51 protein-coding genes and 1 tRNA gene (1 of these 52 cut by a window edge) are annotated in these 57,671 nt (G+C 68.4%); 32 read left to right on the top strand and 20 right to left on the bottom strand.

The features are described from left to right. Positions 1-416, bottom strand: partial view of a response regulator gene (locus RBS60_RS05335; protein WP_307956726.1) — the 5' portion only. The gene continues 184 nt to the left of window position 1, outside the view; only the first 416 of its 600 coding nucleotides appear in the window; it begins with the start codon at positions 414-416; its stop codon lies beyond the left edge, outside the window. A gap of 112 nt (positions 417-528) precedes the next feature. Between RBS60_RS05335 and RBS60_RS05330 the strand changes: the two genes are divergently transcribed. Then, a tRNA-Leu gene (locus RBS60_RS05330) sits at positions 529-610 on the top strand. 88 nt (positions 611-698) lie between these two features. On the opposite strand, the gene RBS60_RS05325 is transcribed toward RBS60_RS05330, so the two are convergent. Then, complete coding sequence (locus tag RBS60_RS05325; RefSeq protein ID WP_307956501.1) at positions 699-2,408, bottom strand: AarF/UbiB family protein; 1,710 nt, start codon at positions 2,406-2,408, stop codon at positions 699-701. Between the two features lie 5 nt (positions 2,409-2,413). Further along, positions 2,414-2,956, bottom strand: coding sequence for a PadR family transcriptional regulator (locus RBS60_RS05320; protein ID WP_307956500.1), 543 nt, complete (start codon positions 2,954-2,956; stop codon positions 2,414-2,416). A gap of 118 nt (positions 2,957-3,074) precedes the next feature. Here RBS60_RS05320 and RBS60_RS05315 point away from each other — a divergent pair, with 118 nt between their 5' ends. Further along, positions 3,075-3,638: a dihydrofolate reductase family protein gene (locus tag RBS60_RS05315; protein ID WP_307956499.1), complete on the top strand. Its 564-nt coding sequence runs from the start codon at positions 3,075-3,077 to the stop codon at positions 3,636-3,638. Between the two features lie 52 nt (positions 3,639-3,690). On the opposite strand, the gene RBS60_RS05310 is transcribed toward RBS60_RS05315, so the two are convergent. Further along, positions 3,691-4,227 carry a hotdog fold thioesterase gene (locus RBS60_RS05310; RefSeq protein ID WP_307956498.1) on the bottom strand — a complete coding sequence of 179 codons (537 nt, stop codon included), beginning with the start codon at positions 4,225-4,227 and terminating at the stop codon, positions 3,691-3,693. Between the two features lie 121 nt (positions 4,228-4,348). Between RBS60_RS05310 and polA the strand changes: the two genes are divergently transcribed. The 5 genes from polA (at position 4,349) to RBS60_RS05285 (ending at position 11,770) form a co-directional block, all read left to right on the top strand. Then, complete coding sequence (polA, locus tag RBS60_RS05305; RefSeq protein WP_374049242.1) at positions 4,349-6,988, top strand: DNA polymerase I; 2,640 nt, start codon at positions 4,349-4,351, stop codon at positions 6,986-6,988. Continuing rightward, positions 6,988-8,334: a GNAT family N-acetyltransferase gene (locus RBS60_RS05300; RefSeq protein ID WP_307956496.1), complete on the top strand. Its 1,347-nt coding sequence runs from the start codon at positions 6,988-6,990 to the stop codon at positions 8,332-8,334. Before polA ends, RBS60_RS05300 begins: the two co-directional genes overlap by 1 nt. Before the next feature lie 147 nt (positions 8,335-8,481). Beyond that, positions 8,482-9,390, top strand: coding sequence for a polysaccharide deacetylase family protein (locus RBS60_RS05295; RefSeq protein ID WP_307956495.1), 909 nt, complete (start codon positions 8,482-8,484; stop codon positions 9,388-9,390). 173 nt (positions 9,391-9,563) lie between these two features. Continuing rightward, positions 9,564-11,033 carry a 30S ribosomal protein S1 gene (gene rpsA, locus RBS60_RS05290; protein WP_307956494.1) on the top strand — a complete coding sequence of 490 codons (1,470 nt, stop codon included), beginning with the start codon at positions 9,564-9,566 and terminating at the stop codon, positions 11,031-11,033. 302 nt (positions 11,034-11,335) lie between these two features. Beyond that, entirely contained in the window at positions 11,336-11,770 is a 435-nt protein-coding gene (locus RBS60_RS05285; protein ID WP_307956493.1) for a flavodoxin domain-containing protein, read from the top strand. Here RBS60_RS05285 and RBS60_RS05280 read toward each other — a convergent pair. Beyond that, positions 11,686-12,438, bottom strand: a complete 753-nt coding sequence (locus tag RBS60_RS05280; protein WP_307956492.1) for a helix-turn-helix domain-containing protein — start codon at positions 12,436-12,438, stop codon at positions 11,686-11,688. The genes RBS60_RS05285 and RBS60_RS05280 overlap by 85 nt on opposite strands. A gap of 103 nt (positions 12,439-12,541) precedes the next feature. Here RBS60_RS05280 and RBS60_RS05275 point away from each other — a divergent pair, with 103 nt between their 5' ends. Then, positions 12,542-13,108 carry a cupin domain-containing protein gene (locus tag RBS60_RS05275; protein WP_307956491.1) on the top strand — a complete coding sequence of 189 codons (567 nt, stop codon included), beginning with the start codon at positions 12,542-12,544 and terminating at the stop codon, positions 13,106-13,108. Between the two features lie 114 nt (positions 13,109-13,222). On the opposite strand, the gene RBS60_RS05270 is transcribed toward RBS60_RS05275, so the two are convergent. After that, a complete protein-coding gene (locus RBS60_RS05270) occupies positions 13,223-13,900 on the bottom strand; it encodes a YigZ family protein (RefSeq protein WP_307956490.1) in 678 nt (225 codons plus the stop codon). Positions 13,901-13,918: 18 nt separating this feature from the next. On the opposite strand from RBS60_RS05270, the gene coaE reads away from it, so the two are divergent. The 4 genes from coaE (at position 13,919) to RBS60_RS05250 (ending at position 18,571) form a co-directional block, all read left to right on the top strand. Continuing rightward, positions 13,919-14,560, top strand: coding sequence for a dephospho-CoA kinase (gene coaE, locus RBS60_RS05265; protein ID WP_307956489.1), 642 nt, complete (start codon positions 13,919-13,921; stop codon positions 14,558-14,560). Then, positions 14,557-14,904, top strand: coding sequence for a hypothetical protein (locus tag RBS60_RS05260; RefSeq protein WP_307956488.1), 348 nt, complete (start codon positions 14,557-14,559; stop codon positions 14,902-14,904). Before coaE ends, RBS60_RS05260 begins: the two co-directional genes overlap by 4 nt. A gap of 84 nt (positions 14,905-14,988) precedes the next feature. Further along, positions 14,989-17,106: an excinuclease ABC subunit UvrB gene (gene uvrB, locus RBS60_RS05255; protein WP_307956487.1), complete on the top strand. Its 2,118-nt coding sequence runs from the start codon at positions 14,989-14,991 to the stop codon at positions 17,104-17,106. After that, positions 17,099-18,571, top strand: a complete 1,473-nt coding sequence (locus RBS60_RS05250; RefSeq protein WP_307956486.1) for an MFS transporter — start codon at positions 17,099-17,101, stop codon at positions 18,569-18,571. Before uvrB ends, RBS60_RS05250 begins: the two co-directional genes overlap by 8 nt. Before the next feature lie 30 nt (positions 18,572-18,601). Here the strand turns inward: RBS60_RS05250 and RBS60_RS05245 are convergent, their stop codons facing one another. From RBS60_RS05245 to RBS60_RS05235, 3 genes are read right to left on the bottom strand one after another with little or no spacing between them, the layout of a single operon-like run. Then, a complete protein-coding gene (locus RBS60_RS05245) occupies positions 18,602-19,930 on the bottom strand; it encodes an alpha/beta fold hydrolase (protein ID WP_307956485.1) in 1,329 nt (442 codons plus the stop codon). A gap of 47 nt (positions 19,931-19,977) precedes the next feature. Further along, positions 19,978-20,526 carry a GNAT family N-acetyltransferase gene (locus tag RBS60_RS05240; RefSeq protein WP_307956484.1) on the bottom strand — a complete coding sequence of 183 codons (549 nt, stop codon included), beginning with the start codon at positions 20,524-20,526 and terminating at the stop codon, positions 19,978-19,980. Positions 20,527-20,535: 9 nt separating this feature from the next. Next, a complete protein-coding gene (locus RBS60_RS05235; protein WP_307956483.1) occupies positions 20,536-23,085 on the bottom strand; it encodes a DUF3516 domain-containing protein in 2,550 nt (849 codons plus the stop codon). Positions 23,086-23,119: 34 nt separating this feature from the next. On the opposite strand from RBS60_RS05235, the gene RBS60_RS05230 reads away from it, so the two are divergent. Next, the gene (locus RBS60_RS05230) at positions 23,120-23,926 is read left to right on the top strand and encodes a trans-aconitate 2-methyltransferase (RefSeq protein ID WP_307956482.1); all 807 of its coding nucleotides are present in this window, start codon (positions 23,120-23,122) and stop codon (positions 23,924-23,926) included. Positions 23,927-23,934: 8 nt separating this feature from the next. Here the strand turns inward: RBS60_RS05230 and RBS60_RS05225 are convergent, their stop codons facing one another. After that, the gene (locus tag RBS60_RS05225) at positions 23,935-24,879 is read right to left on the bottom strand and encodes an amidohydrolase family protein (protein WP_307956481.1); all 945 of its coding nucleotides are present in this window, start codon (positions 24,877-24,879) and stop codon (positions 23,935-23,937) included. After that, positions 24,869-25,537 carry an MBL fold metallo-hydrolase gene (locus RBS60_RS05220; protein WP_307956480.1) on the bottom strand — a complete coding sequence of 223 codons (669 nt, stop codon included), beginning with the start codon at positions 25,535-25,537 and terminating at the stop codon, positions 24,869-24,871. Before RBS60_RS05220 ends, RBS60_RS05225 begins: the two co-directional genes overlap by 11 nt. A gap of 35 nt (positions 25,538-25,572) precedes the next feature. Between RBS60_RS05220 and RBS60_RS05215 the strand changes: the two genes are divergently transcribed. The 13 genes from RBS60_RS05215 (at position 25,573) to secG (ending at position 40,157) form a co-directional block, all read left to right on the top strand. Further along, positions 25,573-25,980, top strand: a complete 408-nt coding sequence (locus tag RBS60_RS05215; RefSeq protein ID WP_307956479.1) for a GntR family transcriptional regulator — start codon at positions 25,573-25,575, stop codon at positions 25,978-25,980. Positions 25,981-26,167: 187 nt separating this feature from the next. Beyond that, entirely contained in the window at positions 26,168-29,014 is a 2,847-nt protein-coding gene (uvrA, locus tag RBS60_RS05210; RefSeq protein WP_307956725.1) for an excinuclease ABC subunit UvrA, read from the top strand. Between the two features lie 129 nt (positions 29,015-29,143). Next, the gene (locus RBS60_RS05205; RefSeq protein ID WP_307956478.1) at positions 29,144-29,842 is read left to right on the top strand and encodes an HAD hydrolase-like protein; all 699 of its coding nucleotides are present in this window, start codon (positions 29,144-29,146) and stop codon (positions 29,840-29,842) included. Beyond that, on the top strand, positions 29,836-30,504 hold the full coding sequence (locus RBS60_RS05200) for a lysophospholipid acyltransferase family protein (protein ID WP_307956477.1): 669 nt from the start codon (positions 29,836-29,838) through the stop codon (positions 30,502-30,504). The genes RBS60_RS05205 and RBS60_RS05200 overlap by 7 nt, the downstream gene beginning before the upstream one ends. A 42-nt stretch (positions 30,505-30,546) precedes the next feature. Further along, positions 30,547-32,547, top strand: a complete 2,001-nt coding sequence (uvrC, locus tag RBS60_RS05195) for an excinuclease ABC subunit UvrC (RefSeq protein ID WP_307956476.1) — start codon at positions 30,547-30,549, stop codon at positions 32,545-32,547. Positions 32,548-32,560: 13 nt separating this feature from the next. Beyond that, complete coding sequence (rapZ, locus tag RBS60_RS05190; RefSeq protein WP_307956475.1) at positions 32,561-33,496, top strand: RNase adapter RapZ; 936 nt, start codon at positions 32,561-32,563, stop codon at positions 33,494-33,496. 7 nt (positions 33,497-33,503) lie between these two features. Next, the gene (yvcK, locus tag RBS60_RS05185; protein WP_374049224.1) at positions 33,504-34,550 is read left to right on the top strand and encodes a uridine diphosphate-N-acetylglucosamine-binding protein YvcK; all 1,047 of its coding nucleotides are present in this window, start codon (positions 33,504-33,506) and stop codon (positions 34,548-34,550) included. Between the two features lie 43 nt (positions 34,551-34,593). Further along, positions 34,594-35,574, top strand: a complete 981-nt coding sequence (gene whiA / locus RBS60_RS05180) for a DNA-binding protein WhiA (protein ID WP_307956474.1) — start codon at positions 34,594-34,596, stop codon at positions 35,572-35,574. 106 nt (positions 35,575-35,680) lie between these two features. Beyond that, positions 35,681-36,316, top strand: a complete 636-nt coding sequence (locus RBS60_RS05175) for a superoxide dismutase (RefSeq protein ID WP_307956473.1) — start codon at positions 35,681-35,683, stop codon at positions 36,314-36,316. Between the two features lie 234 nt (positions 36,317-36,550). Continuing rightward, a complete protein-coding gene (gap, locus tag RBS60_RS05170; RefSeq protein WP_307956472.1) occupies positions 36,551-37,558 on the top strand; it encodes a type I glyceraldehyde-3-phosphate dehydrogenase in 1,008 nt (335 codons plus the stop codon). A gap of 41 nt (positions 37,559-37,599) precedes the next feature. Further along, positions 37,600-38,844, top strand: a complete 1,245-nt coding sequence (locus RBS60_RS05165; protein ID WP_307956471.1) for a phosphoglycerate kinase — start codon at positions 37,600-37,602, stop codon at positions 38,842-38,844. Between the two features lie 72 nt (positions 38,845-38,916). Next, positions 38,917-39,729 carry a triose-phosphate isomerase gene (tpiA, locus tag RBS60_RS05160; protein WP_307956470.1) on the top strand — a complete coding sequence of 271 codons (813 nt, stop codon included), beginning with the start codon at positions 38,917-38,919 and terminating at the stop codon, positions 39,727-39,729. A 170-nt stretch (positions 39,730-39,899) separates the two neighbouring features. Then, complete coding sequence (gene secG / locus RBS60_RS05155) at positions 39,900-40,157, top strand: preprotein translocase subunit SecG (protein ID WP_307956469.1); 258 nt, start codon at positions 39,900-39,902, stop codon at positions 40,155-40,157. A gap of 68 nt (positions 40,158-40,225) precedes the next feature. Here the strand turns inward: secG and pgl are convergent, their stop codons facing one another. The 6 genes from pgl to tkt all read right to left on the bottom strand — a co-directional run bounded on the left by pgl (position 40,226) and on the right by tkt (position 48,470). Then, a complete protein-coding gene (pgl, locus tag RBS60_RS05150) occupies positions 40,226-41,044 on the bottom strand; it encodes a 6-phosphogluconolactonase (protein WP_307956468.1) in 819 nt (272 codons plus the stop codon). After that, positions 41,034-41,975: a glucose-6-phosphate dehydrogenase assembly protein OpcA gene (locus RBS60_RS05145; RefSeq protein ID WP_307956467.1), complete on the bottom strand. Its 942-nt coding sequence runs from the start codon at positions 41,973-41,975 to the stop codon at positions 41,034-41,036. Before RBS60_RS05145 ends, pgl begins: the two co-directional genes overlap by 11 nt. After that, positions 41,972-43,522: a glucose-6-phosphate dehydrogenase gene (gene zwf, locus RBS60_RS05140; RefSeq protein ID WP_307956466.1), complete on the bottom strand. Its 1,551-nt coding sequence runs from the start codon at positions 43,520-43,522 to the stop codon at positions 41,972-41,974. The genes RBS60_RS05145 and zwf overlap by 4 nt, the downstream gene beginning before the upstream one ends. An 88-nt stretch (positions 43,523-43,610) precedes the next feature. After that, on the bottom strand, positions 43,611-45,230 hold the full coding sequence (locus RBS60_RS05135; RefSeq protein WP_307956465.1) for a glucose-6-phosphate isomerase: 1,620 nt from the start codon (positions 45,228-45,230) through the stop codon (positions 43,611-43,613). Further along, a complete protein-coding gene (gene tal / locus RBS60_RS05130; protein ID WP_307956464.1) occupies positions 45,227-46,348 on the bottom strand; it encodes a transaldolase in 1,122 nt (373 codons plus the stop codon). The genes RBS60_RS05135 and tal overlap by 4 nt, the downstream gene beginning before the upstream one ends. Positions 46,349-46,367: 19 nt before the next feature. Beyond that, positions 46,368-48,470, bottom strand: a complete 2,103-nt coding sequence (gene tkt / locus RBS60_RS05125; protein ID WP_307956463.1) for a transketolase — start codon at positions 48,468-48,470, stop codon at positions 46,368-46,370. A gap of 361 nt (positions 48,471-48,831) precedes the next feature. Between tkt and RBS60_RS05120 the strand changes: the two genes are divergently transcribed. Continuing rightward, positions 48,832-49,779, top strand: a complete 948-nt coding sequence (locus RBS60_RS05120; protein ID WP_307956462.1) for a heme o synthase — start codon at positions 48,832-48,834, stop codon at positions 49,777-49,779. A 216-nt stretch (positions 49,780-49,995) separates the two neighbouring features. On the opposite strand, the gene RBS60_RS05115 is transcribed toward RBS60_RS05120, so the two are convergent. Genes RBS60_RS05115 through RBS60_RS05105 form a run of 3 tightly spaced genes read right to left on the bottom strand, consistent with a single transcriptional unit; the run spans position 49,996 to position 52,689 of the window. Next, positions 49,996-50,925, bottom strand: a complete 930-nt coding sequence (locus RBS60_RS05115) for a COX15/CtaA family protein (RefSeq protein ID WP_307956461.1) — start codon at positions 50,923-50,925, stop codon at positions 49,996-49,998. Between the two features lie 4 nt (positions 50,926-50,929). Further along, complete coding sequence (locus RBS60_RS05110; protein WP_307956460.1) at positions 50,930-51,670, bottom strand: ABC transporter permease; 741 nt, start codon at positions 51,668-51,670, stop codon at positions 50,930-50,932. Continuing rightward, on the bottom strand, positions 51,667-52,689 hold the full coding sequence (locus tag RBS60_RS05105; RefSeq protein WP_307956459.1) for an ABC transporter ATP-binding protein: 1,023 nt from the start codon (positions 52,687-52,689) through the stop codon (positions 51,667-51,669). Before RBS60_RS05105 ends, RBS60_RS05110 begins: the two co-directional genes overlap by 4 nt. A 144-nt stretch (positions 52,690-52,833) precedes the next feature. Here RBS60_RS05105 and RBS60_RS05100 point away from each other — a divergent pair, with 144 nt between their 5' ends. From RBS60_RS05100 to RBS60_RS05080, 5 genes are read left to right on the top strand one after another with little or no spacing between them, the layout of a single operon-like run. After that, entirely contained in the window at positions 52,834-53,598 is a 765-nt protein-coding gene (locus RBS60_RS05100; protein ID WP_307956458.1) for a helix-turn-helix domain-containing protein, read from the top strand. Further along, positions 53,579-55,066, top strand: a complete 1,488-nt coding sequence (sufB, locus tag RBS60_RS05095; protein ID WP_307956457.1) for a Fe-S cluster assembly protein SufB — start codon at positions 53,579-53,581, stop codon at positions 55,064-55,066. The genes RBS60_RS05100 and sufB overlap by 20 nt, the downstream gene beginning before the upstream one ends. Before the next feature lies 1 nt (position 55,067). Next, the gene (gene sufD / locus RBS60_RS05090; protein WP_374049223.1) at positions 55,068-56,360 is read left to right on the top strand and encodes a Fe-S cluster assembly protein SufD; all 1,293 of its coding nucleotides are present in this window, start codon (positions 55,068-55,070) and stop codon (positions 56,358-56,360) included. 53 nt (positions 56,361-56,413) lie between these two features. Then, positions 56,414-57,190, top strand: coding sequence for a Fe-S cluster assembly ATPase SufC (gene sufC, locus RBS60_RS05085; protein ID WP_307956456.1), 777 nt, complete (start codon positions 56,414-56,416; stop codon positions 57,188-57,190). A gap of 37 nt (positions 57,191-57,227) precedes the next feature. Then, positions 57,228-57,557, top strand: coding sequence for a metal-sulfur cluster assembly factor (locus RBS60_RS05080; protein WP_307956455.1), 330 nt, complete (start codon positions 57,228-57,230; stop codon positions 57,555-57,557). Positions 57,558-57,671: the final 114 nt, after the last annotated feature.

Raw genomic sequence — 57,671 nt, 5'->3', positions numbered from 1 at the left:
GACTCGAGGGCCCTGATCTCCTCGTGGCGCGAGAGCGCGATCTCGAGGGCCGGGAGGAGGTCGTTGGGCGTGAACGGCTTGACGACGTAGGCCATCGCGCCGGCGTCGCGGGCGCGCTCCACGAGTTCCTTCTGGCTGAAGGCGGTCAGGAGCACGACGGGAGCGATGCGCGCCTTGACGATCTTCTCGGCGGCCGTGATGCCGTCCATGATGGGCATCTTGACGTCCATCAGCACGAGGTCCGGCTTGAGCTGCTCGGCGAGCTCGACGGCGCGCTGCCCGTTGTCGGCCTCCGCGACGACGTCGTAGCCCTCCCCGCGGAGGATCTCGATGATGTCGAGACGGATGAGGGTCTCGTCCTCGGCCACGATGACGCGGCGCGTTGGCGCAGAGGTGTCCGTCTTCTCATCGGCCAGGCCGGGCTGGGGGGTCTTATCTGACACGCGGGCTCCTTGAGAGTCAGGCGGATGTTTCTGCCCTCGATCCTACCGGGTACAGTAGTCGCGGAGGCCACCCAGGTGGCCGTTGGCCCGAGTGGCGGAATTGGCAGACGCGCCGCACTCAAAATGCGGTATCGAAAGGTGTGTGGGTTCGAGTCCCACCTCGGGCACAGTGTCTTCTGGGTTCGGAGGCCTTGGGAGCGGCGGCCCGGTCACTGCGGGCAGGGCCTTGAGCGCCGTCACCGCTGGCCACGTGACTCAGCGACCGCGGCTCCCTACCCACAGCCCGTGGAGCAACGGAACCACAGACACGATCATGAGCACGCTGCCGAGCATCGAGTCGTCCCCCCGGACCACGGAACCTGCGATGAGCAACGCGCCGAATACGAGAGCCGATGCCGATCGCTGGGCCGCGCGGTTAAGGCGCGCCATCTGCCGTTCCAGACGCGGATTGGCCACGGACAGTGAACCGTCCTCGATGCGGGCGACAAGCCCGTCCAGGCGTTTCGGCAGACGCAAGACGAGTCCCGCTGCATCGAGCGCCTCCTGGGCTACGTCCTGCACGATGTTGCCACGCTCGTCGCGCAGCAGCTGCGCCGCGTAGGGCTCGACCGCATCCCACAGATTGAAGCGAGCGTCCAGCGAGCTGCACACGCCCGAGGTCAGTGACATCGCCCGGATGATGAGCAGGAAATTCTCGGGCAACTGGAAGGGCAGCGAGCGGACGACGTCGCCGAACTCCACGGCGAAGTCAAGGAACTCCTTCTGGTCCACCTCGCGAAGCTCGGCGAAGCCCATCCCACCAAACCGGGCGAAGAGCTGCGTCATCGCCCGCTCAAGCTCTGTTGTGTCGGTTGACGGCACCAGGGCGCCTATGTCGTTGATCGCGGCTACCAGGCCCTTTCCGTCACGCGAGGCGGCCGCGATCAGGAGCTTCCGCAGGCCGCTGCGGGTGCTGGACGGAACCTCGCCCATCATGCCGAAGTCGATGAACGTCAGCTTCCACGGGCGTCCTGCGGGTGAATCCTCAGCCGGAGTGACGAAGATGTTGCCGGGGTGCGGATCGGCGTGGAAGAAGCCGTTCTTGAACATCTGGTCGAACATGACCGACGCAAAAACGGGGGCAACCTGCACCGGATCGATGCCCGCCGCAAGCAGTGCCTTCAAGTCCGTGATCTTGATCGCCGAGACGTCTGCGAGCGTGAGCACGCGGCGGGTGGTCCACTCCCAGGCGACGTCGGGCACACCCACACGGTCGTCATCGGCGAAATCAGCCGCGAAGCGCTCTGCATTCGCTGCCTCATGCAGGTAGTCGATCTCCTCCAGACTTGTCTGCGCGAACTCTTCGACGAGAGCCGCCACGTCCACCCGATCGGACACCACCCGCACGTGGCGGAGCCAGCCTCCTACCTTGCGCAGTGCGGCCAGATCGACCTCGACAATCGCGTCGATTCCAGGGCGCTGCACCTTCACCACCACGCCCTCGACCCCCGCTTCCGCGGCATGGACGGGAAGGAGTTGCGCACGGTGTGCCTGGCCGAGGGATGCCGCGGCGAGTGGGATCTCCTCGAGCGACGAGAAGACCTGGTCCAGGTGGCCCAGCTCCGTCTCGGCAAGTGCGCAGATTGCGGGGAACGGGACCGGGGGCACCTCATCCTGCAGACCCTCGAGCTCTCTCGTGATCTCAGGCGGAAGCACGTCCAGCCTGGACGAGAGGAACTGGCCCACCTTGATCATCAGGCCGCCCAAGTCGACCGCGAGCAGGTGGAAGCGCTGCGCGAAGCGCCGCATCCTCGCGGTGCGAGTGCGCTCGGAAATGCCGCCCAGCCCAACCCGTGGGAGAACCAGCTCGAACCACCAGGTGACGGCGAGGTGCCACCCGGCGAAGCGCAGGATTCGCCGGTAACGGGCACGGGTGCCCCCCGCGCCGGGTACCGGGTCCCCTCGGTCCCGACGAATCGACGTCACCCCCGTCAGTCCTGGGCGAGGATCGCATACAGACGACGGCGTGCCTCGTCGAGCACCGCCACGGCCCGCTCCACCTGCTCCGGCGACCCGGTACGCCCCACTTGGGCGGCGGCCTGAGCGAGCTCGACACCGGCCCTCGGAAGCGCCGCGAACCCGGTGCCGGATGCCGCACCTGTCGACGCCCATGGCGCAGACGATTCGGCGCGCGCAGCGTCGTCCCGACCTGCCTCCGTCAGCGAGTAGATCCTTCGGCCGCCGGACTCCTCGGCGCTGATGAGCCCCTCATCTGCCAGCAGCTGCAGCGTGGGGTAGACGGAGCCGGCGCTCGGCTTCCAGCCGCCACTGCTGCGCTCCTCGATCTCACGGATGATCTGATAGCCATGCATCGGCTGTTCCGCAAGGAGGGCCAGCACCGCCGACCGCACCTCGCCTTGCCCTGCGCGGGTGCCTGAGCGCTTCTCAAACCGTGAACGCAGCTCCTCGACGGCTTGGAAGATCCCATCGATACGGGGGGCGCCAAATTTACCCGCCGGGAATGAATTGCGCATTCTGCTCTCCTGGAGTGAATCGAGAACGATAGGTCTTGACGGTAGCGCCGCAGTCTGGCCAAGTCCACGGCCGCCGAAGGTTCTGGGAAAGCCATGGTGGCGTGGCTAGTGTGGGGCCATGTCTGACTTCGTGTACTTCGTGGGAAGCAGCCTGGACGGCTACATCGCGCAGGACAACGGTGGCCTCGACTGGCTCACCGCCTTCGATTCCGTCGAGGGCCTCGGGGCGTCCTACAAGGCGTTCGAGGCAGGGGTCGGATGCATCGCGATGGGCGGCGGAACGTATGAGTGGATTCGCGCACACGTACCCGGCCAATGGCCCTACAAGGTGCCATGCTGGGTCTTCACCCACCACGAGCTCGGTGTGGACGACGGCGCTGACGTGGTCCTCGTGCGCGGCGATGTCGACACCTTCGCGGAAGAGCTGCGCCGTGACGCGGGGGAGAAGGACGTGTACATCGCGGGCGGAGGATCGCTCGCGGGGCAGTTCCTCGCCGCGGGGCTCATTGACCGCATCGTGCTCACGATCGTCCCGGTCGCGCTCGGCGGCGGCGTCCCGGTGCTGGGCGGAAACCCGCTGGGTGTCCCCTCGGAGTTCACACTCGAGGGCCTCACTGAACGCGATGGCACCGTGGAGCTGCGCTACCGGAGGAGCATGCCGCCGCCCGCGCCGGGCGACTGACCGGGTCAACGCGCCCCGATGCGGACGGGCATCACCCCCGGCCGGACCCTCATCAGCCGGCGCGGGATCCCGCCGGGTTGTCCCGCACGAGGTTCGTGATGCGGGCCGTGCACACGCGGTGCCCCTCTTCGTCGGTGATGACGATCTCATGGGTCGCGATGGTCCGCCCGAGGTGCAGGGCGGTGCACGTTCCGCGCACTCGGCCCAGGGCCGCGGGGCGGTGGTGGGTCGCGTTGAGGTCAACGCCCACCGCATGGCGGCCCGGGCCGGCATGGACCCACGCGGCGAAGGAGCCGAGCGTCTCCGCGAGGACTGCGCTCGCGCCGCCATGGAGGATGCCTGCCACCTGCGTATTCCCTGCCACCGGCATGGTCGCGACCGCGCGTGCGGCGGAGAGTTCCTCGAAGACGATGCCCAGCTTGACCACGAGGGCCCCGACGCCGTGCGCGGCCAGAAGCGGTCTCAGCCCGACCGGGATCCCCGCCGCTTCGAGCTCCGCAGCGACCGCGGGATCGACCGGATTTCCGGGCGGATCGGCGGACGGACGGGCATCGGAGGCCGCTGCGGGCCGAATGAAATTGTCATGCATGGCCACTAGGCTGGCACCTGTGACTGAAACCAGCCAAACCCTCGCCGCACCCGCCACCTCCATCTCGGGGGGAGCCAGCGGGGGAGAGCGGCCGAGGCTGCTGGTCCTCGACGGGCACTCGATGGCCTTCCGGGCCTTCTTCGCACTCCCTGCTGAGAGCTTCGTCAATGCGGCGGGGCAGCACACGAACGCGGTCCACGGCTTCACGTCGATGCTCATCAACCTCGTGCGCGACCAGAAGCCCACCCACATCGCGGTCGCCTTCGATGTCAGCGACGAGACGACGCACCGCAAGGCCGAATACAGCGAGTACAAGGAAGGCCGCAACGCGACGCCGCCCGAGTTCGCCGGGCAGATCGGCTACATCAAGCGGGTCATGGACGCCTTGGGCATCCGCACGATGGAGCTGCCCGGCCACGAGGCCGACGATATCCTCGCCACCCTCGCGGCCCAGGGGTCGGCTGCGGGCTACGAGGTCCTCCTCGTCTCGGGAGACCGGGACACGTTCCAGCTCGTCAATGACAACGTGTTCGTGCTCTACCCGCGCAAGGGCGTGAGCGACATCCCGCGCATGGACGCCGCCGCGATCGAGGAGAAGTACTTCGTTCCGCCCGCACGGTATCCGGATCTGGCGGCGCTCGTCGGCGAAAGCGCCGACAACCTCCCGGGCGTCCCCGGAGTCGGCCCCAAGACCGCGGCCAAATGGATCACCCAGTACGACGGTCTCGAGGGCGTTCTCGCCCACGCCAGCGAGATCAAGGGCAAGGCGGGGGAGAGCCTCCGGGACAACATGGAGTCCGTCCAGCGCAACCGCCGGCTCAACCGGCTCCTCACCGATCTCGAACTGCCGGTCGCTCTCGACGAGCTCGCGGATCCGCGGCCCGAGCGCACTGCCGTGGAGTCGCTCTTCGACGAGCTCGAGTTCAAAGCCCTCCGGACGCGCGTCTATGACATCTTCGACACCGAAGGCCCTGAGGGGGTCGAGGACTCCTTCCACGTTCCGCCGCACACCGTCGCGGCGGACGACGGCGCGCTGGTCGCCGCGCTCGAGGCCCTCGCCGCGGGCGCGGGTGAGGCACCCGTGGCGGTCGCCGTCCGCACCGACGGGGGCAGCCCCCGGCCGGCAGCAGAGTCGATTGCACTCGCGACGGCGGAATCGGCGGTTGTGGTGCCCGTCGAGGCCGGGGTTCCCGCACCGCTGCGAGCGTGGCTCGCAGACGCATCAGTGCCCAAGGCCATGGCCGAGTTCAAGGAGGCAGCCAAGGCCCTGCGCGGTCTGGGTGCGGAGGTCGCGGGCCTCATGGACGACGTCTCGATTTCGGGCTACCTCGCAGAACCGGACCGGCGCTCCTACGCGCTGGCCGATCTCGCGCAGCACCACCTGGGCATCGAGCTCGCTGCCGGCGGTCAGCAGACGGGCCAGCTCGCGCTTAACCTGGCCGGCGCGGAAGCCGCGGCCGCGGCGCTCGCCCGGGAGGCCGCCGTCGTGCGCGCCCTCCACGATACGCTCGTCCCGCAGCTCGAGCAGTTCGGCGCGACCGCTCTCCTGCGGGAGATGGAGCTACCGCTCTCCCGGGTCCTGCTGGACATGGAGTGGGCGGGCATCACCGTCGATGAGAAGCAGATCGATGGACTCCTGGACGAGCTCGGTGCGACGAGCGAGCAGGCGGCCGCGGCCGCCTACGGGGCCATCGGGCACGAGGTCAACCTCGGCTCGCCCAAGCAGCTCCAGACGGTCCTCTTCGAAGAACTCGAGCTTCCCAAGACCAAGAAGATCAAGACCGGGTACACGACCGACGCCGCCTCGCTCAAGGAGCTCCTGGACAGGACCGGGCACCCGTTCCTCGAAGCGCTCATGGCCCACCGTGAGTCGAGCAAGCTGAGGCAGATGGTCGAGACGCTCAAGAAGGCCGTCACGAAGGACGGGCGCATCCACACGACCTACGCGCAGACCATCGCCGCGACCGGGCGGCTCTCCTCCAACAACCCCAACCTCCAGAACATCCCCATCCGATCCGAGGAGGGGCGCCGCGTGCGCGACGTGTTCGTTGCCGGCGAGGGATACGAGTCGCTGCTCTCGGCCGACTACTCGCAGATCGAGATGCGCATCATGGCTCACCTCTCCGGCGACGAAGGACTCATCGACGCGTACCGCGCAGGTGAGGACCTGCACCGGTTCGTGGGCTCGCGCATCTTCCACGTCGAGCCGGCGGACGTGACGAGCGAGATGCGGTCCAAGGTCAAGGCGATGTCCTACGGACTGGCGTACGGGCTCTCATCCTTCGGCCTGTCCAAGCAGCTGGAGATCTCGGTCGACGAGGCGAGGACCCTCATGAAGGACTACTTCGACCGGTTCGGTGCGGTGCGGGACTACCTCCGTGGCGTCGTCGAGCAGGCCCGGCAGGACGGCTACACCCAGACGATCTTCGGTCGCCGCCGGTACCTGCCCGATCTCACGAGCCCGAACCGGGCGCACCGCGAGCTGGCCGAGCGCATCGCCCTCAACTCGCCGATCCAGGGATCGGCCGCGGATATCATCAAGCGGGCCATGATCGGCGTTGAGGGCCAGCTCCGCGAGCGTGGGATCGGGTCGCGGCTGCTGCTCCAGATCCACGACGAGCTCGTGGTCGAGGTGGCTCCCGGCGAAGAGGCCACCGTGCGGGAGATCGTCGAGGCCGAGATGGGAGGCGCCGCCGAGCTGAGCGTTCCGCTCGACGTCCAGATCGGCGTCGGTCGGACGTGGAACGAGGCCGGCCACTGATGACCGTGCAGCCTGGATCGTCTCCCGCAGACGCCTACGAGATCCGTCGGTTCCGCGCAGCGCCGGCCACGGCGCCGGACTTCGGCGTGACCGAGCAGTGGATCCGCGCCGTCAACTATGGCTTCTACGAGAAGGCCATCGGCGAGGAGCATCTCGCGAAGATCGCCCAGGCCTACCTCGATGACGACCGCGAGCTGACCGGCGCCTATGAGACCCTGGCGTCGGGGTCGCCGGCGTTTGGCCACGAGCGGCCGGTGGCCACCTTCGGCACGCTGCGCGAGACGCTCAATGTCGGCCACGGCCAGTTGGTCCAGGCCCACCTCGTCACGGCGGTCACAGTGCGCTCTGATCATCGTCGGCGCGGACTCCTGCGCCGCCTCATGGGGGAGGACCTCGCGCGCGCGAAGGCCGACGGCGTTGCGATCGCGGCCCTGACGGCTTCGGAGGCGTCGATCTATCGACGGTTCGGCTATGGGGTTGCGACACGGGAGCGCAGGATCACGGTGACGACGGGACCCCAGTTCCGACTGGCCGTCCCCACGAGTGGCCGGGTCATCGCGGCGGAGCCGTCCGCCATGCTTGACCTTGCGCCGAAGATCTTCGCTCGGGCCCATCGGGCCACTCCCGGCTCGGTGGACCGTCAGGAGCGGTACCGGCTCCGAGCGGCAGGCCAGTGGGACCACGAGACGGGCGGCACCGATGCGGCGCTCCGCGTCGCCGTGCACCTCGACGACGATGGCACGGCCGACGGCTACGCGGCGTATTCGTTCAGGGGCTGGGACCACGAGCCCGCGACCGTCAGCATCCGCGATCTCGTCGCAGCGACACCAGAGGCCTATCTGGGCCTGTGGGACTATCTCGGCTCGCTCGATCTCATCCGCAGCGTGGAGTGGGACGAGGCCCCCGTTGAAGACCCGCTCGCGTGGGCGCTCGTGGATCCACGGGCTATCCGCCTCGGCGTCGACACCGACATGCTGTGGCTTCGGATCCTCGATGTCGAGGCAGCGCTCGGCGCCCGCCACTTCGCGCACGACGGCGAGCTCGTGCTCCGCGTCGAGGACCCCCTCGGCTTCACGACCGGCACATACCGGCTCGCTGTGTCCGCGGGGAGGAGCCATATTGAGCGTCTGGCGGACGACGACACCACGCCCGGGGACCTCGCCCTGGACATTGCGGAGCTTTCCTCCGTCTATGTGGGCGGCGTGAGCCCTGTGACCTTGGCCGAAGCGGGGCGGATCCGTGCGGGCAGGTCTGGGGGTTCTGCCCGCCTCGTCACGGAAGCCTCGCTCACGTTCGCGCGGATGTTCGCCGTCGAACGCCCCGCCCATTGCTCCACGCACTTCTGACGCAGCGCCGCGACTTCACCATCCGTTCACCGGACCGTTCTTGGGCGCGGTAAATTGGAAGGGACGGAGGCTGGCGCGCTCCCGGTAGTTGGCGCCAGCGGCCGTACACTCCCCAGCACCCTTCCCCAGCACCTCCTCGGAGTCTCCTTGCCCACGCGCCGCAGCGTCCTCGTTGCTTTCTCTGCTCTTGCCCTCGGCGGATGCTCGGCACCCGCGCCGTCCGGCTCCGCCTCTCCGGTGGCAGCTTCGGCAGCCCCCGTCGCCGATGATGCTGCTGCTGATACCGCGGTTGACGTCGTCACAACTCCTCCGACTGTTCCGGCACATGCTTCCCCGACTCCGCCTCGTCCGACGCTTGAGCAGGTCCAGGCGCGGTTCGGTGGGCGGGCGCCGAAGACTTGGGGACTCGACGTCCCCGGCGTCGCGACCCGCTCGGGCGCGGGCACAGTCGCGCTGACCTTCGACGCCTGCGGTGGCACAGGCGGCAACGGCGTGGACGGATGGCTCATCTCGGCCCTCAGGAAGAACAAGGTTCCCGCGACGCTGTTCCTGAATGCCCGCTGGATTGCCGCCAACCCCGGGACGAGCGCGGAGCTCGCAGCAGACCCGCTCTTCGAGCTCGCCGACCATGGCACCGCCCACCGACCGCTGTCCGTGAATGGGCGCAGCGCGTATGGCATCGCGGGCACGGCGTCCCTTGCAGCGGTGTATGAGGAGCTCGTCTCGAACCGGGCGCACCTCGAAGCACTCGTCCCCAAGCCGGGGCGGTGGTACAGGCCCGGAACCGCCTACTACGATGAGGTGTCCGCGGAGGTGACGCGCGCCGTCGGCCTTGTTCCGGTGAATTTCTCCGTCAATGGCGACGGCGGTGCGACGTTCTCTGCCTCCCAGGTGGTGACGGCGGTGGGCGCGGTGGGCCCAGGGGATATCGTGATCAGCCACATGAACCGGCCGGGGTCCGGGACGGCTCCCGGCTATGAGGCGGTCCTGCCGCGATTGCTGGACAGAGGAGTCACGTTCGCTACGCTGTCGAAGGCCGGCCTCGCCTTGGCGTGATGCCGCCCCAGCTTTTGACCCGCATTGCGCGCGCCGATTAGACTGGACGGGCGCGTATTGCGCGCGACAAGCACAGTTAGACAATCACCTCTTCGGTCTGTTCACGAGTGCGGCCTGTGCCGCGCCCCTGGTCCGGCCGACTGACCAACTATCCACATCGGAGCCCCTACTACATGACCATCACCTCCACGACGACGTCTACCACGCCGCAGGTCGCCATCAACGACATCGGCACGCCCGAGGAGTTCCTCGCGGCCGTCGATGCCACCATCAAGTACTTCAACGACGGCGATCTCGTTGAGGGCACTGTTGTCAAGGTTGACCGCGACGAGGTCCTGCTTGACATCGGCTACAAGACGGAGGGTGTCATCCCCTCCCGTGAGCTGTCCATCAAGCACGACGTCGACCCGAGCGACGTTGTCGCCGTCGGCGACCAGGTCGAAGCCCTCGTCCTCACCAAGGAGGACAAGGAAGGGCGCCTGATCCTCTCCAAGAAGCGTGCCCAGTACGAGCGCGCGTGGGGCGACATCGAGAAGATCAAGGAGGAGGACGGCGTCGTCACCGGCACCGTCATCGAGGTGGTCAAGGGTGGCCTCATCCTCGACATCGGCCTCCGCGGCTTCCTGCCGGCCTCGCTGGTCGAGATGCGCCGCGTCCGCGATCTTGCGCCGTACATCGGCCAGAAGATCGAGGCCAAGATCATCGAGCTCGACAAGAACCGCAACAACGTGGTCCTGTCCCGCCGTGCATGGCTCGAGCAGACCCAGTCCGAGGTCCGCTCGTCCTTCCTCAACAAGCTCGAGAAGGGCCAGGTCCGCACGGGCGTCGTCTCCTCGATCGTCAACTTCGGTGCGTTCGTTGACCTCGGCGGCGTCGACGGCCTCGTGCACGTCTCGGAGCTGTCCTGGAAGCACATCGACCACCCGTCCGAGGTTGTCGAGGTGGGCCAGGAGGTCACCGTCGAGGTTCTCGAGGTCGATCTCGACCGCGAGCGTGTTTCCCTCTCGCTCAAGGCGACGCAGGAAGACCCGTGGCAGACCTTCGCCCGGACGCACGCCCTGGGCCAGGTTGTTCCGGGCAAGGTCACGAAGCTCGTTCCGTTCGGCGCGTTCGTCCGCGTCGAGGACGGCATCGAGGGCCTCGTGCACATCTCCGAGCTGGCTGTCCGCCACGTGGACCTCGCCGAGCAGGTTGTCTCGGTGGGTGACGAGCTCTTCGTCAAGGTCATCGACATCGACCTCGAGCGTCGCCGGATCTCCCTGTCGCTCAAGCAGGCCAACGAGGGCGTGGACCCGGACTCGACCGAGTTCGACCCGGCGCTCTACGGCATGGCTGCCGAGTACGACGAGGAGGGCAACTACAAGTACCCGGAGGGCTTCGACCCGGAGTCCAACGAGTGGCTTGAGGGCTACGAGACGCAGCGCGCCGCGTGGGAGCAGCAGTACGCCGACGCCCAGACCCGCTGGGAGGCGCACAAGAAGCAGGTTGCGCAGCACCTCTCGGACGACGCGGCCGCCGCGTCGGGCCACCACGAGTCGTCGGCGCCGACCACGTACTCCTCGGAGGCTCCGGCAGCCGAGCACGGCACTCTCGCCTCGGACGAGGCGCTTGCTGCGCTTCGTGAGAAGCTGACCGGCAACTGATCCCGCTCGCGGCCGCCTAGGCCGCGGGATCGACACCGTCATCAAGGGCGGGTCCTGCTATGGCAGGGCCCGCCCTTGACGTGCATCTCAACCCCGCTGTGCGTGACGGCCTTGTCGAGCATTGCAGCCTTGCCGCGTGGTCAGCCAGCTGCGCATTGCCTGCAGCCCGTACTCGAGACGGTATTTCAGGCGTTTTCGGGTCCTTTGCCCCTTCTCCGGCGCGGCCGTGCTTCCTAATCTGGCCAGTGGAGGCGGGTTACACCCCAGCACCCGCCTCCGCCTATCGTGCCGGGAGGACCTCCATGGACGCTGTAGTGGTGTATGCGTCGCAGTTCGGCAACACACGGCAGATCGCCGAGGCGATCGGGCGCGGCCTGGGTCCGGACGCGCGTGTTCTCGAGGCCGACGGGTTTTCGCCTGCGCAGCTGAGCCCGGGCTCGCTGCTTGTCGTGGGCAGCCCGATTGTCGGGTGGAAGCCCCTCGAGGGCCTGGGCGTCTGGCTGGATGGACTGGTCCCCGGAGTGCTCGACGGCGTGCGCACGGCCGCTTTCGACACCCGCGTCAAGCTATTCATCCATGGAGACGCGGCGAAGAAGATTGAGCAGGCGCTCGAGAAGGCGGGCGCTGAGCGCGCAGCCGACCCGACGTGGTACTACGTGGCAGGGAGCGAGGGGCCGCTGCTTGACGGCGAGATTGAGCGCGCAGAGGCGTGGGGGAGAGAGCTCGCGGCTGCCTGACGTGCGGCGACATTGACGGCCGTCTCGAACTGGCGGCCGAGCCAGGCACTGAACTCGTCTTCGCTCCATCCGCGGCCCAGGACGAGGGCGAGGTAGTGTGCCGGATCGTTCAGGAGCCAGAGTGCGTCGGTGGCGCGTTCGGCGGTCGGGGTGCCCACGGCCCACCGGCCGGCCTCGATGTCCTCGAGCCGTGCGATGACCATCGCCGCTCCCCGCCTGCGGTTGTCGACGGTTGCCCGCCAGAGGTCCCGCGTATCCTCCCCAACGTCGGCTGCGCGTCGCGCTGCCTCGAACAGCAGTGCCGCCCGGGAGCCGATGACCGTGCACACGTGCGCGTAGGCGGCGAAGAGCTCTTCCCGATCCCGTGCCTCAACCACGGGCCGGAACCAGGGCCGCTGCGCTACGGGGACCGGGTCGTCGTCCCCCGCCAAGGCCTCATCGAGCGCCTCCTTGAGCAGCGCGCACTTGGATCCGAAGACCGTGGTGACGGTTGGCCGGGCGACGCCGGCCGATTCTGCGATCTGGGCCAATGATGTCGCAGCATAGCCCGCGGCGCGGAAGTGCTCGGCCGCGGCGGTGAGTACTGCGCGGCGCGTCTGACGCGCAGCCTCCTCGCGCCGCGGTGAGACGTAGGAGCGGGTCTCGTTTCCTCCCTTGACGCTTGCCATAGGTCGACCTTACCGTGGTCTTATTCAAAACACATCGTCTAATGAATATCTCTCAGACGTTCAATTGACCGGTGTAAGACCAGGGGAAGCGATGGAAGCCGCGATGCAGACAGCCCAGAAGACCGAAGCAGCACAGAACACTGAGGGAGCCCAGAAGACCGAAGCAGCACAGGACACCGGATCAGTGCCGGAGAGGGCGCACGGCGCTCGGGTCCTTGCGGCGAGCGAGGGTCAGGCGTATTGGTTCCTCGGATCGAAAGTCATCGTCAAGGCCTCAGGCGAGCAGACCCGGAACCGTCTCACGGTCCTCGACTTCGTCAACCCGCCGGGATTTGCGCCCCCTGTGCACCGGCATCTGGTCGAGGACGAGTGCTTCTATGTCATCTCGGGCTGGGCCACCTTCGTGGTGGACGGGCAGAGGCTCCCCGCCGGCCCCGGTGACTTCGTATACCTCCCCGTGGGGAGCACGCACACGTTCATCGTGGGCGACGACGCGCCGCTGCACACGCTTCAGATCACCGTTCCCGCGGGTTTCGAGGAGTTCACAGCCGAGGCTGGCGAGCCGGTCACGGGCGACACGCCTCCCGACACTCCGCTCGACCCTGTGGCGCTGACCGCGGCGGCGGCGCGCCATCAGATCGAGATCCTCGGTCCGCCGCCGGTCCACTAGTGCGCCTATAAGAGCTCCCAAACCCTGTGGCCCCGGCACCGAGTCCCAGCCTCGGTGGCGGGGTCGCGGTGTTCCGAAGGGCGACCGGGCCGGTTGGCGAAAGGGGACTCGCTGTCAGGAAACATCGACCCACGAAGTGCCGAGCGGCACCGCCCGAGTGGCACCGCCAGTCAGGCTTGCCAGACGCGCTGCAAATGCCGCTGCGCGGGCATCCGAGTCCTCGAGCGCGATCCTGAGCGTTGCGCCGCTCGGCCCGTGGTCCGTTCCGAGCACGACCACACCAGAGGTTCGCAGCTCGTTCTCGAGGCGTGGTGCTGCAGCGTGCGGTGCCTCGATCCCTAGAAGCCGGAGGCGCTGGCGCCGAACGAGCAGCGCGGAGTCGAGTCCGGCGGACACCGATTCCGAGTAAGCCCTGACGAGTCCGCCGGCGCCCAGAAGGATTCCCCCGAAGTACCTCACGACGACGGCGACGACGTCGCTCAGATCCGTCACGCCGTCGTGCGTCTCCCGTTTGGTGAGGGCATCCAGCATCGGGATGCCGGCGGTTCCCGCGGGCTCACCGTCATCGCTGCTGCGCTGGATGGTGCGATCTGGGCCGAGGACGAACGCGCTGCAGTGGTGGCGCGCGTCATGGAACTCGCGCCTGAGGTCGGCGATCAGTGCGCGCGCTCCCTCTTCGGCGTCAACCCGCGCCAAGACCGTGATGAACCGCGAGCGCTTGATCTCGAGCTCATGGCGGCTTGCGCCGGCGACGGTCGTGTACGCCGTGGCACGGCTCGGGGTCTCGGTCACTGTCCCCAGTCTAGGAGGTTGCTCGATTACGCTGGACAGGTGCTGAGTATCGGGCTGACGGGCGGGATCGCGTCGGGGAAATCGGAAGTGTCACGGCGGTTGGCCGAGCGAGGCGCCGTCATCGTAGATGCGGACCTGCTCGCTCGCGAGGCCGTCGATGCAGGCTCGGACGGGCTTGCCGAGGTTGTCTCTGCGTTCGGGCAGGGCGTGCTGACGGCTGACGGCGCGCTCGACCGTGCGGCGCTCGGCGCCATTGTCTTCGCGGATCCGGCAAGGAGGGAGACGCTCAACGCCATTGTCCATCCGCGGGTGCGCGCCCGTGCCGCCCAGATCGCCGCCGCGGCGGTCGCTGCAGATCGGCAGGCCGTGATCGTCCAGGACATTCCCCTCCTTGTCGAGACGGGACAGGCGGGCAACTTCGACGTCGTCGTGGTGGTGGATGCGCCCGATGACGTGCGGGTCGCCAGGCTGCTGGCACGCAACGGCATGTCCGAGGCGGAGGCCCGCTCCCGGATTGCCGCCCAGGCTACTCGTGAAGAGCGCCTTGCCGCTGCGGACCACGTCATTGCCAACACTGGATCGCTGGCGGCGCTGCGCGACGCTGTGGACAGGCTCTGGGATGACGTTCTGGCCCCCGCGGCAGCCAAGCAGGGGACGTGACGGCGCTGCCGCCCGAGGCCCGCTCGCCTCGCGAGCCCGAGGGCCCGAGGCGCAAGCATCTTGAGGGCGCCAATCTGGGGGGAGTCCGCGCTCTCGCCTGGTCCGGTGCGGTGCTCATGGCCGTTGCTGCGATCGTCTGGTTGGCCCTCGGTGGCCGCAGCGAGGCGATGGCCGGCCACGATGCGGGGTGGAAGGGCGTGGTCGCCGGCACCGCGTTCGGGCTCGCATGGGTCGTGTGGTTCGCCGCCGGCGTCTGGTTCCTCGTGCTGATGTCCGGTTCGGTCATGAACAGGCTCGACGACTCGTACCTGACGCGGACGCCACTGCGGCGTCGGAAGAAGTAGCGCGGCCGGAAGAAGTAGTCAGCCCTCCGCGATCGCGCGGAGAAGCGGACCTGAGCTGTCCGCTGCCCGGCGTAGATTTGGTGCATGAGTCTTGCCCAGGAGATCAACCGCGTCGTCGCACCGTTCGAGGTGGTCAGCGAATACCAGCCCGCAGGGGACCAGCCTGCGGCCATCGCGGACATCGCGGAGCGGATCCAGAACGGTGAGAAGGATGTCGTGCTGCTCGGTGCGACCGGCACGGGCAAGAGTGCGACGACCGCATGGGTCATCGAGAAGCTCCAGCGGCCCACGCTCGTCATGGTCCAGAACAAGACCCTCGCCGCGCAGCTCGCCAACGAATTCCGTGAGCTCCTGCCCAACAACGCGGTCGAGTACTTCGTCTCCTACTACGACTACTACCAGCCCGAGGCCTACGTCCCCCAGACGGATACCTTCATTGAGAAGGACTCCTCGATCAACGAGGAGGTCGAGCGGCTGCGGCACTCGGCCACGAATGCGCTCTTGACACGGCGTGACGTCATCGTTGTCGCAACGGTCTCGTGCATCTACGGCCTCGGCACGCCGGAGGAGTACGTGGCGGGCATGGTGACGCTGCGGCGCGGCATGGAGATGGACCGAGATGCCCTCCTGCGGAAGTTCGTATCCATGCAGTACGTACGCAACGACGTGGACTTCCACCGCGGCACCTTCCGCGTCCGTGGCGACACCGTCGAGATCATCCCGATGTACGAGGAGCAGGCGCTGCGGATCGAGTTCTTCGGCGATGAGGTCGAGTCGATCCACACGCTCCACCCCCTCACCGGGGAGGTGATCCGCGAGGAGACGGAGATGTACGTCTTTCCGGCGAGCCACTACGTCGCGGGGCCCGAACGCATGTCCCGCGCGATCAAGGGCATCGAGGACGAGCTGGCCGAGAGGCTCAAGCTGCTCGAGTCGCAGAACAAGCTCGTCGAAGCCCAGCGCCTGCGGATGCGCACCACCTACGACCTCGAGATGATGCAGCAGATGGGCTTCTGCAACGGCATCGAGAACTACTCGCGGCACATCGACGGCCGCGAGTCCGGGACCGCGCCGCACTGCCTCCTGGACTACTTCCCGGAGGACTTCCTCCTCGTCATCGACGAGTCCCACGTGACGGTTCCCCAGATCGGCTCGATGTACGAGGGCGATATGTCACGCAAGCGCACCCTCGTGGAGCATGGCTTCCGGCTCCCCTCGGCGATGGACAACCGGCCCCTCAAGTGGGATGAGTTCCTCGAGCGCATCGGCCAGACGATCTACCTGTCCGCGACGCCGGGCAAGTACGAGCTGGGGAGGGCCGACGGCGTGGTGCAGCAGATCATCCGGCCCACCGGTCTCATCGACCCCGAGATCATCGTCAAGCCCACCAAGGGCCAGATCGACGACCTTCTCGGCGAGATCCGCGATCGGGCGGAGCGGGATGAGCGCGTGCTCGTCACGACCCTCACGAAGCGCATGGCCGAGGACCTCACCGAGTACCTGCTCGGGCATGGCGTCAGGGTCCAGTACCTCCACTCCGACGTCGACACGCTCCGGCGCGTCGAACTCCTCCGCGAGCTGAGACTCGGAACCTTCGATGTGCTCGTAGGCATCAACCTCCTGCGCGAGGGTCTCGACCTGCCCGAGGTCTCCCTCGTGAGCATTCTCGACGCGGACAAGGAAGGCTTCCTGCGGTCCTCGACCTCGCTTATCCAGACGATCGGCCGAGCAGCCCGGAACGTGTCCGGCCAGGTCCATATGTATGCGGACAGGATCACTGACTCGATGGCTCAGGCGATCGACGAGACGAACCGCCGCCGCGAGGTCCAGACCGCCTTCAACAAGGAGCGGGGCATCGATCCGCAGCCGCTCCGGAAGCGTATCGCGGACATCACGGACCAGCTCGCGCGCGAGGACGAGGACACGCGGGCCCTTCTCGAGGGCAGCCGAAGCGGCAAGGGCGGCAAGCGGACCAAGGGCACGTCGGCTGCCTCGGCACGCGAGCGCGCCGAATCTGAACTGCGGCGCGATGGGCTGGCCGCTGCCCCGGCCGAGGACCTCATCGGCCTCATCGAGCAGCTCACCGAACAGATGCACGGCGCCGCGGCCGAGCTCCAGTTCGAGCTCGCTGCACGCCTCCGCGACGAGGTGGGTGACCTCAAGAAGGAACTGCGGCAGATGCAGGCAGCCGGCCATGCGTGACGCCGACGAGGGCACTGTCGGCGCACACTTGTCGGCCGACGGTGCCAACCCGGCTGGCGAGATCCAGAACAGTGGTGGGCATCAAGGCAGTGGTGGGCCGCCGGCTGCGTCCGAAGTAGCGGTGCCCGCTGCTCACGACGGCGCCGCTCGCCGTCGGATTCAGCGGCGCGCCGTCGGCGTCCTGGCCGTTGCCCAGCTCCTGAGCGGGCTCGGGAATGGTGCGACCCTCGCCATCGGATCGCTTCTCGCTGTTCAGTACGGGGGATCCGATGCCTGGGCCGGTGCCGTCACGACGCTGCTCACGCTCACGGCAGCCGTTGCCGCCCTTCCACTGAGCGGTCTCGCGGCGGCCCGTGGACGGCGGACGGCGCTCGTGGCCGGACTTGGCCTTGCGGCCCTCGGCGCGCTGAGCATCGTGCTGGCCACCATGGCATCGTCCCTCGCGCTGCTCCTCATTGGCGGCGCGCTGCTCGGAGTCGGATCGGCGGTGAACCTGCAGTCGCGCTTTGCCGCCGTAGACCTGGCCGACGCCGCGCACCGTGGCCGCGATCTCTCCCTCGTGGTCTGGTCGATCACCGTCGGCGCGGTCGCCGGCCCGAACCTCATCAAGCCCGGCGCGGCACTTGGGGCAGCCCTCCACCTGCCCGGGACAGCTGGACCCTTCCTCATCTCCGTGACCGGGATGGTGATGGCGGGGGCGCTGCTGTGGTTCGGTCTGCGGCCTGATCCGCTCCTCGAAGCACGGAAGCACGCGGCTGCACCGACGCCGGCCTGGACGTCCCGGCAGGTAGTGGTCCCGACGGGGCGGCAGGCCTGGCGAAAGGCCTTCGGCGGGGGCGTGCACGCGATCCGGACATCGCCGGGTGCCGGTTTGGCCGTCGCGGGAGTCGTGGTGGCCCATGCTGTCATGGTCGCCGTCATGTCGATGACTCCGTTGCATCTGCAGCAGGTCACGGTTGCGCCCATGGGAGCCATGGACCACTCGGGGCATGCCGGCCAAGTGAGCACGGACTCTTTCGCGCTCATAGGATTCACGATCTCCCTGCACATCGCGGGAATGTACGCCCTTTCGCCGCTCATGGGCTGGCTCGCCGACAGGCTCGGTCGACGCCGCGTCCTCGCGGGAGGCCATGGGATACTTCTGGTCTCCGTGGCGCTCGCTGCGATCGGCGCCTCGAGTCCCGCTGCGGTGACAGTGGCGCTGGTCCTCCTCGGACTCGGCTGGTCCGCGGCAACGATTGCTGGCTCCGCGCTGCTGGCCGAAAGCGTGGGCGAGGCGCATCGCGTCCAAGCCCAGGGTGTGAACGACACGGCCATGGGGCTGGCCGGAGCACTCGGCGGTGCGCTCTCCGGCGTCGTGATGTCTCTTGTCGGATTCCCCGGCCTCGCCCTCGTCGCGGGTGCGCTCAGTGTGGCCCTCCTCGTGGGCGCGATGATGAGCAGAGGGCGACCGGCCCGTGTCTAACACGTGATGACCACGCGGCCGGATTCACCCTCAGTCCGGATCTGCCATGCCGAGGAGCCTCGCGAAGATCGCTTCGCCGTCGTCGGTGATGCCGTCGTGGTGGAAGTCCGACGTCTCCCAGACCTGAAGGCCGCGCACGCGGCCAGCCGTCTCGAGCGACAGTCCACGGTCTACGAAGATGTCGTCACGGTAGACCGCGGCGGCGGCCGGCACGGTGTTGGCCGCAAGCCGCGCGGAATCGTACAGCGGCCCCCAGTCGGACTTCTGGGCGAGGATCTCGGCAGTCTCGGCGAGCGGCACGAGCGCCGGATCCTGCTCGAAGTACCACGGCATGACCATCTCACCGAGCAACAGTGGCTCCGCGGCGTCGGCCTTGAACTCGGGGCGCTCATCGAGGACGCGCCACGCGGCCCAATCGGTGGCCCCGCCCTGGGCGTAGATCGCCTCATGCAGGACGGCGTAGAGGGGGTTGGGCGCACGCGTCACGAGCCCTTGGACCTGAGCCAGGAACACATCCGACAGCCGCGCACCGTTCCCGCCGCCTGAGCCGCCCAACCCACCGCTGAAGGCGTCCTCGAGCAGATAGTGCAGCGTGTCGACGCGTGTGTTGCCCCCCAGCAGGCTCCCCACGAGCTGGAAGCGCTCGGGAGTGAGCCGCTCACCCGACGGTAGCCGCTCGTCGTGGTCCCTCAGGTGCCCGATCACGGCGGACACGGCCGCGCGGTCGTCGGGATACCAGCCGAAGTACTGGGCATTGCGTGCGGCAACCCGCTCGTAGGTCGCCCGGTAGACGCGTTCAGCGGGTCCCTCGAGGGGCGCAAGGCCGCCCGTGAGGAGCGCCCGACGCAGGCCGTGGGGTGCCAAGGAGAGATACGTGAGGGTGCAGAATCCGCCGTAGCTCTGGCCGAACACCGTCCAAGGGCCGGACCCGAGCTCCTGCCGGATCGCCTCGCAGTCCAGGACGATCGAGTCGGCGCGGAAGTGCGAGAGGTATTCTGCCTGCGCAGCGGCGCCGCCCCGGTGGGGGAGCGTGACGCGGTCGGCGGGGGTCGAGAGTCCCGTTCCCCGCTGGTCGAGCATCAGGATGCGGAAGTCCGCCGCGGCTGCCTTCATCCAGCCGCTCAGGCTCGTGACGCGATTGCCCCGGCCTCCCGGGCCGCCCTGCAGGAACACAAGCCACGGCAGCTTCTCGGCGGCTTGCGCAGGATGCGCGGCCGAGGTGTACTCCCGCGCGAACACCTCGATGAGCTCGCCGTCTGGCCGTCCATGGTCGATCGGGACCGCGAAGACATGCTCCACGGTCCGCAGTCCGCGGAACTCATGGCGTCCGACGATACGGTGGGCGGACGACGCCGCCACCCTCCCGCTGAGCCCACTGGTGCCTCGTGACGGACGCGGCGCTGTACTCACCGCCCGGCCCCGAAGGCGGCGAGGGCATCACCCGTGAGCCGGAAGGTGTCCCATTCATCCAGGGGCGATGCGCCCAGACTGCGGTAGAAACCGATCGAGGGTTCGTTCCACTTCAGGACGGCCCATTCGACGCGGGCGTAGCCGCGCTCGACGGCGATCCTCGCAAGCTCGGTGAGGAGCGCCTTGCCGTAGCCGCGGGCGCGGGCCTCGGGCCGAACGTACAGGTCCTCCAAATAGATCCCGTGGGTGCCCTCCCACGTCGAGTAGTTGAGGAACCAGAGCGCGAAGCCCAGCACCTCCGGCGAGCCGGATGTGCTGTCCTCGACGACATGGGCGAAGATCGCCGGATTCTCCCCGAAGAGCTGGTCCGTGAGCGCCTCGACCGAATTCTTGACGGCGTCCGGTTCCTTCTCATAGACCGCGAGCTCGTGGATGAGCTCGAGGATCGAGGGGACGTCATGGGGAGCGGCGGGCCGGAGGCTCGCTCGCGCGGGTGGGCGGGAAGAATCAGCGCGGCGGGGCACGGCAACGGATGAGGAACTCATACCTCCAACCTAACCGTCGAGCCTTCCGATCTTGGTCACGCGGATCACGGCGCTGCCAGCCGCATCGCTCTCGGCGAGGTCGACGTCGGCCGAGAAGCCCCAGTCACGGTTGCCGGCGGGATCGTCGAAGATCTGCCGCACGTGCCACAGGCCGGGCCTTTCATCGATGATGAGCAGCTGCGGGCCGCGTGCGTCGGGCCCGGTGGCGATGTCCTCGTGCTCCTCGAAGTAGCCGTCGAGCGCCTCCTCCCATGCCTCGACGCCGAACCCGGCCTCACCGTCAAGCGCGGCAAGTGCCTGGGAGTCCTCGTCCGCGAAGAGCTCGACGCGCCGGAACAGCTCGTTCCGGACCATGACACGGAATGCGCGCACGTTGGACGTGAGCGCCGGCGGGGGAGGCGGCGGGGCGTCATGGGTGTGGAGGTCCCTGCCGCTCGTGAGCTCCTCCCACTCGTCCAGGAGGCTCGAGTCCACCTGGCGGACCAGCTCGCCGAGCCAGGCAATGAGGTCCTCGAGGTCCTCTCGCAGAGCGTCCTGCGGGACCGTCTGGCGCAGGGCCTTGAACGCGTCGGTGAGGTACCGCAGCACGATGCCCTCGCTCCGTGCCAGTCCGTAGAACTGGACGAACTCGCCGAAGTCCATCGCCCTCTCGTACATGTCACGCACGACGGACTTCGGCGCGAGCTCGAAGTCGCCGACCCACGGCGCGTGCTTGCGGTACTCCCCGAAGGCGGCCTCGAGGAGCTCCTTGAGCGGTTCGGGGTACGTCACGGCGTCGAGCGCGTTCATGCGCTCGGTGTATTCGACGCCGTCCGCTTTCATCGCCGCGACGGCCTCCGTGCGGGCCCGCTTGAGCTGGGCGGAAAGGATCTGCCGGGGCTTCTCGAGGGTTGCCTCGATGACGGAGACGACGTCGAGCGCGTACGACGGTGTCTCGGGACCGAGCAGGTCGAGCGCGGCGAGCGCGAAGGGGGACAGGGGCTGGTTGAGCGCGAAGTTCTCCTGGAGGTCCACCATGAGGCGCAGGGTGTGCCCGCTCGCGCGCTGTTCGGGCGTCAGCTCGCTGTCCGGGATCCGCTCGACGACGTCCGCGGCGATGAGTTCGCGCAGGATGCCGAGGGCGCGCCGCATGAGGCGCAGCTGCACGGGCCGCGGCTCGTGGTTCTCCGTGAGGAGCCGGTGGGCGGCCGCGAACGGGTTGCCGGGTCTGGCCATGAGGTTCAGGAGCATCGCGTGCGTGACGGTGAAGCTCGAGGTCAGCGGCTCCGGCGACCCCTCGACGAGCTTCTCGAACGTGGGCCGGCCCCACGAGACGAAACCCTCGGGCGGCTTCTTCTTCACGACCTGTCGCAGCTTGCGCTGGTCGTCGCCGAATTTCGCCCGGGCCTTGTCCATCGCGCGGTTGTTCTCGACCACATGCTCGGGCGCCTGCACGACGACGGTCCCGGCCGTGTCGTACCCGGCCCGCCCCGCGCGGCCCGCGATCTGGTGGAACTCGCGTGCGTTCAGGTGACGCGTTCGGGAACCGTCGAACTTGCTCAGCGCCGTGAGCAGGACCGTGCGGATGGGCACGTTGATCCCCACACCGAGCGTGTCCGTGCCGCAGATGACCTTGAGGAGGCCAGCCTGCGCGAGCTGCTCGACAAGGCGCCGGTACTTGGGCAGCATGCCCGCGTGATGGACGCCGATACCGTGGCGCACGAGTCGGTTGAGCGTCTTGCCGAAGCCCGCCGCGAACCGGAAGTGCCCGATGAGCTCGGCGATCCGGTCCTTCTCCTCGCGCGTGCACATGTTCACGCTCATGAGCTGCTGGGCGCGCTCGATGGCCTCGAGCTGGCTGAAGTGCACCACGTAGACCGGGACCTGTTTGGTCGCGAGCAGTTCCTCGAGCGTCTCGTGGACGGGCTTCTCCTCGTAGTAGTAGTGCAGCGGAATGGGCCGTTCAGCGTGGGCGACGGTCGTCGTCGTGCGTCCCGTGCGCTCGGTGAGTTCCGTCTCGAAGCGGCTCACGTCGCCGAGTGTGGCGCTCATGAGGAGGAACTGCGCCTGGGGGAGCTCGAGGAGCGGCACCTGCCACGCCCAGCCGCGCTGCGGGTCCGAGTAGAAGTGGAACTCGTCCATGACCACCGGGCCGAGCTCGGCGGCGGCGCCTTCGCGGAGTGCATGGTTGGCGAGGATCTCGGCCGTGCAGCAGATGATCGGGGCATCGGGATTGACCGAGGAGTCTCCCGTGACCATGCCGACGTGCTCGGCGCCGAAGATCTCGCACAGGGCGAAGAACTTCTCCGAGACGAGCGCTTTGATCGGTGCGGTGTAGTAGCTGCGCTGGCCGGTCGCCAGGCCGTGGAAGTGCGCGGCAATCGCGACGAGGGACTTGCCGGAGCCCGTGGGCGTCGCGAGGATCACGTTGGCTCCCGACACGAGCTCGAGGACCGCCTCGTCCTGCGCAGGATAAAGGGACAGGCCACGGTCTTCGGCCCAGCCCACGAAGGCGTCGTACACCGCATCGGCGAGGTCGGGGCGGGAGGACGGCGCGGGGATCAGGGTATCGAGTCGCATGGCGCCCCCAGACTATCCGGATTAGCGTGGACCCATGAGTTCTCCCACGTGGGACCCGGCCCTGTACACCGCGTTCGGGGATCACCGTGCGCGGCCGTTCTACGACCTCACGGGCCGCATCGCCGCGAGCGCCCCGCGCCGGGTGGTCGACTTGGGCTGCGGGCCGGGCGGGCTCACCGCCTCTCTCGCGGATCGCTGGCCGGAGGCTCTCATCGAGGGCGTTGACAGCTCGGAGACGATGCTCGACGCCGCGCGCTCGCGGTTCGGCGCGCGCCAGGGCCTCGTGTTCACGCACGGAGACATCCTGCGGTGGGAACCGGCGGAGGACGTCGACGTGGTCGTCTCGAACGCAGCCCTCCAGTGGGTGCCGGGTCATCAGGGCCTCATCGGCCGGTGGCTCGAGCAGCTCGTCCCGGGGGCGTGGCTCGCGGTCCAGGTGCCCGGCAACTTCTCGGCGCCGTCGCACACCCTCATGCGCGAGCTCGCGGAGTCCTCGCAGTGGGACCAGCGGCTGCGGGGAGTGCTGCGCCACACCGACGCCGTCTCGGAGCCCTCGGGCTATCTCGAGCTCATGCTCGACGCCGGCTGGGACGCCGACGTCTGGGAGACCACCTACTGCCAGGTCCTCACGGGAGAGGACGCGGTGCTGAACTGGGTGCGGGGCACTGGCCTCCGCCCCGTGCTCGATGCGCTCTCGCCCCGGGAGGGAGCACAGTTCGAGGAGCAGTACAACCAGCTCCTCTTCGATGCCTACCCCACGGTGGAGCGCGACGGCGTCGTCACCACGGTGTTCCCGTTCCGGCGGATCTTCCTGGTGGGCAGGAAGCCTGACGGCGCCTGAGCCAGCCGTCAGGTTCGCCGGGCCGTCAGATTCGCCGGGCTGCCCAGACCGAGCAGTCTGGCGCCGTTCTCCCAGAGGACCTTGCGCATCCAGTCGTCCCCGAGGTCGAGCCGTGCGAGGGCATAGAGCTGGTGCGCGTAGGCGTAGGGAATGTTGGGGAAGTCAGATCCGAGGACCACGCGGTCGCCGAGCTCTGCGAGTCGCGCTGGGAAGCCCTCGGGCAGTGGTGCGAACCGTTCCGTGAAGTCTGTCGCGACCATTGTTGTATCGAGGTGCACGCGGGGGAACCGCTCGGCGAGGTCGGCGAACTCCCAGTACTCGGGCATGCCCAAGTGTGCGATGACGAGGGCGAGTTGCGGATGGCGATCGAGGAGGCGGGCAACCCGCTCGGGTCCCGTGAACGTTCCGGGAAGCGGCTTCGATCCCGCATGGATCACGACTGGCACGCCAGCTTCTTCGAGCGCCGCCCAGGCTGGCTCAAGCATCAGATCGTCCGGGCCGAACTTCCCCACCTGGACGTGGACCTTGAACAGCCGGGCCCCCGCAGCGAGCGCCCCGGCGACGTACTGGCCGGCGTCCGGCTCGGGGTACATCGTGGCGCAGTGGATGACGTCAGGGACGCGGCGGGCGAGGTCGGCGCTCCAGTCATTGAGCCACCGGGCCATGCCGGGCTTGTGTGGGTAGGAGAGCGCAGGGATCGCGGCGAGGCCGAAGCCACGGGCCAGCCGGAGCCTTTCCTCCTCGCTGACGCGGTAGGCGATCGGCCATGGCCAGCCGTAGGTTTCTTCCGCCCGGTCGAAATACCGCCACACCTTGTCGAGCATGTTCTGCGGCAGGAAGTGGACGTGGATGTCCGCGAGCCCCGGGAGGCCGAGCCGTTCGAGGTAGCGGGGGATCTCCTCATCGGTGAGCGGACCGGGAGTGGTCAGGGACGGGGTTGGACTACCAACCACGCTCGCGCCACTCCTCCAGATGAGGGCGTTCGGCACCGAGTGTGGTCGGCTTCCCGTGGCCCGGATGGACTTCGGCCTCGTCCGGGTAGACGGAGAAGAGCCGCTCGACCACGTCTCCGTACAGCAGTTCGAAGCGATCGGGGTCCTTCTGCGTGTTGCCGACGCCGCCCGGGAAGAGCGAGTCACCCGAGAAGATGAGCGGCGCCGAGTCCTCTTCGGTGAGGACATAGGCGATCGAACCCGGGGTATGGCCGCGCAGGTGGACGGCCCTCAGCTCGAAGCCCCAGTCCTTGCCGGCTCCCGGCACGTCTCCGTGGTCGAGCACGACGTCGACCGGTACCGGGATGCCCGCGACGTCCTGGCGCCCGGCGGCCACGGGAGCATGGGTTGCGGCAACGAGTCCCTCGAGGGCGCGGGTGTGGTCCCAGTGCTGATGCGTCGTGGCGATGAGCGCCAGCGTGGCGGGTCTCGCTGCGCCTGCGGCGTCGGCGGCACCCTCTGCGAGAAGCGCCTGGATCGCGGGCACGTCGTCGGCCGCGTCGATGAGGACCTGCGCCCCGGACTCCTTCGCAGTGATGAGGTAGACGTTGTTGTCCATGTCGCTCACGGAAATCCGGCGGACCGTGACGCGTCCGAGATCTTTGACGAGGCTGCTCATGACGTCACCCTAGGCAGTTTCGCTACGCTGGGCCAATGTCAACGGCACAGGGCGAGTTCCCCGGGCGATGGCGCCCCAATTCCGAGCTCGCCACTCCTCTCTTCGAGCAGCTCCGCAAGCACATCCTGACGCTGGTCGACGACGGCCGGCTCGCGGTCGGCGCGAAGCTTCCGCCCGTGCGCGGGCTTGCCGGCGCACTCGGCGTCGCGCCGCACACCGTGGCCCGTGCCTATCGCGAACTCGAGGAGGCAGGCGTCCTAGCCACAGCTGGGCGCGCTGGAACTACCGTGGCACCGCGTGGCCGGCGCGAAGAGGAGCTTTCGACGGCGGCCGCAGTGTTCGCCGAGGCCGCAGCGTCCCGAGGCTGTTCTCTCGACGAGGCCAAGGCTCTCCTCATGGCGGCGTATGCCCGGCGGGACCATCCGGGTGCCGGCCGCTCCTGAGGCTGCATCGAAGACATTTTCGAATCTCGTCGACGTCGACTAACATGGACGGGTGCAGAGTCTGTCCACGCTCAACGATTCCACCCCCGTGCAGAAGTCGACCCCACAAGGGTCAAACACCCAGCATCCCAGCCCGCAGAAGTCACCAGCTGACCGCGAGCTCCTCGAGGACCCCACGGCGCCGGACCTGTCCCGCCTCGTGGTCAAGGGCGCGCGCGAGCACAACCTTCGCAACGTTGACCTGGATCTGCCGCGCGAGAAGATGATCGTATTCACGGGGCTGTCCGGCTCGGGGAAGTCCTCGCTCGCGTTCGACACGATCTTCGCCGAGGGCCAGCGTCGTTACGTCGAGTCTCTTTCTGCCTATGCGCGCCAGTTCCTCGGACAGGTGGACAAGCCGGACGTCGACTTCATCGAGGGCCTCTCTCCGGCCGTCTCGATCGACCAGAAGTCCACGAGCAAGAACCCGCGCTCGACCGTCGGCACCATCACCGAGATCTACGACTACATGCGCCTCCTCTGGGCGCGGGTCGGGCGCCCGCACTGCCCGATCTGCCATGAGCCGGTCACGCGCCAGACCCCGCAGCAGATTGTGGACCTGCTCCTCGAGATGCCGGAGGGGACGCGCTTCCAGCTCCTGGCCCCCGTGGTGCGCGGTCGCAAGGGCGAGTTCGTGGACCTGTTCAAGGAGCTCGCCGCGAAGGGCTACTCCCGTGCCCGGGTCGATGGGGAGCTCGTCCAGCTCACGGAGCCGCCGAAGCTCGGCAAGCAGTTCAAGCACACGATCGAGGTGATCGTGGACCGCCTCGTGGTCAAGGAGGGCATGCGCCAGCGCCTTGCCGACTCTGTCGAGACGGCCCTGGGCCTCGCCGAGGGGCGGGTCCTGGCCGATTTCGTGGACCGCGAGCCGGACGACGACGCCCGGCTCCGCGCGTTCTCGGAGAACCTCGCGTGCCCCAACGACCACCCGCTCGCGATCGACGAGATCGAACCGCGGACGTTCTCGTTCAACAACCCCTTTGGCGCGTGCCCCGCGTGCACCGGCATCGGCACGAAGCTCGAGGTCGATGTCGACCTCGTTGTGCCGGACCCCGAGCTGAGCCTGTCGGAGGGCGCGATTGCCCCCTGGGCCCTCGGCACGGCGACGACGGAGTACTGGAACCGTCTGCTCGACGGACTCGCCGATGACCTCGGCTTCTCGATGACGACCCCGTGGCACAGCCTGCCCGAGTACGCGCGCGACGCAGTGCTCTACGGCAAGGACCACAAGGTCGTGGTCCAGTACCGCAATCGCTTCGGGCGCGAGCGCAAGTACAGCACCGGTTTCGAAGGCGCCGTGCAGTACATCCAGCGCAAGCACCTCGAGACCGAGTCGGACTCGGCCCGCGACCGCTACGAGGAGTACATGCGGGAAATCCCGTGCCCCGAATGCGGCGGCGCACGCCTCAACCCCGCATCGCTCTCGGTACTGATCGGTGAGAAGTCGATCGCCGAGGTCTCGAGGCTTCCGCTGCGGGAGTCGCGAGAGTTCCTCGCGACGCTCGAGCTGACGCCGCGCGAAGAGCAGATCGCTGCCCAGGTCCTCAAGGAGATCGACGCTCGCCTGAGGTTCCTCCTCGATGTCGGCCTCGAGTACCTCAATCTCGAGCGTGCGGCCGGGACGCTTTCCGGCGGTGAGGCCCAGCGCATCCGCCTCGCAACCCAGATCGGGTCGGGGCTCGTGGGCGTCCTGTACGTCCTCGACGAGCCGAGCATCGGCCTCCACCAGCGCGACAACCGCCGGCTCATCGGGACCCTCACCCGCCTGCGGGATCTGGGGAACACGCTCATCGTCGTCGAACATGACGAGGACACCATCCATGAGGCTGACTGGATCGTCGACATCGGCCCAGGTGCGGGCGAGCACGGCGGCCAGGTGGTCCACTCAGGAACCCTCGAGGGGCTCAAGGCGAACACCGCGTCGCTCACGGGGGACTACCTCTCGGGGCGTCGCTCGATCGAGGTCCCGCGCGCGCGGCGCAAGGTGGACCGCAAGCGCCAGCTGAAGGTCGTCGGGGCACGCGAGCACAACCTGCAGGGCGTCGACGTCACGTTCCCGCTCGGGGTCTTCACGGCTGTGACCGGCGTGAGCGGTTCGGGCAAGTCGACCCTCGTCAACGACATCCTCTACAAGGTGCTCGCCAACCGGCTCAACGGCGCCAAGCAGGTTGCAGGCAGGCACACGCGGATCGATGGGCTCGAGCACCTCGACAAGGTCATCCACGTCGACCAGAGCCCGATCGGGCGTACTCCCCGGTCGAACCCTGCCACGTACACGGGGGTCTTCGACCACATCCGCAAGCTCTTCGCCGAGACGAACGAGGCGAAGGTGCGCGGCTACATGCCGGGCAGGTTCTCGTTCAACGTCAAGGGCGGCCGATGCGAGGCATGCAGCGGCGACGGCACGATCAAGATCGAGATGAACTTCCTCCCGGACGTGTACGTTCCGTGCGAGGTGTGCCACGGAGCCCGGTACAACCGTGAGACGCTCGAGGTCCACTACAAGGGCAAGACGATTGCGGATGTCCTCAACATGCCGATCGATGAGGCGGCGGAGTTCTTCGCGGCGTTCAGCCCCATCGCGCGCCACCTCAACACGCTTGTCGATGTCGGCCTCGGCTACGTACGGCTCGGACAGCCCGCCACGACGCTCTCGGGCGGTGAGGCGCAGCGCGTCAAGCTCGCGGCCGAGCTTCAGAAGCGCTCAAATGGCCGCAGCGTGTACGTCCTCGACGAGCCGACCACCGGCCTGCACTTCGAGGACATCCGCAAGCTGCTCCTCGTACTGCAGTCCCTTGTGGAGAAGGGCAACACCGTCATCACGATCGAGCACAACCTCGACGTCATCAAGAGCGCCGACTGGATCATCGACCTTGGCCCCAACGGGGGGTCCGGTGGCGGCCAGATTGTTGCTACAGGGACGCCCGAGCAGGTCGCCCGGGCCGAGGGCAGCTACACGGGCGCCTTCCTGGCTGAGGTCCTGAACGCCACATAGCCCTGGAGGCACGGCGGAGGCCTCTTGAATATGAAGGCCACGGCATGTGTAAGCTCGTCTATGCCGTGGCGTTCATGCCGATGGGTGTGCGAATTTCAGGCACCCGTATCGATATGGGAGACTGTCCCGGTGACAGACACCCCCGCGCTTGCGATCTTCGATCTCGACGGCACTCTCGTCGACCCCGCGGGAAGCATCACCGGCGGTATCGCGTACGCCCTCAAGGCCCACGGGCTCGATGTCCCGACCGCAGCGGTGCTTGCGGGCATGGTGGGCCCGCCGCTGCTCGAATCGCTCCACCGGCTGGTCGACGCGCCCGAGGGCCTGCTCGACGCCGTCGTGCACACCTACCGGAAGCAGTACATCGAGCACGGAATGGCCCAGAGCCTTCCGTACCCGGGCATTCCGGAGCTCCTCGCACGACTCCGTGAGCGCGGTCTGCATCTGACGGTTGCCACTCAGAAGCCGCGGAATCTCGCGGTGAAGCTCCTGCGCCTGCACGGGCTCGAGCGCTTCTTCCACAGCATCCACGGCTCGCCCGACGACGAGACGCTGCCGCCGCCCCCGGACGGGAAGGTCGGGATCGTGCTGGATGCACTCGTGACAAACCATGCGACCGCGGACCGTGCCGTCATGATCGGGGACAGGCGCCACGACGCAGCAGGCGCCGCCGCGAACGGGGTGCGGTGCATCGGCGTTGCGTGGGGCTTCGCGCCCGAGGGCGAGTTCGCGTCCCTCGATCTGGCCGCCATCGTGTCGGACGCCGATGAGCTCGAGCGGGCGATCGGCATGGTCCTCGATCTAGCCCCGGAGGCTTCTGCATGCTGATCTACTCGATGACCCGGCACAGCATCCGGGGACTCATCGGTGGCCTGTGCCGGCCCACTGTCACGGGTATCGAGAATGTGCCCGAGAGCGGCCCGTTCATCGTCGCCTCAAACCACCTCTCGTTCCTCGACTCCGTGATCATCCAGGCCCTCATGCCGCGGGGTGTGGCGTTCTTCGCCAAGGCTGAGTACTTCACCGGCAAAGGCGTCAAGGGCAAGCTCATGAAGGCCTTCTTCGAGGGCGTCGGCTCGATTCCTGTTGAGCGCGGCGAGCAGGCCGCGAGCGTGGCTGCGCTCAAGACCCTCCTCGACATCCTCGATGAGGGTCAGGGCATCGGAATCTACCCAGAAGGCACGCGTTCCCGCGACGGACTCCTGTACCGGGGACGCACCGGGGTCGGCTGGCTTGCCCTCACGACGGGGGCGCCCGTGGTGCCCGTCGGGCTCATCGGCACGGAGAACCTCCAGCCCGCCGACAAGAACTCCATTCGGCCGCAGCACTTCGAGATGCACATCGGGAAGCCGCTCGCCTTCGACAAGACCGGCCCGGACCATTCGCTGCCGCTGCGTCGCGACGCGACAGACCAGATCATGGACGCCATCGCTGCCCTCAGCGGCCAGGAGCGCGCAAGCGGCTACAACAAGCCCCCCGCCGAGCACTAGCCGGCTCGGCTCAGGGTGCGGCCACCACCCTAGACTGGAGCGGTGGCAGATCCAGCGAGCTACCGGCCGAAGACCGGCGAGATCCCTACCGATCCCGGCGTCTACAGGTTCCGGGACCCACACGGCCGGGTCATCTACGTCGGCAAGGCCAAGAGCCTCCGGCAGCGGCTGACCTCGTACTTCGCGAACCCGGCCACGCTCCTGCAGAAGACCTACGCCATGGTCCACGCCGCCGCGAGCGTGGAGTGGACGGTGGTCGGCAGTGAACTCGAGGCCCTCCAGCTCGAGTACACCTGGATCAAGGAATTCAAACCGCGCTACAACCTTGCCTTCCGCGACGACAAGACGTATCCCTACCTCGCCGTGACGATGTCGGAGAAGTACCCCCGGGTCCAGGTCATGCGCGGCGAGCGGCGCAAGGGCACGCGGTACTTCGGCCCCTACACCGCCGGGGCGATCCGGGAGACGATGGACACACTCCTGCGCGTCTTCCCCGTGCGTTCGTGCAGTGCAGGCGTGTTCCGGCGAGCCGAGCGGAGCGGGCGTCCGTGCCTCCTGGGGTACATCGACAAATGCGCGGCGCCGTGCGTCGGCCGGATCTCGGAGGCGGACCACCGGGAGCTGGCCGAGGATTTCTGCGACTTCATGGGCGGGGAGGCGGGGAGATTCATCGCCCAGCTCGAGCGGAAGATGGCGGACGCCGTGGCGGATCTCGACTACGAGAATGCGGCGCGGCTGCGGGACGACATCATCGCGATGCGCAAGGTCTTCGAGCGCAACGCCGTGGTGCTCTCCGAGGACACGGATGCCGACCTCTTCGCCGTCGAAGAGGACGAGCTCGAGGCGGCCGTCCAGGTGTTCCACGTCCGTGGCGGGCGTATCCGCGGCCAGCGCGGCTGGGTCGTCGAGAAGGTCGAAGAGGCGACGCCGGCCGCACTCGTGGGTCACCTCCTCCAGCAGGTCTATGGCGAGCAGGAGGAGACGAACGGCCGTCTCCCGCGCGAGGTCCTCGTGCCGGTCCTGCCCGACGACGCTGACGAGCTCACGCTATGGCTCTCGGGCCTCCGCGGGGCACGGGTCGAGCTGAGGGTCCCCCAGCGCGGGGACAAGGCCGCGCTCATGAAGACCGTCCAGGAGAATGCAGTGCAGGCGCTCCGGCTGCACAAGAGCCGCCGCGCGGGGGACATCACGACCCGCTCCCTCGCCCTCCAGGAGCTGCAGGAAGCGCTCGAGCTGTCCGAGCCGCCCCTGCGCATCGAGTCGTTCGACATCTCGCACGTCCAGGGGACGAACGTCGTCGCATCGATGGTCGTCGTCGAGGACGGACTGACCAAGAAGAGCGAGTACCGGAAGTTCTCCATCACGGGCGAGGCCGCGCGCGACGACACCGCCGCGATGCATGACGTGCTCACCCGGCGCTTCCGCAACTACCTCGCCGAACGGGAACTCCCGGTCGAGGAGCGGGACGCGAACAGGAAGTTCGCCTATCCGCCGAACCTCGTCGTGGTCGACGGCGGGCAGCCTCAGGTCTCCGCCGCGGTCAGGGCACTCGCTGAGCTCGGCATCGGTGACGAGGTGCGCGTCGTCGGACTCGCGAAGCGTCTCGAGGAGGTCTGGCTCCCGGAGGGGGACTTCCCCGTGATCCTGCCGCGCGCCTCCCAGGGTCTTTACCTCCTGCAGCGCATCCGCGACGAGGCGCACCGCTTCGCGATCACGTTCCACCGGCAGAAGCGCGCCAAGTCCATGACGGCGTCGCTTCTGGACGAGGTCCCGGGCCTCGGTCCCGCCCGACAGAAGTCGCTTCTGGCCCACTTCGGGTCCCTCAAGCGGCTCAGGGCCGCGAGCGTCACCGAGATCACAGACGTCAATGGGGTGGGTCCCGCTCTCGCGGCGGCCGTCTACGCACGCCTGCACGGGATCGCCGAGGGGATCTCCGATGCGGTCACGCAGGCAGACACCCCAGGGGTCATCGGCGTCACAGCCGACGGCGAGGTGCTGGCCCCCGCGATCAATTACGCCACCGGCGAAATCCTGGAGTCTTAGCTAGGCTGGGGCCATGAGCGAGACGAGCACGGACGTCGGCCACGACACAGGGCAGCACGAAATCGGGCTGACACCCGTCAAGCCCACGGCGTCGGAGCTGCTCATCGTCACGGGCATGTCCGGTGCCGGCCGCAGCACCGCGGCCAACGCGCTCGAGGACCACGGCTGGTACGTCGTCGAGAACCTCCCCCCGCAGCTCCTGAGCACGCTGTCCGAACTCGTTCAGCACGCGTCGGAGCGGATCCCCAAGCTCGCCGTCGTCATGGATGTGCGCAGCAAGGCCCTCTTCGCGGACATCCGCGAGGCGCTCGCCCAGCTCTCCGCGAGCGGGACCGAGTACCGGGTCCTGTTCCTCGATGCGAGCGACGACGTGCTCATCCGCCGTTTCGAGCAGGGCCGCCGTCCGCACCCCCTCCAGGGCGGCGGCCGGATCTCCGACGGAATCGCCGCGGAGAGGGCCCTCCTCACCGAGCTGCGCGACCACGCGACGCTCGTGCTCGACACGTCCGACTTCAATGTCCACGGCCTCGCGACAGCCATCACCGAGCTCTTCTCGGAGAAGGGGCCCGTCACCCTGCGGCTGAACGTGATGAGCTTCGGGTTCAAGTACGGGCTCCCGGCAGACGCGAACTACGTCGCCGACGTGCGTTTCCTGCCCAACCCGCATTGGGTGCCCCAGCTGAGGCCGCACACCGGGCTTGACCCGGATGTGCGCGACTACGTGCTCGTCGCCAACGGGGCGCAAGAGTTCGTGGAGCGCTACGTGCACGCCCTCGAGCCGGTCCTCGCCGGCTACCGCCGGGAGAACAAGCACTACGCCACGATCGCGGTGGGCTGCACGGGAGGCAAGCACCGTTCCGTGGCGGTGGCCGAGGAGCTCTCCAAGCGCCTCGCCCAGCAGCCGCGTGTCACGGTGACGACCTCGCACCGCGACCTGGGTCGGGAATGACGCGCGAGTGAGCACCTTGTTCACCGGCCAGCTGCCCCTCATCCGTCCGGGCGCCGGGACTGACGGCGGCACGCCGAAGGGGCCCACGGTCGTGGCCCTCGGCGGCGGGCACGGTCTCGCCGCGTCACTGTCCGCCCTCCGTCTCCTCACGAACGAGCTGACCGCCGTCGTGACGGTCGCGGACGACGGCGGATCCTCCGGCGGTCTGCGCAAGGACTTCGGCGTCCTCCCGCCCGGAGACCTGCGGATGGCACTCGCGGCCCTGTGCGATGACACCGACTGGGGCCGCACCTGGCGCGATGTCATGCAGCACAGGTTCCACTCGCCGTCGGGCATGAGCGGTCTCGAGAACCACGCGATGGGCAATCTCCTCATCGTCACGCTGTGGGAGCTGCTCGGCGACGTCGTCGACGGACTGCGTTGGGCCGGGGCGCTCCTGGGCGCGCGCGGCCAGGTCCTGCCGATGTCCCGCGTGCCGCTCACGATCGAGGGCGACGTCCTCGTGGCGGGCGGGGGAGCCCACGGCGGCCCCGCCCGGACCGAGACCATCCGCGGCCAGGCGGCGTGCGCTGTCGCCGGGCGGCTCGAGGAGGTCCGTCTCGTGCCCGAGGACGCACCGGCATGCCCGGAGACGCTGAGCGCTATCGAGCTCGCCGACTGGGTGGTGCTGGGCCCGGGGTCCTGGTACACGTCGGTGCTGCCGCACCTGCTCCTGCCGCAGATGCGCCAGGCCCTCACCGACACGCCTGCGCGCCGCTGCCTCACAATGAACCTCGCCGTCGACACGAAGGAGACGGCGGGCATGACGGCCGCGGACCACCTGCGCGCCCTGCGGCATGTTGCCCCCGAGTTCACGGTCGACGCCGTCATTGCGGACGAGGCGTCCGTGGCGGACCGGGATGAGTTCGTCCGGGTGGCCGCCGAGCTCGGGGCCGAGGTGCTCTTCGATAGAGTGAGGTCCGCCGGTTACCGACCGGTGCACGACGCGCTTCGGCTGGCCGGGGCGTATCACGAAGTCTTCACCGGAGGCGGGTCCTCCGGCGGTGAGCGATGACCGGCGGGCCGACGCGGACGCCGAGGGACCAGGAAGGACAGCCATGGCACTGACCCAGAGCGTGAAGGATGAGCTGTCGCGGCTGGCGGTCAAGAAGTCGTCTGAGCGCAAGGCGGAGGTGTCCGCGGTCCTGCGTTTCGCAGGGGGCCTGCACATCATCTCCGGCCGGATCGTCATCGAGGCCGAGGTAGACCTTGCCGCGACCGCCCGACGCCTGCGGACCGCGATCGCCGAGGTCTACGGCCACCCGAGCGAGATCATCGTCGTCTCCGGCGGCGGACTGCGCCGGGGGAACCGGTACGTGGTCCGGGTGGTCCGCGAGGGCGAGGCCCTGGCCCGCCAGACTGGCCTGCTCGACAACCGTGGGCGCCCGGTCCGCGGGCTGCCCTCGTCAGTGGTCAATGGCTCCGCAGCCGATGCCGAGGCGGTGTGGCGGGGGGCGTTCCTCGCCCACGGGTCGCTCACGGAGCCCGGCCGCTCGAGCTCCCTCGAGGTCACGTGCCCGGGCCCCGAGGCTGCCCTCGCGCTCGTGGGCGCGGCCCGCCGTCTCGGAATCGCCGCGAAGGCGCGGGAAGTGCGCGGGGTGGACCGCGTCGTCGTGCGCGACGGCGACGCGATCGCGGCGCTGCTGACCCGCATGGGTGCGCACGACGCGCTCATGGCGTGGGAAGAGCGGCGCATGCGGAAGGAAGTCCGCGCAACCGCGAACCGGCTCGCGAACTTCGATGACGCGAACCTGCGCCGCTCGGCCCAGGCGGCCGTCGCGGCCGGGGCGCGTGTCGAGCGTGCCCTCGAGATCCTGGGCGAGGATGTCCCTGAGCATCTCCGATACGCGGGCGAGCTGCGGGTGGCCCACAAGCAGGCGAGCCTCGACGAGCTCGGTCGGCTGGCAGACCCGCCCATGACGAAGGACGCGATCGCCGGCCGCATCCGGCGGCTCCTCGCGATGGCGGACAAGAAGGCCGAGGACGAGGGAATTCCCGGAACCGAGGCGAGTGTGACGCCGGATATGCTCGACGGCTGAGATGTTCCCCGTATCACGGCACTGCAGCTGCGCTGCATAGCGCGTGCCGATCTGCATAGGATGGATCCGTCACCAGCCCGCGCGTCAAGCGGCGGGAAGCCAACAGATGGAGGACGTTGTGACCTACGAACTGCCTGAACTCCCTTACGACTACGCCGCCCTTGAGCCGCACATCTCGGCGCGCATCATGGAGCTCCACCACAGCAAGCACCACGCCGCGTATGTGACCGGCGCCAACACCGCCCTCGAGAAGATGGCGGAGGCGCGTGCGAAGGGTGACGGTGCCGCGGCTGCGAAGCTCTCGAAGGACCTCCAGTTCAACCTCGGTGGCCACATCAACCACTCGATCTTCTGGAACAACCTCTCCCCGGAGGGCGGCGACCGGCCCGAGGGCGAGCTCGCTGCTGCGATCGACGAGTACTTCGGCTCGTTCGACGCGTTCCAGGCGCACTTCACCGCCGCGGCCACCACGATCCAGGGCTCAGGCTGGGCCATCCTCGCCTACGAGCCCCTCGGCGGGAACCTCGTCATCGAGCAGATGTACGACCAGCAGAACGGTGTCCCGGTTGCGACCACCCCGCTGTTCCAGCTGGACATGTGGGAGCACGCCTTCTACCTCGACTACCAGAACGTCAAGGCCGACTACGTCAAGGCTGTCTGGAACATCGTGAACTGGGCCGATGTCGCCAAGCGCTTCGAGGCCGCACGCACGGGCGCGAAGGGTCTCATCCTCCCGGCTTGAGATTCGCGTCACATTTTGTGACATTCCGTGCGAAAGGGTTCGCCAGTTCCGAGGCGGGCCCTTTCGCCGTAGGATGGGGTGCGGAAAGGCCCGTGCGGCCTTCCAGCCATGACAATGGAGACTTGGGCTGACGGCCTTTCCTTGTGCAAATCTCTGCCCAATGACGTGCGGGACCGTCTAACAGTTCGAGCAGTGATCTTCGTTGCTCGACTGAGCTCAAGGAGATCAACGAGAGTGACCACTCGAATTGGCATCAACGGCTTCGGCCGCATCGGCCGTAACTTCTTCCGCGCAGCGCTGTCCCAAGGCGCTGACCTCGAGATCGTGGCGGTGAATGACCTCACGAGTCCCGAGACCCTTGCGCACCTCCTGAAGTACGACTCGATCACGGGTCGCCTCGGCCAGACCGTCGAGGTCCGCGAGGGCATCATCATCGTCGGCGGCAAGGAGATCAAGGTCCTCGCCGAGCGCGATCCCGCCAACCTTCCCTGGGCCGATCTCAAGGTCGACATCGTCATTGAGTCGACTGGCTTCTTCACGAACGCCGAGGGAGCCAAGAAGCACCTCGCGGCCGGCGCCAAGAAGGTCATCATCTCCGCTCCGGCCACGGACGAGGATGTCACGATCGTCATGGGCGTCAACGACGGCGTGTACGACGCGGCGAACCACAACATCATCTCCAACGCCTCGTGCACCACGAACTGCCTCGGCCCGCTGGCCAAGGCGATCAACGATGCTTTCGGCATTGAGCGCGGCCTCATGACCACCGTCCACGCCTACACCGCGGACCAGAACCTCCAGGACGGCCCGCACCGTGATCTCCGCCGGGCCCGCGCTGCCGCGATCAACATGGTTCCGACCTCGACGGGCGCCGCGAAGGCCATTGGGCTCGTCCTCCCGGAGCTCAAGGGCAAGCTTGACGGCTACGCGATCCGCGTGCCGATCCCCACGGGATCTGCCACGGACCTCACGGTGACCCTCGCCCGCGAGGTCACCAAGGACGAGGTCAATGCGGCGGTCAAGGCTGCCTCCGAGTCCGGCCCCCTCGCCGGCTACCTCACCTACACCGAGGACCCGATCGTCTCCTCGGACATCGTCACCGACCCGTCGTCTTCGATCTTCGACGCGGGCCTGACCAAGGTGATCGGCAACCAGGTCAAGGTCGTCGCGTGGTACGACAACGAGTGGGGCTACTCGAACCGCCTCGTCGACCTGACCGAGCTCGTCGCTTCCAAGCTCTGAGACCGGACGTAACGGAAGAGGAACTCGGATAGCCTGAGTCCATGACTGCACGCACTCTCGACGACCTGCTCGCCGATGGTGTCCGCGGGCGGCACGTTCTGGTCCGTAGCGACCTCAATGTGCCGCTCGACGGTTTCACCGTCACCGACGACGGCCGCGTCCGCGCCTCCCTGCCCGTGATCCAGAAGCTGGCCCAGGCCGGCGCCCGTGTTCTGGTCATGGCCCACCTCGGCCGCCCGAAGGGCGCGCCCGATCCCAAGTATTCGATCAAGCCCGCTGCAGATCGCCTGCGCGAGCTCGCGCAGGCCGAAGGCACCACGGTGCAGCTCGCGGAGGACACGGTAGGGGAGAGCGCCCGCACCCTCGCCGCCGGCCTCCAGGACGGACAGGTCCTCGTCCTCGAGAACGTCCGCTTCGACCCCCGTGAGACGAGCAAGGACGACGGCGAACGCGTGGCCTTCGCACGCGAGCTCGCCGCTCTGACGGGTGCTGATGGTGCATATGTCGACGACGCCTTCGGGGCCGTGCACCGCAAGCACGCCTCCGTTTTCGACATTGCCCAGATCCTTCCGGCCTACCTCGGCGAACTGGTCCGCATCGAGGTCGAGGTGCTCGAGCGCCTCACCGACCACGCCGAGCGGCCGTTCGTCGTGGTCCTCGGCGGCTCCAAGGTCTCCGACAAGCTTGCGGTGATCAACAACCTGATCGGCAAGGCGGACAAGCTCCTTGTGGGGGGCGGCATGCTCTTCACCTTCCTCGCCGCCCAGGGCCACAACGTCGGCGCAAGCCTGCTCGAGAAGGACCAGATCGATACGGTCAAGGACTACCTCGCCCGTGCGGCCGAGGCCGGCACGGAATTCGTCCTGCCGACCGATGTCGTGGTCGCCTCGAAGTTCGCCGCGGACGCCGAGCATGAGGTCGCCGCGGCCGATGCTATCGAGGAGACGGCCTTCGGAGAGGCCGGCATCGGGCTCGACATCGGACCCGACACCGCAGGCGCCTTCGCGAAGGAGATCGCCGCCGCCAGGACCGTCTTCTGGAACGGCCCGATGGGCGTCTTCGAGTTCCCGGCCTTCGCGGCCGGCACGAAGGCCGTCGCACAGGGCCTGGTCGACGCCACTGCCGCGGGCGCACTGACCGTGGTCGGCGGCGGCGACTCCGCCGCAGCAGTCCGCACGCTCGGCTTCGAGGACAGCCAGTTCGGGCACATCTCGACCGGCGGCGGCGCGAGCCTCGAATACCTCGAAGGCAAGGAGCTCCCGGGCCTCACGGCACTCGGAGCCTGAGCCTGCGCATGCCGCGCCGCGTCGCTGCGGCGCGGCATGCCAAGAACTCAACCCACACTAGGAGCCACCCCCGTGACCACCTCCACGAACGGCACGTTCGACCGCACGCCGCTGATCGCCGGCAACTGGAAGATGAACATGGACCACGTCCAGGCCATCACCCTGCTCCAGAAGCTTGCCTGGACCCTCGACGATGCGAAGCACGACTTCGGCCGTGTCGAGGTGGCGGTCTTCCCGCCGTTCACCGACCTCCGGGGCGTTCAGACCCTCGTCGCCGGAGATGACCTGCCGATCGCGTACGGGGGCCAGGACCTCTCCCAGTTCGACTCGGGTGCCTACACGGGTGACATCAGTGGAGCGTTCCTCGCCAAGCTGGCCTGCAAGTACGTCCTCGTGGGGCACTCGGAGCGTCGCACGATCCACGGCGAGTCCGACGACGTCATCAACGCCAAGGTCAAGGCCGCATTCACGCACGGACTCGTTCCGATCCTGTGCGTGGGGGAGGGCCTCGAGATCCGCCAGGCCGGAACCCACGTGGAGCACACCCTCGCGCAGCTGCGGGCGGATGTCGCTGGCCTCACCGCCGAGCAGGCAGCCCAGCTCGTGGTGGCCTACGAGCCGGTGTGGGCGATCGGTACCGGCGAGGTCGCCGGCCCCGGGGACGCACAGGAGATGTGCGCGGCGATCCGCGCCGAGGTTGGCACGATCTTCGGAGACGAGTCCGCGGCCGGCGCGAGGCTCCTCTACGGCGGCTCGGTCAAGGCAGCGAGTGCTGCGGCGATCCTCGGGGAGAAGGACGTTGACGGCGTGCTCGTGGGTGGCGCGAGCCTTGACGCAGCCGAATTTGCTAGCATTGTCAGGTTCGAGAGCCACGCTGCCGCCTGATCCGATCTTCACTCGATCGGACGAACGGTCTATCAGCAGTGCGGGTGATCGGCACAGCGGGTCATCGGCACTGCGGGCACCCTACCGCGCAGCAGTGAATGCAAGGCGCGCTGACCGCGCGTCGCATCACTGCACGCCGCACTATTGACGGAAGGCCACGAGGCAAACCTGTGGAAGTACTCCAGATCATCCTGCAGATCGTGCTGGGCATTACGAGCCTGCTGCTGACCATGCTCATCCTCATGCACAAGGGGCGCGGCGGCGGCCTCTCCGACATGTTCGGTGGCGGCATGTCCTCGGGCCTCGCGTCGTCGGGCGTGGCCGAGCGGAACCTCAACCGGTTCACGATTGTGCTCGGGCTCACGTGGGGCGTCGTCATCATCGCCCTGGGACTCATCATGCGCTTCTCGAGCGTCGGCGACTCCTGACGGTTGCGAAAAGAGGCCGGGGACAGCAGATGCTGTTCCCGGCCTCTTTCGGCGTCGGAGGCAGGCCGTCAGGCCGAGGCCGGCTCCTTGCGGACGAGCTCTTCGGGCACCCTCGAGGCCGCCGCCGCGTCGATGAGCCAAAGGGTGCGTGAGCGGCCGCGTGCGCCCGCGGCGGGCACCTGCACGGGGCCAGCACCCGCCAGCGCAAGCCCGACCGCGCCGGCCTTGTCCTCGCCCGCCACGAGCATCCAGACCTCGTCGGCCGACTTGATGGCGGGAAGCGTCAGGGAGATGCGCGACGGCGGCGGCTTGGGCGCGTTCTCGACGCCCACGACCGTCCGCTCGGTCTCACGGATCCCGGCCATCTCGGGGAACAGCGAGGCCACGTGGGCATCAGGGCCCACGCCCAGCAGGAGCACATCGAAGCGGGGCACTCTGTTCGGCTCGGAGCGCCGCGAGTCCGAGACATCCGCGTCATGCTCTGCTGCCGCCGCCTCGGCGAGGCGGCGCGCATAGTCCGCCGCGGCGTCGTCCGACGTCGCGAACTCCCCAGCCGCACCCGGCTCGCGGACCCTTTCGGGGTCCAGCGGGAGACGGTCGAGGAGCGCTGCCCGTGCCTGCACCGTGTTGCGATCGGTCGAGTCTGCCTCGACGAAGCGCTCGTCACCCCACCACACGTTGACCTTGGACCAGTTCACCGCTCGGCACGCCGCCGACTCGCCGACGGCCTTGAGCGCGCCGATCCCCATCGAGCCGCCGGTGAGGACGATCGTTGCCTCCCCGTATCTGTCCTGGGCGTCCACGAGCTTGGTGATGAGCCGCGCCGCAATCGCAGCCAAGAGGACGGACGAATCGGGATGGATGCTCACACGGGGATCAGCGCTCACTCGGCTGCACACTCCTCAGGTTGGTGCGCGGCAGCCCCGAGGCGAGGACTTCTCCGAAGACCTCATCGGGGTCGAGCCTGCGCAGTTCTTCGGACAGGCAGTCTTGCAGGCTGCGCCGCGGAAGCGCAATCCGCTGGGCAGGTTGGCCCGGCTGCGAGAGCTCTGCGACCGTGAGGCCCGGGCGGTGCAGCTGGATGTCCCCGCTGGCCCGCTGGAGCCGCACTCGGCGGATTCCCGTTCCCGCGGGGTCCTCGACGGTCGTGACCGGGGCATCGAGCGTGAGCCCGAGCCACGCAGCCAAGAGGACGGTGCTCGGGGAATCGGACGCGCCTTCGACGGTCACGGAGGTGACGGGAGCCGGGTCGACCTGATCGAGGGCCGCAGCGAGCTGGATGCGCCAGTTCGTCAGCCGGGTCCACGCGAGGTCGGTGTCGCCCGGGCGGTAGGTGTCCCTGAGGTGGAAGAGCGCGGCGACCGGGTCCGGCTCGTTGCCCGAGTCGGTGATGCGGCGATGGGCAATGCAGCCGATCGATGTTGCGCTCGCGATGTCCGGTGCGCCGTGCGGCCACCAGGCCACTATCGGGGCATCGGGCAGCAGCAGAGCTGCGACGAGGGACTCGCTTTCCTCGGCGAGGCGGCCGTAGCCCCGCAGCACGATGACCTCTGAGGCGCCGGCATCGCCGCCCACGCGGATCTGGCCGTCGATCCGGTCCGCGGAGTCACGGCCCGAGTCGACGAGCACGATGATCCGGCAGGGATGCTCGCGGCTGGCCTCGTTGGCCGCCTCGATGGCCTCCTCCTCGAATCCGTGCTTCGTGATGACCACGAGGGTCAACACCCTGCCGAGGGCCACGACGCCGCCGCGGTGCCGGATGTTCGTGATCTCCTTGGAGATCTTCGAGGTGGTGGTGTTGGGCAGGTCGATGATCATGGTCGCCTCCAGGAGCGTCCGTCGCGGGCGAGGAGCTGATCGGCGGAGGAGGGCCCCCAACTGCCGGGAGCATAGGGTTCGGGCTGCTCGCCGGTGCTCGCCCAGTAGTCCTCGAACGGGTCGAGGATCTTCCAGGAGAGCTCGACCTCCTCGTGCCGCGGGAACAGCGGAGGTTCGCCCAGGAGGACATCGAGGATGAGTCGCTCGTAGGCCTCGGGGGAGGACTCGGTGAACGCGTGTCCGTACCCGAAGTCCATGCTCACATCGCGGACTTCCATCTGGGTCCCGGGGACCTTGGACCCGAAGCGGATCGTCGCGCCCTCGTCCGGCTGGACCCGGATCACGACGGCGTTCTGGCCGAACTCGTCCTCGGCCTGGTCCTGGAAGAGGAGGTTGGGGGCGCGCTTGAAGACCACCGCGATCTCGGTGACGCGGCGGCCGAGGCGCTTGCCGGCCCGGAGGTAGAACGGGACTCCGGCCCACCGGCGGGTATTGATATCGAGCCGGACGGCGGCGTAGGTCTCGGTGATCGAGTCGGCCGGGATGCCGTCCTCCTCGAGGTAGCCCTTGACGAGCTCGCCGCCCTGCCAGCCGCCCAGGAACTGGCCACGGGCCGAGTGGGTGGAGAGGTCTTCGGGGAGCTTGACGGCCGCGAGGACCTTTTCCTTCTCCGTCCTCAGATCATCCGCGTTGAAGGAGATGGGCTCCTCCATGGCAGTGAGGGCCAGGAGCTGGAGGAGATGGTTCTGGATGACGTCGCGCGCCGCGCCCACGCCGTCGTAATAGCCCGCCCGGCCGCCTGTGCCGATGTCTTCCGCCATCGTGATCTGGACGTGGTCCACGTAATTGGAATTCCAGAGCGGCTCGAACAGCATGTTCGCGAACCGCAGCGCGAGGATGTTCTGGACCGTCTCTTTGCCAAGATAATGGTCGATCCGGAAGACCGCGTCGGCGGGGAAGACGGACTCGACGATGTCATTGAGGGCCCGGGCCGAGGCCAGATCGTGCCCGAACGGCTTCTCGATCACCACGCGGCGCCACTTGCCGGGCTCGGGCTGCGCGAGCCCGTGGTCCGAGAGCTGGCGGCAGACCTGCTCGAAGGCCTTGGGCGGGATGGAGAGGTAGAACGCATGGTTGCCGCGCGTTCCGCGCTTCTCGTCGAGTTCCTCGAGCGTCGTCTTGAGGACCTCGAAGGCATCATCGTCGTCGAAGGAACCCTGGACGAACCGCACGCCCTCGTTAAGCTGAGCCCACACCGTCTCGTCGAAGGGAGTGCGTGCGTACTGCTTGACCGAGGCCTTGACCTCCTCGGCGAAATCCTCGTTCTCCCATTCGCGCCTCGCGAAGCCCACGAGAGCGAAACTGGGAGGCAGTAGGCCCCGGTTTGCGAGGTCGTACACCGCGGGCATGAGCTTCTTGCGCGCGAGGTCGCCCGTTACCCCGAAGAGCACGAGCGACGATGGTCCCGCAATACGGTTGAGGCGGCGGTCGCGCGGGTCGCGCAGCGGATTCGACCGCCTCTTCGCGCCGTTGTCGTTCTCTGGCATGGTGCCTTTCTAGTCCATCAGGTGCGGTCCGCCAAACGAACGCGAGCGGCCGGCCTGGCCCAAGGGCCCGGACCGGCCGCTCGAGGACTCAGCGGGCCAGTTCCGATACGAGACCGGACAGCTGTGCGACCCCGGCCGCGCGATCGGTGAGGTTGAGCCGGAGGACAGGCCTGCCGTGATCGGCAAGGACCTGCGCGTCGCCCGCAGCCTGGGCCGAGATGAGCTTGGCGAAGGTGAAGGGGCGCTCAGGGATCTCGACGTCCTGATCTGAGTCGGCGGTGATCTGCAGGAAGACCCCGACGGCGGGGCCGCCCTTGTGGTACTGCCCCGTCGAGTGCAGGAACCGCGGACCCCAGCCGAACGTCGTCGGACGTCCGGTTTCGGCGGCGAACTGGTCGCGCACCTCGGCGAGCTGCGGGAACGCGAGCCGGTCGAGGTACGCCTGAACGCTCAGGTAGCCCTTCGGACCGAGCTGGGACAGCAGAGCCTTGACGGCCTCCGAGACCGTCGAGGCACCGCCGAGCCACTCGCCCGCATCACCCGTCCGGACCTCGACCACCCCGTCGGTGAACAGCGCGGGGGTCGGCTCCGGCTGGGCGTCCAGCAGGCCGCGCGCGGCGACCTTGGCGGCCTCGACATCCGGCTGGTCGAACGGGTTGATGCCGAGAAGGCGCCCCGCGACGGCGGTCGCGAACTCCCACACGACCATCTGGGTGGCGAGACCTCCGCCGACGGCGGCCTCGTTGGTTTCGAGCGTCGGCTCGCCTTCCGTCGAGACGAGCCGCACGACGAGTACGTCCTCGGCGCCCCCGGACACCTCCGGAGCGTCGAGACCTGCCACGACCGGGAGCAGACCGCGGCCGATCTTGCCTGTCGATTCAGCGATGAGCTGCTCGGCCCAGTCCGCGAATCCTGCGATGCCCGAGCCGTCTTCGACGATCACGATCTTGTCCCGCAGCGGTGAGGTCCCGCCCAGAGCAGCACCCAGCTGGAGTCCGATATTCTCCACCGAGTCATCGCGAAGGAGCTCGGCGGCCTCCTCGGCCTCGTCGAGGAGGGCCTGGAGGTCCACGCCGGCCAGGCCGGACGGAACGAGGCCGAACGCGGTCAGGGCCGAGTAGCGCCCGCCCACGGCCGGATCGGCGTTGAACACCGCACGGTAGCCGGCCGCGCGGCTCGTGGCCTCGAGCGGGGAGCCGGGATCAGTCACGATGACGATGCGGTTCTTCGCATAGATGCCGGCCGCCGTGAAGGCGGCCTCGAAGGCCCTGCGCTGGGAGTCGGTCTCGACCGTGGAGCCGGACTTCGAAGACACGACGATCGCTGTGTTCTCGATGCGCTCTGCAAGCGCATTAGCGACCTGCTCGGGATCCGTCGAGTCGAGGACCACGAGCGGCACGCCCGCGGTCCCCGCGATGACCTCGGGCGCGAGCGATGAGCCGCCCATTCCGCACAGGACGATGCGGTCCACGCCCTCGGCCCGGAACTCGTCACGCAGTGCGACGATGTCCGCGATGAGCGGTCGGGAGACGGCCGGGGCCTCGACCCATCCAAGGCGCTTGGCCGATTCCTCCTCCGCCTCCTTCCCCCACAGTGTGTGGTCCTTGGCGAAGATCCGGCTCGCAACCGAGTCGGCGACAAGCTTCTCCACGTGCGCGTCGACGGCCTGCTGGGCGGCTCCCGAGGCGTCGAACGTCAGTGCGCTCATGCGCGTGCTCCGTGGGCGGTTGCGCTGAGGGTCTGCTCGACGTCGGCGAGGAGTTCGTTCCAGGAGGCGACGAACTTGTCCAGGCCTTCGGTCTCGAGGACGGCGACGACGTCGTTGTAGTCGACGCCGAGGCTTGCGAGTGCGTCGAGGTGGGCGTTGGCCTCGGCGTAGGTGCCGGTGACGGTGTCCCCGGTGACTTCGGCGTGGTCGAACGTGGCGTCGAGGGTCTTCTCCGGCATCGTGTTCACGGTCTGGGGCGCGACAAGCCCGGTGACGTAGAGGGTGTCGGGGAGGTTCGGGTCCTTCACGCCGGTGGAGGCCCAGAGCGGGCGCTGGGGGTGCGCGCCGGCTGCGGCGAGCAGCTTGAAGCGCTCGGAGGTGAACTCCTCCTCGAAGATCTGGTAGGCCAGGCGGGCGTTGGCCAGGCCGGCCTTGCCCTTGAGGCCCCGCGCCTGGTCGGTGCCGATGGCCGCGAGGCGCTTGTCGACCTCGGTGTCCACGCGGGAGACGAAGAAGGAGGCGACCGAGTGGATGGCGGTCAGGTCGTGCCCGGCGGCCTTGGCCTTCTCCAAGCCGGTCATGAACGCGTTGATGACGGCGCGGTAGCGCTCGAGGGAGAAGATCAGGGTCACGTTGACGCTGATCCCGGCGCCGAGCGTCGCGGCGATGGCCTCAAGGCCCTCGAGCGTGGCGGGGATCTTGATGTGCACGTTGGGCTCGTTGACCTTCTCATGGAGGCGCTGGGCCTCGGCGATCGTTCCCTGGGTGTCCCAGGCCTTTCGCGGATCGACCTCGATGGACACGCGCCCGTCGACGCCGCCGGTGGCCTCGGCGACGGGGGCGAAGAGCCGGCACGCGTCGGCGACGTCGGAGGTGGTGAGCTCGAACACGGTGCGCTCGGCGTCGGCGCCGGCGGTCACGAGCTCGCGCAGCTTCTCGTCGTAGCCGTGGCCCTTGGTGATCGCGGCGTGGAAGATCGTGGGGTTCGTGGTCACGCCCACGACGTTCTTCTCCTCGATGAGCTTGGCGAGGGAGCCGTCGGCGAGGCGGGCGCGGGAGAGGTCGTCGAGCCAGATCGAGACGCCTGCATCGGACAGGGCCTGTGTGGGGGTAGTCATGGTCAATGCTCCTTGGTGGTCAGGCCGCGGCGGCGGCGATGGAGTCCTTGGCGGCGGCCGTGACGGCCTCGGGGGTGATCCCGAACTCGCGGAAGAGGGTCTTGTAGTCGGCGGAGGCGCCGTAGTGCTCGAGGCTGATGCTGCGTCCGGCGTCGCCGACGAACTCGCGCCAGCCCAGTGCCAGGCCGGCCTCGACCGAGACGCGGGCCTTGACGGCCGCGGGGAGGACCGATTCGCGGTAGTCGGTGTCCTGGGCCTTGAACCATTCGACGCAGGGCATGGACACGACGCGCGCGGCGATGCCCTCGGCCGCGAGGGCCTCGCGGGCGGCGACGGCGAGCTGGACCTCGGAGCCGGTGCCGATGAGGATCACGTCCGGGGCCACGTCGACGCCCTCGCGCTGGGCCTCGGCCAGGACGTAGGCGCCGCGGGCGGTGCCGGCGGCGTCGCCGAAGGCGCCCTCGCCGCGGTCCCAGGTCGGCAGGTTCTGCCGGGTCAGGACGATGCCGGCCGGGTTCTGCGTGTTCTCGAGGATGGCCTTCCACGCCTGGGCGGTCTCGTTGGCATCGGCGGGGCGGACCACGTCCAGGCCCGGGATCGCACGCAGCGAGGCGAGCTGCTCGACGGGCTGGTGGGTCGGGCCGTCCTCGCCGAGGCCGATCGAGTCATGCGTCCAGACGTAGGTGGACGGGATGCCCATGAGCGCCGAGAGGCGGATCGCGGGGCGCTGGTAGTCGGAGAAGATGAGGAACGTTCCGGAGAAGGCGCGGGTCTTCCCGCCCAGGGTGATGCCGTTGACGATCGAGGCCGCCGCGTGCTCACGGATGCCGAAGTGCAGCACCCGGCCGTACGGGTTGCCCTTCCATGCCTCGGTCTGGCGCGAGGCCGGGATGAAGGAGGGGGAGCCCTCGATCGTGGTGTTGTTCGACTCGGCAAGGTCGGCGGACCCGCCCCACAGCTCCGGCAGGACCGGGCCGATCGCGTTCAGGACCTTGCCCGAGGCCGCACGGGTAGAGACGTCCTTCCCGGCGGGGAACACGGGCAGGGAGTCCGCCCAGCCCTCGGGCAGGCGCCGGGCCTCCACGCGCTCGTGCAGGGCCGCGGCGGCGGGGTTCGCGGCCTTCCAGGTATCGAAGCCGGCCTGCCACCGGTCCTTGGCCGCCTCGCCGCGCTCAACAGCGCCGCGGGTGTGTGCCAGGACCTCCGGGTCCACGTCGAAGGACTTGGCCGGGTCGAACCCCAGGACCTCCTTCAGCGCCGCGACCTCGTCCGAGCCCAGCGCTGAGCCGTGGATCTTGCCGGTGTTCTGCTTGGTCGGAGACGGCCAGCCGATGACGGTGCGCAGGGAGATGATCGAGGGGCGGCCGGTCTCGGCCTTGGCGGCCAGCAGGGCCGAGTAGAGCTCGGGGACGTCCTCGACGTATTCGCCGGTCCGGGTCCAGTCCACCCGCTGGGTGTGCCAGCCGTAGGCCTCGTACCGCTTCAGGACGTCCTCGGTGAAGGCGACGTCGGTGTCGTCCTCGATCGAGATGTGGTTCTCGTCGTAGATGACCACGAGGTTGCCCAGCTCCTGATGGCCGGCCAGCGAGGACGCCTCGGACGTCACGCCCTCCTGGAGGTCCCCGTCGGAGGCGATGACCCACACCGTGTGGTCGAACGGGGACTCGCCCTGCGCGGCCTCGGGGTCGTACAGGCCCCGCTCGCGCCGGCCCGAGTAGGCGAATCCGACCGAGGAGGCCAGGCCCTGCCCGAGCGGGCCCGTGGTGATCTCCACGCCCTTGGTGTGCTTGTACTCCGGGTGGCCCGGCGTCAGCGAGCCCCACGTGCGCAGCGATTCCAGATCGCCCAGCTCAAGCCCGTACCCGGCCAGGTACAGCTGGATGTACAGCGTCAGGGACGAGTGCCCGGGGGAGAGGATGAACCGGTCCCGCCCAATCCACGCCGGATCCGCAGGATCGTGCCGCATGAGCTTCTGGAACAGCAGGTACGCCGCGGGTGCCAGGCTCATTGCCGTGCCCGGGTGCCCATTCCCTACCTTCTGCACCGCATCCGCCGCCAGCACACGCACCGTGTCCACAGCCTTGCGGTCCAGGTCAGTCCAGGTCAGTTCTTGTACATCCACAGCAGGCACGTACACCGGCCCCTCTCATTGCTGACGGCTGGCAGCCTGCATCGGGGCACGAAGGTGGGCCCTGCACTGCAACCTGCCAGCCGTTCACCATCGAAACGATTTGTCTGAGTCTGCCCACGCCTTACGCGGCTGGGCATCCAGCTCACATACTAGCCACGCGGACAGGACCGGCGAGAGGGGTTTGCCGAAACTTTCCGCAGTGTGAATATCTGCGGCACTGGCAGAGGGCTGATGGGATCGGCCCTTCGGCGGGCCCCGGCAGGGTCCGCTGACAGCTCGCGGGTATCATGGAGGCGGTTCCCGTGCACCCCTTTGGAGAACCGATGACACCGAGTAGAAGAGTCGCGCATCCGTGAGTACAGCAGACGCACCCGCCACCGTCCCGTCCAGGCCCGCGAAGCTCGGCCTGCGCCGCAAGATCAAGGCGTACGTCGCCCTCACGAAGCCCCGCATCATCGAGCTCCTGCTCGTGAGCACGCTCCCCACGATGATCTACGCGCAGCGCGGCTTCCCGTCCCTCGGTCTCATGATCGCGACGCTGATTGGGGGGGCCTTCGCCGCGGGGAGCGCGGGATCGTTCAACTGCTACATCGACCGGGACATTGACCGGCTCATGCGCCGCACGGAGAAGCGTCCCCTTGTGACGGGGGAGGTCACACCGCGGGAGGCGCTCGTGTTCTCGTGGGTCCTCGGCATCGCAGCGCTCGCGATCCTCTGGTTCGGCGCGAACCCGCTCTCGGCTGTCCTCGGCGCGGCGGCCATCTTCTTCTACGTCGTCATCTACACGCTCATCCTCAAGCGCCGCACGGCACAGAACATCGTGTGGGGCGGCGCCGCGGGCTGCTTCCCTGTGCTCATCGCCTGGTCGGCTGTCACGAACACGATCGAGTGGCCCGCCGTCATCCTCTTCCTCGTCGTCTTCCTGTGGACCCCACCGCACTACTGGCCGCTGTCGATGCGCTACGGCGAGGACTACCGGAATGCGCACGTGCCGATGCTCGGCGCGGTGGCCGGTGCCAAGATCGTGGCGGTGCAGGTAGTGCTCTACGCGTGGGCCATGGTCATCGCCTCGCTGCTCATGATTCCCCTCGGCCACGCAGGCTGGGTGTACACGGTGGCCGCGGTCGCGGTCGGCGGATGGTTCCTCTACGAATCACACGCGCTCTACGTGCGGGCCCAGCGGGAGGAAATCCAGGACAAGAAGGCGATGAAGGTTTTCCACGGTTCCATCAGCTACCTCACCGTGCTGTTCCTTGCACTGGCCGTGGACCCCTTCGTCGGGGCTCCGCTCATCGGCTGAGCCTGGTACCCGCAGAGTTACAACAGGAGGGGCGCCGCGGGGCGCCCCCGCCCGCCCGCCCCGGGGGCAGCACCAAACCCCCCCGGGGGGCGCCGAGGCGCGTGCACCCCGCTTAGTAACACCGGGGGGCCGGGGGCGTCCCCCGGCGCCCCTCCTGACCTGAGAGCTGCACATCAGCCCGCGGGGCTGCGAGATGGTGCGCGCCCCGGTGGTGACTTACCCCTTGGGGCTGTACCGCGCGACGTCGGCCGTGTTGGTTGCAGCCGCCATGAGCAGGGCCGAGACGAGCATGTGGGCGGCGACGAGCAGTGCGGGGATCCCGGTGTAGTACTGGGTGATGCCGATCGCCGCCTGAAGGATGGTAAGGCCCAGCAGGGCAAGGACCCCATTGCGGTACGCCCCGCGGATGCGGCGCGTGAGGGCGATGACGACGCCGAACAGCGCGCCGAACACGACGAGGTACGCGGGCACCGCATGGATGTGGGAGAACAGATCCCAGTCGAGCCCGTTGCGCGGCGCATTCGCGTCGCCAGCGTGTGGGCCGGCACCCGTCACCGCCACACCGAGCACCACGGCGGCGGCCGCAGCGGCGGCCGTGGCCACCATGGTCGGAGCGATGGATCCGGGCAGTGCAGGGTAGCTGCGGTCCATGACGCGGCCGGCTCGCCCGTACGCCCGGTTAACCAGGAGCATCGAAAGGATCACGAGGGCCATCGACACGAGGAAGTGGAGGCCCACAACCCACGGGTTGAGCTGCGTGAGCACGGTGATGCCGCCGATGACGGCCTGGGCCGGAACGCTTGCGAGCAGCCCGACGGCGAGCCAGAACAGGTCCTTGCGCTCCTTTCGGAGGTTCCACAGCATGACCACCATCGCCAACGCCACGGCCGCCAGAGCGAAGGTCAGGAGGCGGTTGCCGAACTCGATGATGCCGTGGACGCCCATCTCCGGCGTCGTGGCAAGGGACCCCGCGGTGCACCGCGGCCACGTGGGACAGCCGAGACCCGAGGACGTGAGGCGGACGGCGCCGCCCGTGACGATCAGCACGATCTGGCCGATGAGCGAGGCGAGCGCCATGGCCCGGATGCGCCCATCCACCTCCCTGGGCAGTCGGGCGGTGAAACGCGTGAGGACGGTGTCGGTCATGGGATCAGCTCCATCGGAACCAGCGGGTGGCGGCGGCGCCGGCGAGCACGGTCCACAGGACCAGCACGACGGCGGAGGGGACGTTGAGTGAGCCTTCGATGAAGGCCGAGCGGACGGCGTCGCCCAGGGCCCCCGACGGGAGATACCCCACGATCGGGGCGATGGCGGCGGGCGCGCGCTCGGAGGGTAGCACAATGCCGCCCATGACGCCGAGCAGGATCCACACGAGGTTGGTCACGGCGAGCGTCGCCTCCGGCCGGGCGGTCCCGGCGATGAGGAGGCCGAGTGCGGTGAACGCCGCGGCGCCGAGGGCGAGAAGGGGCAGTCCGAGGAGGACCCCGACGGCGCTGGGCCGCCATCCGAGGATCAGCGCCACGCCGCCGATGACGACCACTTGGACCGCGAGCACCACGAGCACGGCGAGCACTTTTCCAGCGATGAGCCCGCCACGTCCCAGCGGCGTGGTCGAGAGGAAGCGGAGCACCCCGTAACGGCGGTCGAATCCTGTCGCGATGCCCTGACCGGTGAATCCCACGCTCATGGTGCACAGCGCAAGCACCCCGGGAGCGGCGACGGCGATCCGGCTGGGGCCCAGACCATCGAGGACGGGCGTGAGCGTGAGGCCGATGAGGGCCATGAGCGGGAGGACGATCATGAGGGTGAGCTGCTCGCCGTTGCGCAGCATGGTCACCGTCTCGTACCGGCCCTGCTGCCAGACTCGGCGGGTCAGGCTTGCCGCGCTCATGCGGCGCTCCTCCTGCTGCCGCGGCGTCCGCGCTCGAGGTCGCTGTCCGCGGACTCTTCCGCGGATTCCGCAGCGATCGCGAGGAAGACGTCCTGGAGGTTCGCGCGGCCGAGCTCGAGGTGCTGCGGCATGATGCCATGGGCGTGCAGCCACTGCGCGATCCCGGCCAGATCCGCCGAGGTGAGCTCGCCCTCGATCACGTAGTGGCCCGTGGACGGCTCGGTGACAGTGATCGCCTCGCGCTCCGCGCGGCCGGCGAAGGCGTCCGCGAGCGGCAGCCCGGGCTCGGTCCGCAGCGTGAGCCGCGTGCCGGCCCCCTCGCGGCCCTCGAGGATCTCGGCGACGGACCCGCTCGTGATGACGCGGCCGCGGTCGAGGATGTGGACCACGTCGGCGAGCCGCTCGGCGTCGTCCAGCAGGTGAGTGGTGAGGATGATGCCGAGCCCCTCGCGGCGCAGCTCGTCGATGAGTTCGACGACGAGCTCCCGTGACTGCGGATCGAGCCCTGCACTCGGCTCGTCGAGGAACACCACCTCGGGACGCCCGATGAGGGTCGCCGCGAGCGCGACGCGCTGCTTCTGGCCCCCCGAGAGCCGCCGGATAGTCGTGGAGGCGAATTCGTGGATGCCGAGACGCTCAGCGAGCTCGTCGACGGGCTGCGGGTCGGCGTACATGCCCGAAACGTGCCTCAACAAGGCGAGTGGGCGCGCCGACGGCGGCAAACCGCCCTCCTGGAGCATGATCCCGACGCGGGCGCGCAGCTCGGCGTCGGCCTTCTCGGGGTCCTGCCCGAGGAGCCGCACCACGCCGTCCGTGCGCTTCTGCAGGCCCTGCGCGCACTCGAGCGTGGTGGTCTTGCCAGCACCGTTGACTCCCAGGAGCACCGTGATCTCGCCCGCGCGGGCCGTGAGGTCAATGCCGGCCAAGACCCGCTTCATGCGGCCGTCGAGGGAGGGGATGGGTCCGACGTCCTTCACCAGGCCTTCGATTTCGAGGCAGGGGGTACCGGTCTGTAGCACCTGTCCATTCTACGCAAGGTAGTAGTCTCTGTTCGCGCGGCTCGGCTTGGGCCGGAGGTCCCTGTGCGGTTCGCCATCGGCGTGATAAGTGTCTCCTTACTGGAGACTGCCGGAGTATTAGGCAATGATTGTCTTGTGTATTCCGTGAAGACGCCGAAGGCCGACACGAGGCCTGACTCTGAGGACCGCACGCGCGACCGCGTCCTCAGCGCGGTCCTCGAGCACGGGCCCGTGAGCGCTGCCGAGCTCGGCGACATGCTCAACGTCACGCCGGCAGCCGTGCGCCGCCACCTCGATGCCCTGACCGACGCGGGCGTCGTCGAAGTCAAGCGCGTAGCGACGTCTGGCACCGGCGCCGGCAGGCCCGCTCGCAGGTACGTGCTGACGTCGCGCGGCCAGTCCACCATCGGTGACGACTACCTCGACATCGCCCGGAAGGCGCTTGAGCGGCTCTCGGAGCTGGGGGGCCCCGGAGCCGTGGAGGACTTCGCCCACGAGCGCTTCTCGGCCATGGAGCGCCGTTACCGGCCCCTCGTGGATGCGGCGGGCGACGACGTCGCGGCCCGCTCGCGCGCGCTGGCCGACGCGCTCACGGCCGACGGCTTCGTGGCCTCGGCCGCGTCCGTCCAGGGCAAGCCGGTGCTCCCGGCGCACCTCGCGAGCGTCCAGCTGTGCCAGGGCCACTGCCCCGTGCAGCAGCTCGCGGCGGAGTTCCCGGTGTTCTGCGACAGCGAGACGGCCGCCTTCTCGCGCCTCCTCGGCGTGGACGTCCGGCGGCTCTCGACGCTCGCGCAGGGCGGCCACGTGTGCACGACCCACATTCCCACCGGGCGGGGCCAGAAGACGGCCCACGCCGCGGAGAGTACAACCGACCAGCAGAGAGGCCGCGATGACGGATCAATTAGCTGAGAACCGAGCCGCGACCACCGCGGGCCAGGCGCAGGCCGGGTCCACGGTGATCGCCGAGATCCTGGAGAGGAATCCCGAGCTCCACGGGATCGGCACCTACGAGTACGGGTGGGCCGACAAGGACGACGCCGGCGCCAACGCGCGCCGCGGCCTCAACGAGGACGTGGTCCGGGACATCTCCGGCAAGAAGAGCGAGCCCGAGTGGATGCTCGATCTCCGCCTCAAGGGCCTGAAGTACTTCGACCGCAAGCCCATGCCGCTGTGGGGCGCAGACCTCTCCGGCATCGACTTCGACAACATCAAGTACTTTGTGCGCTCCACGGAGAAGCAGGCCGGCTCGTGGGAAGACCTCCCGGAGGACATCCGCAACACCTACGAGAGGCTCGGCATCCCCGAGGCCGAGCGTTCGCGCCTCGTGGCCGGCGTGGCCGCGCAGTACGAGTCCGAGGTCGTGTACCACCAGATCCGCGAGGACCTCGAGGCCCAGGGCGTGATCTTCCTCGACACGGACACCGCGCTCAAGGAGCACCCCGAGTTCTTCACCGAGTACTTCGGGACGGTCATCCCGGCCGGCGACAACAAGTTCGCCTCGCTCAACACCGCTGTGTGGTCCGGCGGCTCGTTCGTGTACGTCCCGAAGGGCGTCCACGTCGAGATCCCGCTGCAGGCCTACTTCCGCATCAACACGGAGAACATGGGCCAGTTCGAGCGGACCCTCATCATCGCGGACGAGGACTCCTACGTGCACTACATCGAGGGCTGCACCGCCCCGATCTACACGTCTGACTCGCTGCACTCTGCCGTCGTCGAGATCATCGTGAAGAAGGGCGCCCGCGTCCGCTACACGACGATCCAGAACTGGTCGACCAACGTCTACAACCTCGTGACCAAGCGCGCCGTCTGCCACGAGGGCGCCACGATGGAGTGGATCGACGGAAACATCGGCTCCAAGGTGACCATGAAGTACCCGGCCGTGTACCTCGTGGGCGAGCACGCCAAGGGCGAGACCCTTTCGATCGCGTTCGCGGGCGCGGGCCAGCACCAGGACACCGGCTCGAAGATGGTCCACATCGCGCCGAACACGAAGTCCTCGATCGTGTCCAAGTCCGTGGCCCGCGGCGGTGGACGCGCTGCGTACCGCGGCCTCGTGCAGGTGCGCGAGGGGGCGAAGCACTCGGCCAACACCGTGCGCTGCGACGCCCTGCTCGTCGACACGATCTCGCGGTCCGATACCTACCCGTACATCGACATCCGCGAGGATGACGTGGTCCTCGGCCACGAGGCGACCGTCTCGCGCGTGTCGGAGGAGCAGCTCTTCTACCTCATGTCCCGCGGTATGCCCGAGGACGAGGCCATGGCGATGATCGTGCGCGGCTTCATCGAGCCGATCGCGCGCGAGCTCCCCATGGAGTACGCCCTCGAGCTGAACCGATTGATCGAACTGCAGATGGAAGGGTCCGTCGGCTGAGATGACAGAACTGACCGAAGTGACGACTGAAGAGAACATCGCCGAGAAGGCCCGCATCGGCGCGCCGTCCATCCCCGGCCTCACCGAGGAGGGCGAGACGCTCGCCCCCGCGCAGACCGCAGCCTCCCCGCTCGGTGGTGACGCGGCCAAGGCGCATTCCCACGGCGGCGGCTACGGCATCCCGGACAGCTCGCGCGCCGGCCGCCTGACCTCGTACCGCCTCGAGGACTTCCCGGCCGTCAAGGGAACGGAAGAGGAATGGCGCTTCACGCCCCTCAAGCGTCTGGGCGGGCTTCACAAGGACGCGCTCGACGGCGCCGCGCCGGCTGTCGTTGTCGAGGCGCCGGAGCAGGTCCGCGTCGAGACCGTGGGCCGCGACGATGCCCGCATCGGCTCCGCCGGCATCCCCGAGGACCGTGTCTCCGCGAACGCCTGGGCGCAATTCGCCGAGGCCACGGTGGTGACGATCCCGTCCGGCATCGCGCTCGATGAGCGGGTCCTCGTGACGCTCACGGGCGCGGGCCTCGCCGCAGCAGCCCAGCATGTGGTGATCGTGGCCGAGAAGGGGGCGCGCGGCGTCGTCGTGCTCCAGCATGTCGGTGCGGCCATCGTCTCGGAGAACGTCGAGATCGTCCTCGAGGACGGTGCCGACCTCACCGTGGTGACTCTCCAGGAGTGGACCGACGAGTCGGTGCATGCCTCGAGCCAGCAGGTGAAGATCGGCCGCGACGCGCACATCAAGCACATCGTGGTGAGCCTCGGCGGCTCGCTGGTCCGGATGACCCCGACGGCCCGCTTCGCCGCGCCGGGCGGGCAGGCCGAGCTCTTCGGCCTGTACTTCGCGGACGCAGGCCAGCACCTCGAGCAGCGCACCTACGTGGACCACGCCCAGCCCAACTGCGTCTCGAACGTGCTGTACAAGGGCGCGCTCCAGGGCAAGGACGCGCGCACCGTGTGGGTCGGCGACGTCCTCATCCAGAAGCAGGCCGAGGGCACCGACAGCTACGAGAAGAACCAGAACCTGATCCTCACCGACGGCGGCCGCGCCGACTCGGTTCCGAACCTCGAGATCGAGACGGGCCTCATCGAGGGCGCCGGCCACGCGAGCGCGACCGGCCGCTTCGACGACGAGCACCTCTTCTACCTCATGGCCCGCGGCATCCCCGAGGACGTGGCGCGCCGGCTTGTGGTGCGCGGCTTCCTGAACGAGATCATCCAGAAGATCGGCGTTGCCAGCATCGAAGAGCACCTCACCGAGGCCGTCGAGCGCGAGCTCGACGCTGGCGAAAACTGACCCTCACCCCCTCGCGACTTCGCCCGGAGCGACCGGGCACTAGGAGAACACACATGTCCACTCTGGAGATCAAGGACCTGCACGTCTCGATCGAGACCGAGCAGGGCGTCAAGGAGATCCTCAAGGGCGTCACCCTGACCGTCAAGACCGGCGAGACCCACGCCCTCATGGGCCCCAACGGCTCCGGCAAGTCAACGCTCGCCTCGACCATCGCGGGCCACCCGCGCTACACCGTCACCTCGGGCTCCATCACGCTCGACGGTGAGGACGTCCTCGCGATGAGCGTCGACGCCCGCGCCCGCGCTGGCCTGTTCCTCGCGATGCAGTACCCCGTCGAGGTCCCCGGCGTCACGATGACGAACTTCCTGCGCACCGCGAAGACGGCGATCGACGGCAAGGCTCCGGCGCTGCGCACCTGGACCAAGGACGTCAAGGCCGCCATGGAGCAGCTGCGCATCGACGCGGACTTCGCCCAGCGCAACGTCAACGAGGGCTTCTCGGGCGGCGAGAAGAAGCGCGTCGAGATCCTCCAGCTCGAGCTCTTCAAGCCGAAGTTCGCCATCCTCGACGAGACCGACTCCGGCCTCGACGTCGACGCCCTCAAGGTCGTCTCCGAAGGCGTCAACCGCGCCCAGGACGAGGGCAACATGGGCACGCTTCTCATCACCCACTACACGCGGATCCTGCGGTACATCAAGCCGCAGTTCGTCCACGTGTTCGTGGACGGCAAGATCGCCGAGCAGGGCGGCCCCGAGCTCGCAGACCGTCTCGAGGACGAAGGCTACGACCGCTACCTCGCCGCGGCGGGCACGGCGTCCGCGCAGGCCTGACGCCACGGACACCACAGTCGAAACAGGGAAGGCAGCGATGACAGAGATCCAGCCCGCACCGACCGCGCTCACGGACATCGAGGAGCGTCTCAAGGACGTCATCGACCCCGAGCTCGGCGTCAACGTCGTGGATCTGGGGCTCGTCTACGGGCTCGAATACGGCGAGGACGGTGCGCTGCTCATCAGCATGACGCTCACAACCGCCGCGTGCCCGCTCACGGACATCCTCGAAGAGCAGGTCGGACAGGTCCTCGACGGGGCAGTCGACGAGTGGCGGCTCAACTGGGTCTGGATGCCGCCATGGGGTCCAGAGCGGATCACCGAAGACGGCCGCGACCAGATGCGTGCCCTCGGGTTCAACATCTAGACGCCCAGACATCCAGAGGCCTGGACAGCCGCGAGAGCGGGCGAGGGGGGGGGGGGGGGGGGGGGGGGGGGGGGGCCCCCCCCCCCCCCCCGGGGGCAGCGGCCCCCCCCCCCC

Source organism: Sinomonas sp. ASV486 (assembly GCF_030908215.1).
Taxonomy (GTDB): domain Bacteria; phylum Actinomycetota; class Actinomycetes; order Actinomycetales; family Micrococcaceae; genus Sinomonas; species Sinomonas puerhi.
Note: the sequence above shows the minus strand (reverse complement) of the source record. Positions and strands in the feature narration are given on the sequence as shown.

Coding starts and splice junctions, on each gene's coding strand:
- RBS60_RS05320 (WP_307956500.1), bottom strand. CDS start 2,956: ATGCGCAATTCATTCCCGGCGGGTAAATTTGGCGCCCCCCGTATCGAT.
- RBS60_RS05315 (WP_307956499.1), top strand. CDS start 3,075: ATGTCTGACTTCGTGTACTTCGTGGGAAGCAGCCTGGACGGCTACATC.
- RBS60_RS05310 (WP_307956498.1), bottom strand. CDS start 4,227: ATGCATGACAATTTCATTCGGCCCGCAGCGGCCTCCGATGCCCGTCCG.
- polA (WP_374049242.1), top strand. CDS start 4,349: ATGGCCTTCCGGGCCTTCTTCGCACTCCCTGCTGAGAGCTTCGTCAAT.
- RBS60_RS05300 (WP_307956496.1), top strand. CDS start 6,988: ATGACCGTGCAGCCTGGATCGTCTCCCGCAGACGCCTACGAGATCCGT.
- rpsA (WP_307956494.1), top strand. CDS start 9,564: ATGACCATCACCTCCACGACGACGTCTACCACGCCGCAGGTCGCCATC.
- RBS60_RS05285 (WP_307956493.1), top strand. CDS start 11,336: ATGGACGCTGTAGTGGTGTATGCGTCGCAGTTCGGCAACACACGGCAG.
- RBS60_RS05280 (WP_307956492.1), bottom strand. CDS start 12,438: ATGGCAAGCGTCAAGGGAGGAAACGAGACCCGCTCCTACGTCTCACCG.
- RBS60_RS05275 (WP_307956491.1), top strand. CDS start 12,542: ATGCAGACAGCCCAGAAGACCGAAGCAGCACAGAACACTGAGGGAGCC.
- uvrB (WP_307956487.1), top strand. CDS start 14,989: ATGAGTCTTGCCCAGGAGATCAACCGCGTCGTCGCACCGTTCGAGGTG.
- RBS60_RS05250 (WP_307956486.1), top strand. CDS start 17,099: ATGCGTGACGCCGACGAGGGCACTGTCGGCGCACACTTGTCGGCCGAC.
- RBS60_RS05240 (WP_307956484.1), bottom strand. CDS start 20,526: ATGAGTTCCTCATCCGTTGCCGTGCCCCGCCGCGCTGATTCTTCCCGC.
- RBS60_RS05235 (WP_307956483.1), bottom strand. CDS start 23,085: ATGCGACTCGATACCCTGATCCCCGCGCCGTCCTCCCGCCCCGACCTC.
- RBS60_RS05230 (WP_307956482.1), top strand. CDS start 23,120: ATGAGTTCTCCCACGTGGGACCCGGCCCTGTACACCGCGTTCGGGGAT.
- RBS60_RS05220 (WP_307956480.1), bottom strand. CDS start 25,537: ATGAGCAGCCTCGTCAAAGATCTCGGACGCGTCACGGTCCGCCGGATT.
- RBS60_RS05215 (WP_307956479.1), top strand. CDS start 25,573: ATGTCAACGGCACAGGGCGAGTTCCCCGGGCGATGGCGCCCCAATTCC.
- RBS60_RS05200 (WP_307956477.1), top strand. CDS start 29,836: ATGCTGATCTACTCGATGACCCGGCACAGCATCCGGGGACTCATCGGT.
- rapZ (WP_307956475.1), top strand. CDS start 32,561: ATGAGCGAGACGAGCACGGACGTCGGCCACGACACAGGGCAGCACGAA.
- whiA (WP_307956474.1), top strand. CDS start 34,594: ATGGCACTGACCCAGAGCGTGAAGGATGAGCTGTCGCGGCTGGCGGTC.
- RBS60_RS05175 (WP_307956473.1), top strand. CDS start 35,681: ATGGAGGACGTTGTGACCTACGAACTGCCTGAACTCCCTTACGACTAC.
- RBS60_RS05165 (WP_307956471.1), top strand. CDS start 37,600: ATGACTGCACGCACTCTCGACGACCTGCTCGCCGATGGTGTCCGCGGG.
- RBS60_RS05145 (WP_307956467.1), bottom strand. CDS start 41,975: ATGATCATCGACCTGCCCAACACCACCACCTCGAAGATCTCCAAGGAG.
- zwf (WP_307956466.1), bottom strand. CDS start 43,522: ATGCCAGAGAACGACAACGGCGCGAAGAGGCGGTCGAATCCGCTGCGC.
- RBS60_RS05135 (WP_307956465.1), bottom strand. CDS start 45,230: ATGAGCGCACTGACGTTCGACGCCTCGGGAGCCGCCCAGCAGGCCGTC.
- tal (WP_307956464.1), bottom strand. CDS start 46,348: ATGACTACCCCCACACAGGCCCTGTCCGATGCAGGCGTCTCGATCTGG.
- RBS60_RS05115 (WP_307956461.1), bottom strand. CDS start 50,925: ATGACCGACACCGTCCTCACGCGTTTCACCGCCCGACTGCCCAGGGAG.
- RBS60_RS05110 (WP_307956460.1), bottom strand. CDS start 51,670: ATGAGCGCGGCAAGCCTGACCCGCCGAGTCTGGCAGCAGGGCCGGTAC.
- sufB (WP_307956457.1), top strand. CDS start 53,579: ATGACGGATCAATTAGCTGAGAACCGAGCCGCGACCACCGCGGGCCAG.
- sufD (WP_374049223.1), top strand. CDS start 55,068: ATGACAGAACTGACCGAAGTGACGACTGAAGAGAACATCGCCGAGAAG.
- sufC (WP_307956456.1), top strand. CDS start 56,414: ATGTCCACTCTGGAGATCAAGGACCTGCACGTCTCGATCGAGACCGAG.
- RBS60_RS05080 (WP_307956455.1), top strand. CDS start 57,228: ATGACAGAGATCCAGCCCGCACCGACCGCGCTCACGGACATCGAGGAG.